The sequence below is a fragment of the Cellulomonas hominis genome, assembly GCF_014201095.1.
GTDB lineage: Bacteria > Actinomycetota > Actinomycetes > Actinomycetales > Cellulomonadaceae > Cellulomonas > Cellulomonas hominis.
The window spans coordinates 1-55,404 of the sequence record NZ_JACHDN010000001.1 but is presented as its reverse complement, the minus strand read 5'-3'; the positions used below and the strand labels follow the sequence as shown (position 1 = coordinate 55,404).

54 protein-coding genes and 1 other RNA gene (1 of these 55 only partly in view) are annotated in these 55,404 nt (G+C 76.3%); 25 read left to right on the top strand and 30 right to left on the bottom strand.

Features of this window, described 5'->3' with window-relative positions; translation table 11 throughout:
* Positions 1–158 carry the 3' portion of a hypothetical protein gene (locus HNR08_RS00275; protein WP_146840884.1) on the top strand. 46 nt of this gene lie to the left of the window's left edge, so the window shows 158 of its 204 coding nt (coding positions 47–204); its start codon lies beyond the left edge, outside the window; the stop codon is at positions 156–158.
* Between the two features lie 9 nt (positions 159–167).
* Here HNR08_RS00275 and HNR08_RS00270 read toward each other — a convergent pair whose 3' ends face one another.
* On the bottom strand, positions 168–1,412 hold the full coding sequence (locus tag HNR08_RS00270) for a DUF1254 domain-containing protein (protein ID WP_146840883.1): 1,245 nt from the start codon (positions 1,410–1,412) through the stop codon (positions 168–170).
* A gap of 279 nt (positions 1,413–1,691) precedes the next feature.
* On the opposite strand from HNR08_RS00270, the gene HNR08_RS22520 reads away from it, so the two are divergent.
* Positions 1,692–4,220 (top strand): winged helix-turn-helix domain-containing protein, encoded by a 2,529-nt coding sequence (locus tag HNR08_RS22520; protein ID WP_183834699.1) that lies wholly within the window; start codon positions 1,692–1,694, stop codon positions 4,218–4,220.
* A 32-nt stretch (positions 4,221–4,252) separates the two neighbouring features.
* On the opposite strand, the gene HNR08_RS00260 is transcribed toward HNR08_RS22520, so the two are convergent.
* The 5 genes from HNR08_RS00260 to HNR08_RS00240 form a co-directional block, all read right to left on the bottom strand.
* Entirely contained in the window at positions 4,253–4,738 is a 486-nt protein-coding gene (locus HNR08_RS00260) for a DUF1269 domain-containing protein (protein WP_146840487.1), read from the bottom strand.
* A gap of 43 nt (positions 4,739–4,781) precedes the next feature.
* Positions 4,782–5,189 (bottom strand): DUF7144 family membrane protein, encoded by a 408-nt coding sequence (locus tag HNR08_RS00255; RefSeq protein ID WP_146840486.1) that lies wholly within the window; start codon positions 5,187–5,189, stop codon positions 4,782–4,784.
* Positions 5,190–5,222: 33 nt separating this feature from the next.
* Positions 5,223–5,717 carry a DUF1269 domain-containing protein gene (locus tag HNR08_RS22145; protein ID WP_146840485.1) on the bottom strand — a complete coding sequence of 165 codons (495 nt, stop codon included), beginning with the start codon at positions 5,715–5,717 and terminating at the stop codon, positions 5,223–5,225.
* Positions 5,718–5,782: 65 nt separating this feature from the next.
* A complete protein-coding gene (locus HNR08_RS00245) occupies positions 5,783–6,403 on the bottom strand; it encodes a hypothetical protein (RefSeq protein ID WP_183834697.1) in 621 nt (206 codons plus the stop codon).
* Between the two features lie 94 nt (positions 6,404–6,497).
* Positions 6,498–7,205 carry an SOS response-associated peptidase gene (locus HNR08_RS00240; RefSeq protein ID WP_146840484.1) on the bottom strand — a complete coding sequence of 236 codons (708 nt, stop codon included), beginning with the start codon at positions 7,203–7,205 and terminating at the stop codon, positions 6,498–6,500.
* Positions 7,206–7,297: 92 nt separating this feature from the next.
* Here HNR08_RS00240 and HNR08_RS00235 point away from each other — a divergent pair, with 92 nt between their 5' ends.
* From HNR08_RS00235 to HNR08_RS00220, 4 genes are read left to right on the top strand one after another with little or no spacing between them, the layout of a single operon-like run.
* Positions 7,298–8,347 (top strand): zinc-dependent alcohol dehydrogenase family protein, encoded by a 1,050-nt coding sequence (locus tag HNR08_RS00235; protein WP_146840483.1) that lies wholly within the window; start codon positions 7,298–7,300, stop codon positions 8,345–8,347.
* 15 nt (positions 8,348–8,362) lie between these two features.
* Positions 8,363–9,568, top strand: a complete 1,206-nt coding sequence (locus HNR08_RS00230) for a Nif3-like dinuclear metal center hexameric protein (protein ID WP_146840482.1) — start codon at positions 8,363–8,365, stop codon at positions 9,566–9,568.
* A complete protein-coding gene (locus HNR08_RS00225; protein WP_146840481.1) occupies positions 9,565–10,305 on the top strand; it encodes a zinc ribbon domain-containing protein in 741 nt (246 codons plus the stop codon). The genes HNR08_RS00230 and HNR08_RS00225 overlap by 4 nt, the downstream gene beginning before the upstream one ends.
* Entirely contained in the window at positions 10,305–11,057 is a 753-nt protein-coding gene (locus HNR08_RS00220; RefSeq protein WP_146840480.1) for a histidine phosphatase family protein, read from the top strand. The genes HNR08_RS00225 and HNR08_RS00220 overlap by 1 nt, the downstream gene beginning before the upstream one ends.
* Before the next feature lie 259 nt (positions 11,058–11,316).
* Here HNR08_RS00220 and HNR08_RS00215 read toward each other — a convergent pair whose 3' ends face one another.
* Positions 11,317–12,102, bottom strand: coding sequence for a YaaA family protein (locus HNR08_RS00215; protein WP_183834695.1), 786 nt, complete (start codon positions 12,100–12,102; stop codon positions 11,317–11,319).
* A 59-nt stretch (positions 12,103–12,161) separates the two neighbouring features.
* Here HNR08_RS00215 and rnpB point away from each other — a divergent pair.
* Positions 12,162–12,548: RNase P RNA component class A (gene rnpB / locus HNR08_RS00210), an RNA gene on the top strand.
* Between the two features lie 133 nt (positions 12,549–12,681).
* Here rnpB and HNR08_RS00205 read toward each other — a convergent pair.
* The gene (locus HNR08_RS00205; RefSeq protein WP_146840478.1) at positions 12,682–13,557 is read right to left on the bottom strand and encodes a M15 family metallopeptidase; all 876 of its coding nucleotides are present in this window, start codon (positions 13,555–13,557) and stop codon (positions 12,682–12,684) included.
* A 143-nt stretch (positions 13,558–13,700) separates the two neighbouring features.
* On the opposite strand from HNR08_RS00205, the gene HNR08_RS00200 reads away from it, so the two are divergent.
* A complete protein-coding gene (locus HNR08_RS00200; protein WP_146840477.1) occupies positions 13,701–13,928 on the top strand; it encodes a hypothetical protein in 228 nt (75 codons plus the stop codon).
* A 217-nt stretch (positions 13,929–14,145) separates the two neighbouring features.
* Positions 14,146–14,688, top strand: coding sequence for a hypothetical protein (locus tag HNR08_RS00195; protein ID WP_146840476.1), 543 nt, complete (start codon positions 14,146–14,148; stop codon positions 14,686–14,688).
* 5 nt (positions 14,689–14,693) lie between these two features.
* On the opposite strand, the gene HNR08_RS00190 is transcribed toward HNR08_RS00195, so the two are convergent.
* Together HNR08_RS00190 and HNR08_RS00185 are read right to left on the bottom strand one after the other, a co-directional pair.
* On the bottom strand, positions 14,694–15,104 hold the full coding sequence (locus HNR08_RS00190; protein WP_146840475.1) for a (R)-mandelonitrile lyase: 411 nt from the start codon (positions 15,102–15,104) through the stop codon (positions 14,694–14,696).
* Between the two features lie 26 nt (positions 15,105–15,130).
* Positions 15,131–16,117, bottom strand: coding sequence for an aldo/keto reductase (locus tag HNR08_RS00185; RefSeq protein ID WP_146840474.1), 987 nt, complete (start codon positions 16,115–16,117; stop codon positions 15,131–15,133).
* 101 nt (positions 16,118–16,218) lie between these two features.
* On the opposite strand from HNR08_RS00185, the gene HNR08_RS00180 reads away from it, so the two are divergent.
* Entirely contained in the window at positions 16,219–17,082 is an 864-nt protein-coding gene (locus tag HNR08_RS00180; protein WP_146840473.1) for a helix-turn-helix transcriptional regulator, read from the top strand.
* 10 nt (positions 17,083–17,092) lie between these two features.
* Here the strand turns inward: HNR08_RS00180 and HNR08_RS00175 are convergent, their stop codons facing one another.
* Complete coding sequence (locus HNR08_RS00175) at positions 17,093–17,368, bottom strand: hypothetical protein (protein ID WP_146840472.1); 276 nt, start codon at positions 17,366–17,368, stop codon at positions 17,093–17,095.
* A gap of 176 nt (positions 17,369–17,544) precedes the next feature.
* Between HNR08_RS00175 and HNR08_RS00170 the strand changes: the two genes are divergently transcribed.
* Positions 17,545–17,865: a hypothetical protein gene (locus tag HNR08_RS00170; RefSeq protein ID WP_146840471.1), complete on the top strand. Its 321-nt coding sequence runs from the start codon at positions 17,545–17,547 to the stop codon at positions 17,863–17,865.
* 72 nt (positions 17,866–17,937) lie between these two features.
* On the opposite strand, the gene HNR08_RS00165 is transcribed toward HNR08_RS00170, so the two are convergent.
* The 3 genes from HNR08_RS00165 to map all read right to left on the bottom strand — a co-directional run bounded on the left by HNR08_RS00165 (position 17,938) and on the right by map (position 19,864).
* Positions 17,938–18,111: a CsbD family protein gene (locus HNR08_RS00165; RefSeq protein ID WP_146840470.1), complete on the bottom strand. Its 174-nt coding sequence runs from the start codon at positions 18,109–18,111 to the stop codon at positions 17,938–17,940.
* An 86-nt stretch (positions 18,112–18,197) separates the two neighbouring features.
* The gene (ppgK, locus tag HNR08_RS00160) at positions 18,198–18,995 is read right to left on the bottom strand and encodes a polyphosphate--glucose phosphotransferase (protein ID WP_146840469.1); all 798 of its coding nucleotides are present in this window, start codon (positions 18,993–18,995) and stop codon (positions 18,198–18,200) included.
* Positions 18,992–19,864, bottom strand: coding sequence for a type I methionyl aminopeptidase (gene map, locus HNR08_RS00155; RefSeq protein WP_183834693.1), 873 nt, complete (start codon positions 19,862–19,864; stop codon positions 18,992–18,994). The genes ppgK and map overlap by 4 nt, the downstream gene beginning before the upstream one ends.
* A 65-nt stretch (positions 19,865–19,929) precedes the next feature.
* Here map and HNR08_RS00150 point away from each other — a divergent pair, with 65 nt between their 5' ends.
* Positions 19,930–20,106 carry an SPOR domain-containing protein gene (locus tag HNR08_RS00150; protein WP_146840468.1) on the top strand — a complete coding sequence of 59 codons (177 nt, stop codon included), beginning with the start codon at positions 19,930–19,932 and terminating at the stop codon, positions 20,104–20,106.
* A gap of 24 nt (positions 20,107–20,130) precedes the next feature.
* Here the strand turns inward: HNR08_RS00150 and HNR08_RS00145 are convergent, their stop codons facing one another.
* From HNR08_RS00145 to HNR08_RS00130, 4 genes are all read right to left on the bottom strand, one after another.
* Positions 20,131–21,000: a M15 family metallopeptidase gene (locus HNR08_RS00145; protein ID WP_183834691.1), complete on the bottom strand. Its 870-nt coding sequence runs from the start codon at positions 20,998–21,000 to the stop codon at positions 20,131–20,133.
* A 65-nt stretch (positions 21,001–21,065) separates the two neighbouring features.
* Entirely contained in the window at positions 21,066–22,055 is a 990-nt protein-coding gene (locus HNR08_RS00140) for an endonuclease/exonuclease/phosphatase family protein (protein WP_246803154.1), read from the bottom strand.
* A 32-nt stretch (positions 22,056–22,087) separates the two neighbouring features.
* The gene (gene panB / locus HNR08_RS00135) at positions 22,088–22,915 is read right to left on the bottom strand and encodes a 3-methyl-2-oxobutanoate hydroxymethyltransferase (protein WP_146840004.1); all 828 of its coding nucleotides are present in this window, start codon (positions 22,913–22,915) and stop codon (positions 22,088–22,090) included.
* A complete protein-coding gene (locus tag HNR08_RS00130; RefSeq protein WP_146840002.1) occupies positions 22,915–24,627 on the bottom strand; it encodes an NAD+ synthase in 1,713 nt (570 codons plus the stop codon). The genes panB and HNR08_RS00130 overlap by 1 nt, the downstream gene beginning before the upstream one ends.
* An 86-nt stretch (positions 24,628–24,713) precedes the next feature.
* Here HNR08_RS00130 and HNR08_RS00125 point away from each other — a divergent pair, with 86 nt between their 5' ends.
* Both HNR08_RS00125 and HNR08_RS00120 read left to right on the top strand, forming a co-directional pair.
* Complete coding sequence (locus tag HNR08_RS00125; protein ID WP_146840000.1) at positions 24,714–26,051, top strand: glutamine synthetase family protein; 1,338 nt, start codon at positions 24,714–24,716, stop codon at positions 26,049–26,051.
* Positions 26,052–26,153: 102 nt separating this feature from the next.
* A complete protein-coding gene (locus HNR08_RS00120) occupies positions 26,154–29,222 on the top strand; it encodes a bifunctional [glutamine synthetase] adenylyltransferase/[glutamine synthetase]-adenylyl-L-tyrosine phosphorylase (protein ID WP_246803153.1) in 3,069 nt (1,022 codons plus the stop codon).
* Positions 29,223–29,240: 18 nt separating this feature from the next.
* Here HNR08_RS00120 and HNR08_RS00115 read toward each other — a convergent pair whose 3' ends face one another.
* Positions 29,241–29,432 carry a hypothetical protein gene (locus HNR08_RS00115; protein WP_146839998.1) on the bottom strand — a complete coding sequence of 64 codons (192 nt, stop codon included), beginning with the start codon at positions 29,430–29,432 and terminating at the stop codon, positions 29,241–29,243.
* Between the two features lie 10 nt (positions 29,433–29,442).
* The gene (locus HNR08_RS00110) at positions 29,443–30,624 is read right to left on the bottom strand and encodes an AI-2E family transporter (RefSeq protein WP_146839996.1); all 1,182 of its coding nucleotides are present in this window, start codon (positions 30,622–30,624) and stop codon (positions 29,443–29,445) included.
* Between the two features lie 435 nt (positions 30,625–31,059).
* Here HNR08_RS00110 and HNR08_RS00105 point away from each other — a divergent pair, with 435 nt between their 5' ends.
* The 3 genes from HNR08_RS00105 to HNR08_RS00095 all read left to right on the top strand — a co-directional run bounded on the left by HNR08_RS00105 (position 31,060) and on the right by HNR08_RS00095 (position 35,609).
* On the top strand, positions 31,060–31,692 hold the full coding sequence (locus HNR08_RS00105; RefSeq protein WP_146839994.1) for a hypothetical protein: 633 nt from the start codon (positions 31,060–31,062) through the stop codon (positions 31,690–31,692).
* 116 nt (positions 31,693–31,808) lie between these two features.
* Positions 31,809–34,349 carry a SpoIIE family protein phosphatase gene (locus HNR08_RS00100; RefSeq protein ID WP_221286287.1) on the top strand — a complete coding sequence of 847 codons (2,541 nt, stop codon included), beginning with the start codon at positions 31,809–31,811 and terminating at the stop codon, positions 34,347–34,349.
* Positions 34,350–34,439: 90 nt separating this feature from the next.
* Positions 34,440–35,609, top strand: coding sequence for a carboxylate-amine ligase (locus HNR08_RS00095; RefSeq protein ID WP_146839992.1), 1,170 nt, complete (start codon positions 34,440–34,442; stop codon positions 35,607–35,609).
* A 14-nt stretch (positions 35,610–35,623) separates the two neighbouring features.
* On the opposite strand, the gene HNR08_RS00090 is transcribed toward HNR08_RS00095, so the two are convergent.
* A complete protein-coding gene (locus HNR08_RS00090; protein WP_183834689.1) occupies positions 35,624–35,800 on the bottom strand; it encodes a hypothetical protein in 177 nt (58 codons plus the stop codon).
* A gap of 216 nt (positions 35,801–36,016) precedes the next feature.
* Between HNR08_RS00090 and HNR08_RS00085 the strand changes: the two genes are divergently transcribed.
* On the top strand, positions 36,017–36,286 hold the full coding sequence (locus HNR08_RS00085) for a hypothetical protein (protein WP_146839990.1): 270 nt from the start codon (positions 36,017–36,019) through the stop codon (positions 36,284–36,286).
* A 59-nt stretch (positions 36,287–36,345) separates the two neighbouring features.
* Complete coding sequence (locus HNR08_RS00080) at positions 36,346–36,753, top strand: PPOX class F420-dependent oxidoreductase (RefSeq protein ID WP_146839988.1); 408 nt, start codon at positions 36,346–36,348, stop codon at positions 36,751–36,753.
* Between the two features lie 6 nt (positions 36,754–36,759).
* Here the strand turns inward: HNR08_RS00080 and HNR08_RS00075 are convergent, their stop codons facing one another.
* The 5 genes from HNR08_RS00075 to HNR08_RS00055 form a co-directional block, all read right to left on the bottom strand.
* A complete protein-coding gene (locus HNR08_RS00075) occupies positions 36,760–37,902 on the bottom strand; it encodes a GNAT family N-acetyltransferase (RefSeq protein ID WP_146839986.1) in 1,143 nt (380 codons plus the stop codon).
* A 108-nt stretch (positions 37,903–38,010) separates the two neighbouring features.
* Positions 38,011–39,342 carry an iron uptake transporter deferrochelatase/peroxidase subunit gene (gene efeB, locus HNR08_RS00070; RefSeq protein WP_146839984.1) on the bottom strand — a complete coding sequence of 444 codons (1,332 nt, stop codon included), beginning with the start codon at positions 39,340–39,342 and terminating at the stop codon, positions 38,011–38,013.
* A 25-nt stretch (positions 39,343–39,367) separates the two neighbouring features.
* Entirely contained in the window at positions 39,368–40,570 is a 1,203-nt protein-coding gene (efeO, locus tag HNR08_RS00065; RefSeq protein ID WP_146839982.1) for an iron uptake system protein EfeO, read from the bottom strand.
* A 64-nt stretch (positions 40,571–40,634) separates the two neighbouring features.
* Complete coding sequence (gene efeU / locus HNR08_RS00060) at positions 40,635–41,501, bottom strand: iron uptake transporter permease EfeU (RefSeq protein WP_146839980.1); 867 nt, start codon at positions 41,499–41,501, stop codon at positions 40,635–40,637.
* A 60-nt stretch (positions 41,502–41,561) separates the two neighbouring features.
* A complete protein-coding gene (locus tag HNR08_RS00055; RefSeq protein WP_146839978.1) occupies positions 41,562–42,374 on the bottom strand; it encodes an ABC transporter permease in 813 nt (270 codons plus the stop codon).
* Positions 42,375–42,498: 124 nt separating this feature from the next.
* Between HNR08_RS00055 and HNR08_RS00050 the strand changes: the two genes are divergently transcribed.
* Positions 42,499–42,888 carry a YciI family protein gene (locus HNR08_RS00050; RefSeq protein ID WP_146839976.1) on the top strand — a complete coding sequence of 130 codons (390 nt, stop codon included), beginning with the start codon at positions 42,499–42,501 and terminating at the stop codon, positions 42,886–42,888.
* Between the two features lie 3 nt (positions 42,889–42,891).
* Here HNR08_RS00050 and HNR08_RS00045 read toward each other — a convergent pair whose 3' ends face one another.
* On the bottom strand, positions 42,892–44,853 hold the full coding sequence (locus HNR08_RS00045; RefSeq protein WP_183834687.1) for a hypothetical protein: 1,962 nt from the start codon (positions 44,851–44,853) through the stop codon (positions 42,892–42,894).
* A 157-nt stretch (positions 44,854–45,010) separates the two neighbouring features.
* The gene (locus tag HNR08_RS00040; protein WP_146839508.1) at positions 45,011–45,943 is read right to left on the bottom strand and encodes an LLM class flavin-dependent oxidoreductase; all 933 of its coding nucleotides are present in this window, start codon (positions 45,941–45,943) and stop codon (positions 45,011–45,013) included.
* Positions 45,944–46,271: 328 nt separating this feature from the next.
* Between HNR08_RS00040 and HNR08_RS00035 the strand changes: the two genes are divergently transcribed.
* From HNR08_RS00035 to HNR08_RS00020, 4 genes are all read left to right on the top strand, one after another.
* Entirely contained in the window at positions 46,272–47,834 is a 1,563-nt protein-coding gene (locus HNR08_RS00035) for an ABC transporter substrate-binding protein (protein ID WP_183834685.1), read from the top strand.
* Positions 47,835–47,928: 94 nt separating this feature from the next.
* Positions 47,929–48,870 (top strand): ABC transporter permease, encoded by a 942-nt coding sequence (locus HNR08_RS00030; RefSeq protein ID WP_146839504.1) that lies wholly within the window; start codon positions 47,929–47,931, stop codon positions 48,868–48,870.
* Entirely contained in the window at positions 48,870–50,660 is a 1,791-nt protein-coding gene (locus tag HNR08_RS00025; RefSeq protein WP_146839502.1) for a dipeptide/oligopeptide/nickel ABC transporter permease/ATP-binding protein, read from the top strand. The genes HNR08_RS00030 and HNR08_RS00025 overlap by 1 nt, the downstream gene beginning before the upstream one ends.
* Entirely contained in the window at positions 50,657–51,520 is an 864-nt protein-coding gene (locus HNR08_RS00020; RefSeq protein WP_146839500.1) for an ATP-binding cassette domain-containing protein, read from the top strand. Before HNR08_RS00025 ends, HNR08_RS00020 begins: the two co-directional genes overlap by 4 nt.
* A gap of 176 nt (positions 51,521–51,696) precedes the next feature.
* Here the strand turns inward: HNR08_RS00020 and HNR08_RS00015 are convergent, their stop codons facing one another.
* Positions 51,697–54,228: an MMPL family transporter gene (locus tag HNR08_RS00015; protein ID WP_146839498.1), complete on the bottom strand. Its 2,532-nt coding sequence runs from the start codon at positions 54,226–54,228 to the stop codon at positions 51,697–51,699.
* A gap of 26 nt (positions 54,229–54,254) precedes the next feature.
* A complete protein-coding gene (locus tag HNR08_RS00010) occupies positions 54,255–54,896 on the bottom strand; it encodes a TetR/AcrR family transcriptional regulator (RefSeq protein ID WP_183834682.1) in 642 nt (213 codons plus the stop codon).
* Positions 54,897–55,165: 269 nt separating this feature from the next.
* Here HNR08_RS00010 and HNR08_RS22515 point away from each other — a divergent pair.
* Positions 55,166–55,404: LacI family DNA-binding transcriptional regulator (locus HNR08_RS22515; protein WP_183834680.1), on the top strand; the 239-nt coding region annotated here is incomplete at its 3' end.

The following is a 55,404-nucleotide window of genomic DNA, read 5'->3' as shown; positions in this document are numbered from 1 at the left end:
ACCTGCGCGACTTCGCCGACATCGTGGCGGCCCCGACGCGGGACGGCGCGATCCTGTCCTGCCAGGTCCCGGACCGCTCGGCCCTCACCGGCGTGGTCGCGCTGCTGTGCGACCTGGGCGTCGAGATCGCGGAGCTGCAGGCGGTCCCGGGCGCCTGAGCACCCCGCTCAGGCGGTGACGCGCAGCACCGGCGGCGTCCACGCGCCCGGGTCGGGGGCGTAGAGGCGCAGGGCGAGGCTGAGGTCGCCGGGCGGGGAGGGCAGCCAGGCGACGCGCGGGTCGGCGGGGCGGTCGCGCTGCACGGCGACGGCGACGGACCCGTCGGCCGCGGGCGCGGCCGCCAGGGCGTCGCCGCGCACCGGGTCCCCCGCGAGGCCGCCGGTCGGCTCGGAGTACGCGGCCAGCGACCAGGACAGGCGGGCCGGCGGCGCGCCGGCGGGCAGCACCAGGCGGTAGCGGTGGTGGCCGCGCAGCGGCTCGCCGTGCAGGCTGCGCCACCGCAGGACCCGCACCTCCTCGGGCTCGGCGGGGTGCGCCTCGACGGCGGCGGCGAGCGCACGCCGCAGCGGCTCGGGGAGGTCCGCGGGCTCCCCGGCGCGCCCGGTGGCGTCCCGGATCTGGGCCGCGCCGAGCGCGGCCCCGCGGGCGACGAGCCGGCGGGTCCGGGCGTCCAGCGGCGCGGGCAGGAGACCGAGCGCGGTGCACCGGTCGAGCAGCGCGCCGTCCTCGGTGGACTCGGGGCGGTAGGCGCGGGCGAGCAGCGCGAGGTAGTCGACGAACCCGCCGCCCCGGGCGTGCTCCTCGTCCCAGGGCAGCCAGTGCGCGGGCGGGGCCGGCGGGGGCGGTGGCCGCCCGCCGAGGCTGTGCAGCGGCCGCACCCAGAAACCGTCCTGCACGGCGTGCGCGGCCTCGACGTCGCCGTCGGGCGGCACCCGGACGCGGCCGACCACCCGGACGGCGCCGGTGGCGGCGGTCAGCACACCGTCGAGGTCCGGGGGCAGCCGGCCCGTCCAGCCGGGCGCCGTGACCGCCCAGGCGGCGGCGTCCGTGCCGGTGGCCGCGCTGCCGAGGTGCGCCACGGTCCGGGCGAACAGGTCGACGACCTGCAGCCCGGCGTACCTCCCGGGCGGCAGGTCGCCGTGCCCGAGCAGCACGGGCTCGGCGCGCAGGTCCAGCCACGCGCTCGACGTCAGCACGGTGGGGTCGGCCCAGCGCGAGCCGTCCCCGGGGCGCGGCGGCCGGCGCTCGTGCCGGAACGCCGGGTCCCCGGGCAGCGCCGCTCCCGGGGCCGCCCACCACAGCTCCCGGCAGCCCGCCAGAACGGGCTGGGCCCAGACGTACGCCTCGGCGGCGGCCCGCACGACCTCGGCGTCGAACGGCCCCGGGTCGGGGCCGGGCCACGCCTGGGACATGGTCGTCCTCCTGTGCTCACCCGGGTCTGCGCGGCACCAGCGAACCGGAGGCCCGCCGGGGGCGCCTCATCCGCCGTGCATGATCGACCCGCCCGGCCCCCGATCACCCGCCGCGGGCGAGGCCGCGTCACGGATCGCATGACCACGATGACCTGGATGTGTCAGGCTGCCTCCGGCGGCCCGTGGCGATACGGGTCCGGACGGCAGGTACGCGCACGGGGGAGCGTGGCCATGGCGGATGCGGGGCTCTCCCGGCGGACACCGGCGGGGAAGACGAGCGTGCCGCGCCCGCCGCGCGGCGCGGTGGCGCGGCCCCGGTGCCGCGAGGCGCTCGACCGGTGCGTCGCGGGGCACCGGCTCGTCGTGGTCAGCGCGCCCGCCGGGTACGGCAAGACGACGCTCGTGGCCGACTGGGCCGCGTCCGTGGAGCATCCCGTGGCGTGGGTGTCGCTCGACCCGCTCGACGACGACCCCGGCCGGCTCACCCGGGTGGTCGCGGACGCGGTGTCGGCGATGTGCCCGGCCGCGGCGGAGATCCTCGAGGCGCTGGACGACCGCGGCACGCGCAGCGTGGCCCACCGCGTCGACGCCCTGGTCGGCGCGCTCGAGCGGCTGCCCGAGGGGCCCGTGGTGGTCCTGGACGACGTGCACCTGATCTCCGCAAGGACGGCGCGGCACGTGCTCGGCCCGCTGCTGCGGTACCCGGGCCCGCGGTACGTGCTGGTGGGCCGGTACGACGCCGCGCTGCCCGTGAACCGCATGCGGCTCTCCGGGGACGTCGCGGAGGTCCGCGAGCGCACCCTGGCGTTCACGGAGCCGGAGGTGGCCGAGGTCGCCCGAGCGCTCGGCGGTCCGGTCGACGGTGACGCCGTCCGGGTGCTGCACGAGGTCACCGGGGGGTGGCCGGTCGCGGTGCGCCTCGCCCTGGCGGCGGGTGACGCGGACGCCGCCCGCCCGCTGCCGGGCCTGCACGACCGCGACGTGCCGATCACCGGCTACCTCGTCGAGGAGGTCATCGGCCGGCTGCCCGACGAGCTCGCGGACTTCGTGCTGCGCGCCGCGGTGGCGCGGACGATCGACCCCGTGCTCGCGGAGGCCCTGGTGCCCGGCGGTGCGCGGCTGCTCGACGCGTGCGTCGCGCGCGGCCTGTTCCTCACGGAGGTGCCGGGCGGCGACCCGGCCTACCGCTGGCACGAGCTCGTCGCCGCGCACGCCGCCGCGCTCCTGGCCCGCCGCGACCCCCAGGCCGCCCGGGTGGCGCACCGGGTCGTGGCGGCGCACCTCGGGCCGGCGGACCCCGCGGCCGCGATCCGGCACGCCCTCGACGGGCGGGCGCCGGAGCTCGCCGCGACCATCCTGGGAGAGCGCTGGCCGGAGCTGGTGGTCCGCGGCGACGTCGGCCTGGTGCAGGTGCTGCGCGCCGCGCTGCCCGCCCCCTACCGGCACGAGCCGGACGTGCTCCTGGCGTTGTCCGCCGCTCAGGCGTTCGAGCCGGGCGGGCCCGACGAGGACGCCCCGGGTCGCCCCGCGGTCGTGGGCGCGCTCGTCCGCACCTTCCTCGCGGCCGACCGGCCGCCCCTGGGGGAGTCGGTGCGGCGGGGGCGGGAGCTGCTGGACGCGACCGGGCTCGACGACGCCACCCGGGCGCTCGGGCTGTACCTGGTGGGCCGCGCGGAGATGCAGCAGAACGGGCTCGGTCCCGACGCCGAGGCGCACCTGGCGCAGGGGGCGGCGCTCGCGGCCGAGCGGGGCTGGGTCGCCCTCGAGCTGGGCTGCCGGTCGGAGGAGACGCTCGGGTACGCGCACCGCGGCGAGGTGGTGGAGGCCCGCGAGCGGGCCCGGGCGGTGCTGGCCGACGCGGCGGCGCACGGCTGGGAGGGCACCGGCGTCGTCGCGTCCTCCCACCTCGCCTGCGGTCTCGCGGCCTACTGGCGCGACGAGCTGGACGCTGCGTGCCACCACCTCGTCCAGGCCGTCGAGAGCGCGGGCCGGACCCGCCGGGAGGTCGCGGTGCACGCGGCGGGGATCCTCGCGATCACCTGCCTCGCCCAGGGCGACCTCGCCGGGCTCGGCCGCGCGCGCGGGATCACCGACGCGGCCTGGCCCACGGGACGGGCCCCGGAGCACCTGCGGACGTTCCGCCGGTTCCTCACCGCCCTGCAGCTCGACGCGGAGCAGCGGCCGGCCGAGGCCCTGGCGCTCGCCGAGGAGGCCGCCGCCGACGACGTCCTGGCGTTCGGGGACCCGATGGCGCTCGGCTGGCAGAGCGACCTGCGCCACCGGCTCGGCGACGACCCCGGCGCCTGGGCGGCCCTGCACGCGGCGGAGCGCGCCGGTGCCGTCCCCGGCGGGCGGACCCCGGTCCAGGTGCGGGTCGCGAACGCCGCGGGCGCCGCCGTGCTGCACGCGGCGGACGACCCCGCGGCGGCGCACGGGGCGCTCGAGACCGCGCTGGACGCCGCCGCCGAGCAGGGCGTGGTGCGCCCGCTGCGGGATCGGGCCGCCGAGCTGCACCCGCTGCTGTCGGAGCACCTCGAGTGGGGGAGCGCGCACGAGGCGCTCGTCGCGCGACTGCTGGTCGCGGAGGAGGTGGCCCCCGCGCCGCGCGCGTCGGCCTGGGACCTCACCCCGCGGGAGCGGGACGTCCTGGCCTGCCTTCGGTCGTCGCTGACGTCGGACGAGATCGCCGCGTCGCTGTTCCTGTCCATCAACACCGTGAAGACCCACATGCGGGCGATCTACCGCAAGCTCGGGGTGGACGGGCGCCGCGCGGCGGTTCGGGTGGCGGTCCAGCGCGGTCTGCTGTGACTGCGCCGGACCGCCACCCGCGGCGGGTGAGGTCAGCCGCCGAACGTCTCGTGCAGCTCGGACTTCTCCGCCGGGGTGAGGTTGGTCGCGATGAGCGTCCACTTCAGCCCGTGGAACCGCTCGCCCAGGCGGTCCATGTCGGCCTCGTCGGTCACGGCGAACAGCGCGGAGGTGCCCGGGACGACCTCCTCCTTGATCTTGTCGAACTGGGCCTCGTCGATCCCGACCTTGCCCAGGTGCTTCGCGATCGCCCCCGTGGCCGCACCGGCGGCGGCGCCGAGCAGCGGGATGAAGAACAGCGCCCCGAGCAGCAGGCCCCACAGGGCCCCCCACCCGGTGCCGCGCCGCTCGTCGTCGTGCGCGTGGTGCACGGTCGGCTTCGCGGCGCCCTCCGGCCACGAGACGACCGCGTGGTCGACGATCGTCACCAGGCCGTCGGACTGGGCGCGCTTCAGGATGTCGACGGCGTGGGTCGCGCCCTCGGGGTCGTCGAACTTCCAGACGGTGAACGTGGTCATGGCGGTTCCTCCTCTTCGTGGTCAGCGGGTCGTGCGGTGGCGGTCAGGTGGTGACGGGTCGCAGCTCGTCGCCGTGGACCACGAGCGCCCAGAGGACGGCGAGGCACAGCGCGATCGACGCGAGCGACCACCACGGCGTGGCCGGCAGCGCGGCGAACTGGAGCAGGAGCATCACCGCGGTGAGGACGATCGCCGCCACGCGGGCCCAGCCGGCCGCCGACGTGAGCAGCGAGACCCCGACGACGAACACCAGGGCGGAGACCGCGAGGTGGACCCAGCCCCAGGTCGAGACGTCCACGGTCGTCAACCCGTACCGGGTCCAGCCCACGATCGTGGCGGGGGAGAACACGGCCACGAGGCCGCTGAACATCCCCCAGAGCCCGGTGAGGATCATCAGGAGCGCGCCGAACCAGATCCAGCCGACCCAGCCGCTCTCACGTCCGCGAGCCATCGCGGTCCTCCCGTCGCGCGCGGGCCGCCGGGCTCAGGCCTCCTCGAAGGCCGCGCGCAGCCGCGCCTCCTCCTCGGCGGACAGGTTGGTCTCGATCAGCTCGCCGTGGATGCCCTGCTCCTTGAGCGACGACACCACGCGGTCGCCGACCGCGCCCGACGACATGAGGAACAGCGCCGACGTGCCGGGCGTGACCTTGCTGCGGACCGAGTCGATGAAGTCGTCGTCGATGCCGACGTCCGCGAGCGACCCGCCGAGGGCGCCGGCCGCGGCGCCGACCGCGGCGCCGAGCAGCGGGACGAAGAACAGCAGGCCGAACAGCAGGCCCCAGAACGTCCCGCCGAGCGCACCCGCCGCGGCGAGGTTGTTGGCCTGGCGGGTCTTCGGCTTCTTCTTGCCGGGCTCCCACGACACCGTCGCGGCGTCGTGCACCTGGATGAGCTCCTGCTTCTGGAGGGCGAGCAGCGCGCGCTCCGCCTGCTCGGCGCCCTCAGGGGTCTCGAACTTCCACACGCTGAGAGTGGCCACCGTACGTCCCTTTCCTCGGCCGGACTGTCGCTGACCAGCGTGTCCGCCGAGGGCCGGGCGCGGCCTCACCCGGGCGGGATGAGACGCGGCACGCGGGTACCCGCGGCGGGCGTCGCCCCGAGCGCCGCCGCCCGTGCGCCGGCCGCCCAGCCGGGCGCGCGGTAGCCCGCGGGGGGTGCCAGCGGCCCCGGCTCGAGGCCCGCCGCGGCCAGCAGCCAGGCGACGACGGAGTTCGAGTTCCACATGTCCCGGGCGCCCAGCGCGTCACGGCCCCAGACGTGCCGCGGGACGCCGGGCGCGGCGGCGAGGAGCGCGGCCGCGGTGCCGGCGTCGTCCGCCACCCGCCGCCGGTCGACGGCCCAGGCGAGGTCCGGCACGGTCCCGCGGCGCCAGCAGCGCACCTCGTAGCGGAACCACCGCGACCGCCCGAGCCACCGCGCGCCGACCGGGCCCTCGGCGACGACCCCGCGGTCACCCGGCGGCTGGCCCCAGGCGGGCGTCACCTCGACCGCGGTCGTGGCGGTGCCGTCGTGCACGAGCAGCGCCGCGTGCACGAGCCCGCACGACGCGCGCCGGTCGCGCCGGGCCAGCAGGGCCTCGTAGGCCCGGCCGCTGGCGCGCACGACGGGGGAGCCGCCGGCGCCCAGCGGGATCCAGGCGAGGTCGATGCCGGGTCGTCCGTCCACCCGTCCATCTCCGCACGCGCGCGTACGCAGCGCCACGGACCGAGGGCCCGGGCGGGGCCGTCGCGCCGCGGCGGCGCCCCTGGCTGGACCTGGCTCAGTCCTCCGGGCGGACCGGTTCGACCAGCTCCGGACCGTCGTTCGCGACGTTGCCGACCGCGCGGCCGACCTCCCGCGGGGTCAGGTGCGGCTCGGGGACGTGCACCAGCATCGCGCCCACCTCGTCCGCCGCGGTGATCGACGGGTCCAGCCAGTCGTCCCACAGCGGCCGGGGGAGGAGCACGGGGCAGCGGTCGTGGATGTGCCCGAGGGTGTCGGTCGCGGGGCGGGTGATGATCGTGACCGACCACAGCCAGCGCGCCGGGTCGTCGTCGGCCTTGGAGTGGTCCCGCCACAGCTCGTACAGCCCCGCGGCGGCGAGCGGCTCGGCGCCGTGCAGGAAGTACGGCGTCTTCGGCCCGCGCTCGTGCGCCTGCCACTCGTAGTACCCGTCCATCGGCACCAGCGCGCGCCGCTTCGCCGCTGCCTTCCGGAACGCCGGCTTGTCCAGCACGGTCTCCGAGCGGGCGTTGATCATCCGCGAGCCGATGGAGGCGTCCTTCGCCCACGACGGCACGAGGCCCCAGCGCGCGGACCGGAGCTGGCGCTGCGGGCCGTCGTCCTCGACCCGCTCGAGCACCACCGGGACGTCCTGCGTCGGGGCGACGTTCCACGACGGCGCGTGCGGCTCCCCGAGGATCCGGTCCACGAGCAGGTCGCGCTCGAGCTCGTCGTCGACCCGGGTCTGGGCGTAGCGGCCGCACATGCGGGACAGTCTGCGGCGGTTCGTCCTGAGAGGCCAGAGATGTGCCGCTGGCAGGACCGGCCCGGCGCCGCGGGCAGCCGTAGGCTGCCCCCGTGCGCGCGACCCTCCTCCACGGCCCCCACGACGTCCGCCTTGAGCAGGTCCCGGACCCGGTGATCCAGCGCCCCACCGACGCCCTGGTGCGCGTCGTGGCGTCCTGCGTGTGCGGCTCCGACCTCTGGCCCTACCGCGGCGTGCGGCCCACCGCCGAACCGCGCCGGATCGGGCACGAGTTCGTCGGCGTGGTCGAGGAGGTCGGGGCCGGCGTCCGCACGCTGCGGCCCGGGCAGTTCGTCGTGGCGCCGTTCATGGTGTCCGACGGCACCTGCCCGCACTGCCGCAACGGCGTGCACACCTCCTGCGAGCGGTCCAGCGGCTGGGGCGGCCCGGACGCCGAGGGCCTGTTCACCGACGCCGGCCAGGGCGAGTACGTCCGCGTGCCGCTCGCCGACGGCACCCTCGTCGCGATGCCGGACCACCCGGACGCCGACCTGCTGCCCAGCGTGCTGACCCTCACCGACGTCATGGGCACCGGCCACCACGCCGCGCTGTCCGCGGGCGTCGGCCCGGGCTCGACGGTCGCGGTCGTCGGGGACGGCGCGGTCGGGCTGTGCGCGGTCATCGCCGCCCGCCGGCTCGGGGCCGAGCGCGTGATCGCCATGTCCCGGCACGCCTCCCGCCAGGCGCTCGCGCGCGAGTTCGGCGCCACCGACATCGTGGCCGAGCGCGGGGACGAGGGCGCGGCGGCCGTCCGGGACCTGCTCGGCGGGGTCGGGCCGGACCAGGTGCTGGAGTGCGTCGGGACCAAGGAGTCCATGCAGCAGGCGCTGGACAGCGCGCGGCCCGGCGGCCGGGTCGGCTTCGTCGGCGTCCCCGCGGGCGGGCCCGAGCTGCCGGTGTCGCAGATGTTCGCCACGAACGTCGGCGTCTGCGGCGGCGTCGCCCCGGTGCGCGCGCACCTCGAGGAGCTCGCGGCCGACGTCTGGTCGGGCGCGATCGTGCCCGGCAAGGTGTTCGACCTGGTGCTGCCGCTCGACCAGGTGGCCGAGGCGTACGCCGCGATGGACGAGCGCCGCGCGATCAAGTCGATGCTGCTGCCCTGAGCTAGGTTCGACGGCGTGAGCCACGCCACCCTCGCCGACGTCGTCCGGCTGCTCGACCGTCGGTACCCGCCCGCCACCGCCGAGTCCTGGGACCGGGTGGGCCTGGTCGCCGGCGACCCGGACCAGCCCGTGCGCCGCGTCCTGCTGGCCGTGGACCCGGTCGCGGCCGTCGCCGACGAGGCGATCGCCTGGGGCGCGGACCTCGTCGTCGTGCACCACCCCCTGCTGCTGCGCGGCGTGCACTCCGTCGCGGCCACCACCGCGAAGGGCGCGCTGCTGCACCGCCTGACCCGCGCCGGCGTAGCCCTGTACACCGCGCACACGAACGCCGACGCGGCGGTCGGCGGCGTCGCGGACGAGCTCGCCCGGCTGCTGGGCCTGCGCGACACCCGGCCGCTCGTGCCCGCGCCGGCCGAGGCGCTGGACAAGCACGTCGTCTTCGTCCCCGCCGCCGACGCCGAGCGGCTGGTCGACGCGCTCGCCGCCGCCGGCGCCGGCGCGCTGGGGGAGTACCGCCGCTGCGCGTGGACCGCGACCGGCGAGGGCACGTTCACCCCGACCGAGGACGCGTCGCCGGCGATCGGCCGGGCCGGCGAGGCCGCGCGCGTCGTCGAGGCCCGCGTCGAGATGGTCGCCCCGCGCCGGCTGCGGGCCGCGGTCGTCGCCGCGATGCGCGCCGCGCACCCGTACGAGGAGCCCGCGTTCGACGTCCTCGAGCTCGCGCGCTGGGACGGGCCGACGGGCACCGGCCGCGTCGGGCACCTCGCCGAGCCGCTGACGCTGCACGCGTTCGCGGAGCGGGTCGCGGAGGTGCTGCCGGAGACCGTGCAGGGCATCCGGTACGCCGGGCCGGCCGACGCCACCGTCCGCACGGTCGCGGTCGTCGGCGGCTCGGGCGACTCGCTGTTCGACGCGGTGCGCGCCTGCGCCGCCGACGTCTACCTGACCGCGGACCTGCGGCACCACCCCGCCTCGGAGCTGCGGGAGCAGGCCGAGTTCGCGGCGCGGGGCGCCGCCGCGAGCCCGCCCTACCTGGTCGACGCCGCGCACTTCGCCTCCGAGTGGCCCTGGCTCGCCGGGGCGGAGCGCGACCTGCGTGCCGACCTGGCAGCGCACGGCACTACGGTGGAGACCCGCGTCAGCACCCTGCGCACCGACCCGTGGACCGGCCGCGTCCCGGGGGTCCCCCGCAGCACCGGATCGGAAGGACACCACCCGTGACCAAGGCCTCCCCCCAGGACCAGAAGCGGCTGCTCGACCTGCAGGCGCTCGACACCCGCCTCGACCAGCTCGCCCACAAGCGGTCCGCCCTCGCGGCGCACGCCCGCATCGCCGAGCTCGACGCCCGGATCGCCGACCTCGACACCGCGATCGCCGCGTCCCGGACCGCCGTCGGCGACATCCGGCGCGAGGTCACCAAGGCCGAGGCCGACGTGCAGCAGGTCCGCGACCGCGCCGCGCGCGACCAGGCCCGCCTCGACTCCGGCGCGGGCAGCCCCAAGGACCTGCAGGCCCTCCAGAGCGAGATCGCGTCCCTCGCCCGCCGGCAGGCCGACCTGGAGGACGTCGAGCTCGAGGCCATGGAGCGGCTGGAGGCGCACGAGGCCGCGCTCGGCGAGCTCACCACCGCGCACGCCGCCCTGCTCAACGAGCGCGCCGGCGTCGCGGCCGAGCGCGACGCCGAGGTCGCGGTCATCGACCAGCAGGCCGTCGGCGTCCGGGCCGAGCGCGACGCGACGGCCGCCCCGCTGGAGGAGCGGCTGATCCAGCTCTACGACAAGCTGCGCGCCCGGTTCGGCGGCGTCGCCGTCGCGGCCCTGCGGCACGGCCGGTCCGAGGGCAGCGGCATGCCGGTGCCCGCCACCGAGCTCGCGAAGATCAAGGCCACCCCGGAGGACGAGATCGTGTACTGCGAGGACTCCGGCCGGATCCTCGTCCGCGGCGAGGACGCGTACTGATGGCGAGCACCGCCGCCCCGCTGGAGCCCGAGGCCGGCACCCCGGCGCCGCCCGCGCGCGGACCCCGCCCGTCCGGCGCGGCCGTGCGGTTCGACGACGCGCAGCCCGTCACCGTCATCCTCGTGCGGCACGGCGAGACCGAGATGACCGTGTCCCGCGGCTACTCCGGCTCCTCCGAGCCCGGCCCGTCGCTCACCGAGCGGGGCCGCGCGCAGGCCGCCGCCGCCGGGGAGCTCGTCCGCCGCGTCGGGCACGACCTCTGGGGCGACATCCCGTACCCCACCGAGCTCATCGCCTCCCCGATGGTCCGCACGCAGGAGACCGCCGGCGTCATCGGCGAGCACCTCGGCCTGACCCCGCGGGTCGACGCCGCCTTCCAGGAGGCCGACTTCGGCGCCTGGCAGGGCCTGACCGCCGAGCAGATCGAGGAGCGGTGGCCCGGGCAGCTCGAGCCCTGGCACACCCGCGCCGACGTCCGGCCCGACGGGGGCGAGTCGATCGCCGACGTCGGCGTCCGGATCGGCGCCGGCCTGGACCGGCTGCTCGCCGCGGGCACCGACCGGACTGTCGTCGTCGTGTCGCACGCCGTCGCGATCCGCGCCGCCCTCGGCCGGACCATGGGCGCCCAACCGGGGTCGTGGAGCCAGCTGCGGGTGGCGCCCGCGTCGGTCAGCATCATCCGGCTGTTCGAGGACAAGCGGGACGAGGTCGCCGTCGCCGGGGCGCCGAGCGAGGGGTGGACGGGGCGCTGACCGGGGCCTAGGCCTCGTCCGGGTCGGGCTCGCCGCGCTGCTGCGGCACGCGGGGCAGGTCGGCGTACTGCGCGCGGGCCCGTTCGAGCCCGGGCGGTGCGTCCTGCTCGGTCTCGTCGTCGCACACGCGCGGGCTCCTTCCCCCGGGGACGCGGCGACCGTAGGCACGCTCGGGGGCGTCGCGGGTGAGCGGTGTCACCCGTTCGGAGCAGTCGCCCGGGGAACGCACCCCTCCGCGTGCCGCCGGTCGGGTGACGCGTCAGGCGACGACGAGGGACAGGGTCGCGCCCCGGCCGGCGGGCGTCTCGAGCTCCACCGCGAGCAGCTCGGAGCCGACCAGCTCGCGCGCGGCCGCGGCCAGCTCGCCGGGCGTGCGCGGCTCCCGGCCGCGCCGGGTCACCAGGTGACGCGTCAGCACCCCGCGGGTGTGCTTCGCGTGGTGCGAGACCACCGACCGGCGGCCCGCGACCTCGCGGAGCACGCGCACCTGCACCCACGAGGCGAGGGCGGCGCGGGGCGGGCGCCACGCCGCCAGGTACGTCGCCGACCGGCAGTCCACGACCAGGTCGCCCGCCAGCGCCCGTGGGTCCAGCTCCGCGCGCAGCGGCTCGCGCCACGCGGCGGCCAGCGGCCCGACCCCGGGCAGGTCCACGCCCATCGACAGCCGGTAGGCGGGGATCGGGTCCTCCGGCCCCACCAGCCCCCACAGCCCGGAGACCACCCGCACGGCCGCCGCCGCCCGCCGCCGCGCGGCCGGGGTCAGGCGGTCCAGGCCCGCCGCCGCGTACAGCACGCCCGTGTAGACGTGCCCCGCGGGGGCCGTCGGTGCCGCGCGCAGCCCGGTGTTCCGGGCCACCTCGTCGGCGACGCCGGCGCCGACGCCCAGCACCTCCAGCGCGTCCGGCCGGGCGCTCGCCGCGACCAGCGCGTCCAGCACCGCCTCCCGGGTGCCGGTCAGGCCCGCGGCGGACAGCGCGGACAGGTCCAGGGCTGCGCCGCGGACGGGCGCGGTCTTGCCCTCGGAGGGCGGCAGGAGGATGAGCACGTCCTGCACTGTAGGCGGCGCGGCGGGGGTTCCCGGGCGCGGTAGGCTGTGCGCGCGGATGAGCTGGCCAGGCGGCCGCGTCGAGCCCTCGGGCTCGCCGAGGAACGTCCGGGCTCCACAGGGCAGGGTGGTGGGTAACACCCACCCGGGGTGACCCGCGGGACAGTGCCACAGAGAACAGACCGCCGTCGCACGGCCTTCGGGACGGGCGGCGGTAAGGGTGAAACGGTGGTGTAAGAGACCACCAGCGTGCCGGGCGACCGGTGCGGCTCGGTAAACCCCACCCGGAGCAAGGCCAGACAGGGAGCGTTCGAGGGCTGCCCGCCCGAGCTCCCGGGTAGGCCGCTGGAGGCGTGCGGCAACGTACGTCGTAGATGGATGGCCGCCACCCGCGCGGGGGTGACCGCGCGCGGGGACAGAACCCGGCGTACAAGCCAGCTCATCCGCACTCGCCGGCCGTCGACCGGCGGGGACGCTGCTCGGTGCGGCGGTCGGTCCCCGATCCTGGGGCCGGCCGGACCCTCGGGCGGGGTCGACGAACGCAGGCGTTCTGCTGCTCGGCGCTGAGCCCGCCCTCGGTCAGCCGCCGTTCAGCTTCGCGAGCTCGACCGCCACGGTGGGCGCCAGCGCGGCCGGGATGGCCGCGGCGACGAGCTTCGCGAGCTCGGCCTCGTCCACCTGCACGACCGGCGGCTGCCCGTCGAACAGGCGCTCCAGGGCCGCTGCCTCGGGGCCCTGCGGGGGCTGCCAGCCGAGCAGGACGCCGAGCATCCGGCGGGCCTCGGCGGGGCTGGTGCGCAGGTCGAGCAGGGCGGTGCCCTCGGGGCCCTGCGCGGGCTGCCAGCCCATGAGCACCCCGAGCATCCGCCGCGCCTCTGCGGCGTCCACGACGGCCTGGTCGAGCTTCGCCTCCTGGTCGGGGGTCATGTCATCCTCCTCGAGAGCGATCGGTGCGACGCCGATGTCGAACGACCCGTTCGCCACGAGGCTCGCCGTCCGGACGTCCACCCAGTGCCAGGGCTCGTCGATGCGCCGGCCCTCGGTGTTCGTCCATCCGTACCGGGCGGCGACGGCGGCGAACTGCTCGTAGTGGTCGCTGGTGAACCCGCCGAGGTCCGTGACGTCGACCGCGCAGGCCCAGCCGTGGTTGGAGCGGCCCGGGACCGCGGCGGTCGCGTTGCCGGGCAGCAGCCAGTACGTGACGCCGTCCCAGACCTTCGTCGGGCGGCCGGGTCTGGGGGTGCGGGTGTACCGCGCGGTGAAGGTCGAGAGCTGCGTCCGGTACGGGCGGTACGAGTCGTGCGGTCCGGTCGGCTCGGGCGTCCACCCGTGCGCGGCCTGCACGTCGGCGCAGATCTGCCGCCACACCACGGCCACCGGGGCGAGCAGCCGTCCGCCGCCCGGGATGGGGGTGAGTGCGTCGTCGGGAGCGTGCCCGTTCGGGAAGGTCGTCATCGGAGGGTCCTGCCGCTCGGGAGTGCTGCGGAACCTGCGTCGAGCCTGGGTCCCGATGCTAGCGACCTGGGTCGCGGGGCCCGGGGGCGCCCCGCGCCGCCCGCTCGTACCCTGGTGCTGTCCGACCGGCGAAGGAGCCCGCCATGTCCGAGGCACGCTTCAGGATGACCCGGGTCGCCGTCGACGAGGCGGCGGACAGCCGCAGCGTCGCCGAGCTGGCCGAGCGGCTGACCCACGACCCGAGCGCCCGCTACGAGGGCGCGGTGCCCGGCGAGGTCGGCGCGGTGGCCCACGGGGTGCTCACGTGGGGGGTCCGCCCCGGGGCGCCGCGCGAGCACCACGCCGCGGTCACGGTCGAGCGGCTCGCGTGACGCCACCGGGGACCCCGGCCGGTCCGTGACCGCCGGGTGTACCGTCACGGCCCTACCGCCGGTCCCGGGTCCGTCGGGCCGGCCGTCGCCTCGCAGAGGCCACCCGGGGTCCGGGCCGTCCCCGTGCGCCGCGCTCCGGCGTGCGCGGCCAGGGCCGCGACAGGTCCGCGGCCGACCGCGTCCCGTGGCCGGCCGCCGTCCCAGGGGGAGGCAGAACATGTCCGAGGTCTTCGCGCCGCTTCCCGACGGCGCGCCCGCCGCGCCGCCGGCCGCCCCACCCACCGCTCCCGCACCCGCGCCGGCCCCGGCCGTCCCGCCCGGGGCGCTACCCGTCCTGGTCGCCACCAGCGCCGCGCAGGCCGCGGCGGCGGCGCCGGTGGCGGCCCCGGCCCCGGTCCCGGCCCAGCCGACGTACCTGCTCATGGTCGACCCGGCCGCGCCCCGTGGCCCGGCCCCCGACGCCGCGGCGACCGCCGCGACCGCCGCGGCCGCCGCACCGGCCCCGGCCGTCCCCGGCGCGCCGACGCCCGTCCCGCCCCGCGAGGCGTACGTCCCCCCGCGGGTGCGCACGGTGGCGTACTTCGCCCTGCTCATCGTGTCCTGGGTGGTGCTGCTGGTCAGCGGTCTCGCCCCGATCTGGCTGGCGTCGGCCCAGGTCCAGCCGGTGATCGCGACGTGCGGTGTGGTGTCGTCGCTGCTCGGCGCGATCGCCGGCGGCCTGGGGGTGGCCTACCGGCCGACGGCGGTGCGCCCGGGGTAGCGGGGTCAGCCGCCCGCGGGCGCCGCGTACTCCGCGTCCGTGACGGCCTCGCCCCAGGTGGTCTCGGAGCCGTCCCGCGCCTCGGTGGTCTCCCACATCGCGAGGTGCTCCGTGAACGCGTCCGGGCCGGCGCCGTGCCAGTGCCACTCGCCGGGCGGGCACCACACGGACTCGCCGGGCCGGGCCTCCAGCACGCGCCCGTCCCGGGTGCCGACGCGCGCGGTGCCCTGGGTGACGTGCAGGGTCTGGCCGGCGGCGTGCACGTGCCAGTGGGTGCGGGCGCCGGGGGCGAACCGGACGGTGTTCACGCGCAGCCGCGCCGGCGCGGGCGGGGTGGCGACGACGTCGAACCAGACGTCGCCGGTGAACCAGTCGGCGGGGGCGTGCACGGTCGGGGGCGGGGTCAGGTGTTCCACGAGCGGTCCTTTCGCAGGGCGGCCGGTCAGAGACCGACCATCGCCATGCCGGCGGGGTTGTAGCGGTCGCCGCGCACGCCGACGGTGCGGGCCAGGGCGTCGAGCCCGGCGACGTCGTCGGCGGACAGCGCGAGCGCGGCGGCGCCGGCGTTCTCCTCGACGCGCTCGATCCGGCGGGTGCCGGGGATGGGCACGATCCACGGCTGCTGGGCGAGCAGCCACGCGAGTGCGACCTGCCCGGGCGTCGCCGACCGGGCCGCGGCGAGACTGCGGACCCGCTCGACCAGTGCGGCGTTGGCGGCCCGGTTCTCGGCGGTGAACCGGGGGATCGTGCCCCGGATGTCGCCGTCGGCGAAGGCGGTGCCCGCGTCGACGGTCCCGGTCAGGAAGCCCTTGCCCAGAGGGCTGAACGGCACGAACCCGATGCCGAGCTCGGCGCAGGCCGGCAGCACCTCGGGCTCGGGGTCCCGGGTCCACAGGGAGTACTCGGACTGCACGGCCGTCACGGGGTGCACGGCGTGCGCGCGGCGGATGGTCGCGGCGCCTGCCTCGGAGAGCCCGAAGTGCCGGACCTTGCCCGCGGCGACGAGCTCGCCGACGGTGCCGGCGACGTCCTCGACGGGCACCTGCGGATCGACGCGGTGCTGGTAGAACAGGTCGATCGTCTCGACGCCGAGCCGGCGCAGGGACGCGTCGGCGACCCGGCGGATCTGCTCGGGACGGCTGTCGGTGCCGCGCATCCGGCCGTCGGCGATGTCCCAGCCGAACTTCGTGGCGATCACCACCTCGTCGCGCAGCGGTGCGAGGGCCTCGCCGACCAGCTCCTCGTTGACGTACGGGCCGTAGACCTCGGCGGTGTCGACGAAGGTGACGCCGCGCTCGACGGCGCCGCGCAGGACGGCGATCATCGCGTCCCGGTCGCCGGGGTTGGGTCCGTAGCCCTGGCTCATGCCCATGGCGCCGAGCCCGACGGCCGACACCTCCAGGCCCTGTCCGAGTCGTCGTGTGTGCATGGGTCCCAGCCAACCCCCGCGCCTCCCGGGGCGGGAGTGCGGGGCGTTCCGGGTACTGCGAGTACCTGTCTGCGGTGCGCGGGCCGACCTACCGTGGGGGGATGGACAACCGCGAGGAGGTCCGGGACTTCCTGCGCTCGCGCCGGTCCCGGATCACGCCCCAGGAGGCCGGGCTGCCGGCGTACGGCGGCCACCGGCGGGTCCCGGGGCTGCGCCGCGAGGAGGTCGCGATGCTGGCCGGCGTCTCGGTCGACTACTACGTGCGGCTGGAGCGCGGGAACCTCGGCGGGGCGTCCGACAGCGTGCTCGAGTCGATCGCGACCGTGCTGCGGCTGGACGAGGCCGAGCGCCGGCACCTGCGCGACCTGGCCCGCGCCGCCGGACCGGGGACGGCCCGCGCGCGCCGCCGCCCGCGGGCGCGGACGGTGACGCCGAGCATCCAGGCGCTGCTGGACGCGATGACCGGAGCGCCCGCCGTGGTGCGCGACGACCGGCTCGACATCCTCGCGTCGAACGCGCTGGGCCGGGCGCTGTACGCCCCGCTGTACGACGGCCCGGGGCCCCGCCCGAACCACGCGCGGTTCGCGTTCCTCGACCCGCGGGCGCGGGAGTTCTGGGTGGACTGGGTCCGGGCGGCCGACGACACGGTCGGCATCCTGCGGTCGGCCGCGGGCCGCGACCCGTCGGACCGGGAGCTGACGGCGCTGGTGGGGGAGCTGTCCACCCGGAGCGAGGACTTCCGCACCCGGTGGGCGGCGCACCACGTGCACCTGCACACCGGCGGGACGAAGCGCATCCAGCACCCGGTCGTCGGGCGGCTCGAGCTCATGTACGACTCGATGACGGTCGCCGCGGCGCCGGGGCTCACGCTGCTCGTCTACACCGCCGCTCCGGGCTCGGGGACGGCGGACGCGCTCCGGCTGCTGGCCAGCTGGGCGGCGACCGACGCGCCCTCGCCCGCGTAGGGCGGCGGGGTCAGGGCCCCCGGCGGCGGACGTCGGCGGCGGGCAGCCAGACCGCGCCGGTCATCACCCGCAGGTCGACGATCCGCACCCGGACGAGCGTCGCGGTCCACTCGACGGCGACGGTGTCCAGGCGCTCGGTCCCGGTCGCCCAGCGCAGCGTCACGGTGACGGGGACGGGCCGGTCCACGTCGTGGTGCTCGCCGGGCGGCACCTCGTGGGCGTTCAGCAGCGGCACCGCGGCGCGCAGGCGGGACAGGCCGCCCGGGACGGTCTGGGCGAGGTTCACGGCGGCAGTGTGCGCCCCGCCCCCGACACCCGCGCGTCACCCCTGGTCACCCTCGCGCGACCCGTTCGGCCGACCCGCCAGGGACCAACGTCCCGGCTCGCGGCCGCCCCGGGCCGGACCCTGGGACCGCGGGTCGAGCGGACGGCCCGGCCGGGGGACGCACACGGGAGCACGGCATGGTTCGGCGCAGGCTGCCGCGGATCGCGGCGCTCAGCGGTCCGGAGGCCGCCCGCGCGCGCCACCTGGTCCTGCACTCGCCGGTCTGCGCCGGCACCGAGGCCGTCACCTGGACCCTCACCCTGCTCGCGGACGACGACGTCCCCCTCGCCGAGAGCCGGACCACCGCGCCGGACTTCCCGCTGCCCATCGCGGACATCGCGCAGGTGCACCTCGACGTCGTCGGGCTCGAGGCGGCGGGGCGCTGGGTCCCGCAGGAGCCCGAGGGCGACGGCCCGCGGTTCCGGGCGCCGGTCCGGGTCGCGCCGCCGCCCGACTGACCGCGCGCACCGGCCCGGACGCGCCGGTGCCCCGCACCCGGCGGACCGGGGCGGGGCACCTGACGGGCCGGGTCAGTGCTTGAACGCGTCCTTGACCTTCTCGCCCGCGTCCTTGAGGTCGGCCTTGGACTGGTCGGTCCGGCCCTCCGCCTCGAGGCGCTCGTCGTCGCTCGCGCGTCCGGCGGCCTCCTTGGCCTTGCCGGCCGCCTTCTCCGCGGCGTTCGCGATCTTGTCGTCGAGTCCCATGGATCCTCCTTCGACACGGTGACCTGGTTCTTCGACGCTAGGCCACGCCGGTCGGACCCGCATCCGCAGCGGGACGCCGACCTCGCTCAGTCGCCCTTCACCCCGGCGACGGGCGTGCCGGCCCGGGCGGCGAGGGCCGCCGCGCCGACGATCCCCGCCGCGTTCCGGAGCTGGGCCGGGACGATCGGGGCGCGCAGGTGCAGCAGCGGCAGGAACTTCTCGTGGTGCTTCGACACCCCGCCGCCGACGACGATGAGGTCCGGCCAGAACAGGTCCTCGATCACGCCGAAGTACCGCTGGAGCCGCTCGGCCCACTGCTCGAAGTCCAGGTCCTCCCGGTCGCGGGCGGCGTCGGACGCGCGGGTCTCGGCGTCGTGCCCGTCGATCTCCAGGTGCCCGAGCTCGAGGTTCGGCACGAGGACGCCGTCGGCGACGATCGCGGTGCCGATGCCGGTGCCCAGCGTGCAGATGAAGGTCACGCCGGAGGTGGACCGGGCGGCGCCGTACAGCGTCTCGGCGTACCCGGCGGCGTCGGCGTCGTTCACCGCGAGCACCGGACGGCCGAGGGCGTCGCCGAGCACGTGCTCGATGTTGGTGCCGATCCAGGACACGTCGACGTTCGCGGCGGACCGCGCGACGCCGTGCTGCACGACGGCCGGGAAGGTCACGCCGATCGGCGCGTCCCCGGGCAGGTCGAACCGGCGGACCAGCTCCACGACGGTCTCGGCGACGGCGCCGGGCGTGGCGGGCTGCGGGGTGGGGATGCGGACGCGCTCGGCGGCGAACTCGCCGGTCTCCAGGTCGACCGGGGCGCCCTTGATGCCGGAGCCGCCGATGTCGATGCCGAAGGCCGTCCGCGCGGCGGTGGGGGTGTGTGCGCTCATGGCAGTGTGAGGATCTCCGCTCCGGTGTCGGTGACCAGCAGGGTGTGCTCGAACTGGGCGCTGCGGCGCAGGTCGGCGGTGACCACCGTCCACCCGTCGTCCCAGGTCGTCCAGTCGGCGGTGCCGAGGTTGAGCATCGGCTCGATGGTGAACACCATCCCGGGCTCGATGACCCGGTCGTAGTGCGGTGCCGCGTCGTAGTGCGGGATGACGAGCCCCGAGTGGAACGCCTCGCCGACGCCGTGGCCGGTGTAGTCCCGCACGACGCCGTACCCGAACCGGGCCGCGTACTTCTCGATGACCCGGCCGATCACGTTGACCTCGCGTCCCGGGCGCACGGCCTTGATGGCGCGGTGCAGGGCCTCCTGCGTCCGCTCGACCAGCAGCCGGGACTCCTCGTCGACGTCGCCCACCAGGAAGGTCGCGTTGTTGTCGCCGTGCACCCCGCCGGTGAACGCCGTGATGTCGACGTTCACGATGTCGCCGTCCTCGAGGACCGTCGAGTCAGGGATGCCGTGGCAGATCACCTCGTTGACCGAGGTGCACAGCGACTTGGGGAACCCGCGGTAGCCCAGCGTCGAGGGGTACGCGTGGTGGTCGAGGACGAACTCGTGCCCGATCCGGTCGAGCTCGTCGGTCGTCACGCCCGGCGCGACGTGCCGGCCGACCTCCGCGAGGGCCTGCGCCGCGATGCGCGCGGCGACGCGGATCCGCTCGACGACCTCCGGCTCGGGGACGTCGCTGCCCGTGTACGGCGCGGGCCCCGGGCGGTCCACGTACTCGGGTCGGGCGATGGCGGCGGGGACGGGTCGGCGCGGGCCGATCCGTCCGGGCACGAGCGCCGGCCTCGGCGCGTGGACGGACGTCATACCTGGCAGTCTACGAAGTGAGGCCGCCCTCGCAGGCCGGCGGCCCGCACGGACGGGAGGGCGTCGTGGCCGAGGAGTACTACTACAACACGCAGACCGGCGAGGTCGAGCAGGGCCGGCAGTCGACCTGGACGCACGTGATGGGCCCGTACCCGACGCGCGAGGCCGCGCAGCACGCGCTGGAGAAGGCGCGGGCCCGCACGGAGGCGTGGGACGAGCAGGACCGCCGCGAGCGCGACTGACGAGGGCCGGCTGCGGCGCCGCCGTCAGCCCGCGGCGGGCTCGCCGCGCAGCCGCGCGGCCACCTCGGCGACGGCCTCGGCGTCCCCGACGATCTCGAAGTGCATCTCGTCCAGGCGGCCGTCGAAGTCCCCGCCCCAGGCGACGACGGGGGACACCTCGGCCAGGATCGCCCGGATCGCCGCGACCTGGTCGTCGGTGAACGTGCCGCTCGAGCCGAGGGGGTGCTCGGTCGCGTTGAGGTCGATCGACGTGCCCGACGCGTGGTTCGACAGCGCCTCGTCCTCGCCGCGCACCGACCGGTAGGCCCAGCCCCACGAGCTGGCGACGTCGACCGGCTCGACCTCCGCGTCGAAGCGCTGCGCCACGTGGTCCAGCACCGTGCGGACGTCGCCGCCGAGCACCCGGCCGGTGATCCACGGGGACGGCTCGAGGCGCGGGTCCTCGTTGTCGGTGATGGCCGGCCAGCAGTTCTGCGACTGGGTGGCGTCGGGCTCGCACGCCGGGACGACGGCCTCGGCTGCCGGCCCGGCGACCAGGCGGACCACGCCGACGACGACGGCGACCACCAGCGCGGCGGCCACGGCGAGGACCGTCCAGCCGAGCGGGGTCGGGCGCAGCCGGCCGTGCTGCGTCGCCGGGCGGCGGGGCGGGGTGGACCCGGCCGGGCGCGGCCGCGGGGCGGGCGGTGTGCCGGGGGAGCCGGGCGAGCCGGGACCCGTGCGGCGGGGCGCCGCGGGCTCCGGACGGGGCCCGCCGGCCCCGGTCGTGCGCCGCGGGCCGGCCGCGGGCCGCGGTCCGGCGGTCCCCGCGCCGACGGGCGGCGTGCGTCGCGGCGCCGTGGCGGCCGGCGGGCGGGAGCCGGCCGGCGGGTCGGCGGCGGGGTGGCGGCGCATGCCGATGAGGCTAGGGCTCGCGGACGCCCCGGCGTGGCACTTCGGTCCCGGCGTCGCCCGCCGGTTCAGCGGCGGTCGAGGTGCGCGACGACCGGGCGGTGGTCGCTGGCCCCGACCGCGGGCAGCACCGCGAAGCCCGCGACCCGCCACGCGCGGCCGTCCACGAGCACGTGGTCGATCGGCGCGCCGAGCACCTCGGCGGAGCCGGCCGGCCAGGTGCCCAGCCCCGCCGCGCCCGCGGCGCGCGCGGCGTCCACGCACGGCCCGAGGTCCGCGAGGCCGGGGTGGTCCAGGGTGGCGTTGAGGTCGCCCGCGACGACGACGCCCGGGGTGCTCCGGCACACGTCGGCGATCGCGGCGGTGTGCGCCCGCCACACCGGGACGCGCCGCCCGGACGACGGGGCGCGCAGGTGGGTCGCGACGACGCGGTCCGGGGCGCCGGGCTCCGCGGCGCCGCCGGGCCCGAGCACCGCGGCGAACGTCCCCAGCTCGGTCGCGGGCAGCCCGGCGCCGACCTGGTCGTAGTCGCCGAGCCCGGTGCGCAGCAGCAGGGCGACGCCGTCGGAGCCCGGGTGGGCGGCGTCCGCGGCCAGCGCGGTCGTCGGGCGGCCCGCGGCGGTCAGCGCCCCGGCGGCGGTGCGCGCGGTCTCCGCGGTGGTCTCCGGGAGGACGGCGACGTCGGCGTCCTGCGCGAGGACGAGCGCCGCCAGGTCGTCGGCGGGCACCGTGCCGAACGTGTTGAACGCCAGGACGACCAGGTCGGCGTCGTCAGGGTCGCCGGGGCCGTCGGTGCCGACCCCGCGCGCCGCGAGCACCGCGCCCTGCGCGCCGGCGCCGGCCAGCAGCACCCCGGCGAGCGCCAGCGCGAGCCCGCGGCGGGGCCGGGCGCGGCGCTCGCGGGCGGCCAGCGCGACGAGCACGAGCAGCGCCGCCAGCAGCAGCACCAGGCCCACCAGCCCCCGCAGCGCGACGAGCTGGCCGAACGGCGAGACGTCCGCGAGCCCCAGGGCGCCCGGGGCGACCAGCACCAGGACGACGGCGGCCGTCGCGAGCACGACGAGGGCGGCGACGGGCCGCCGGCGCCCGCTCAGCTGAGGAACGAGTGGTCGGCGTCGGGGAACGACCCGCCGCGGACCTCGGCCGCGTAGGCGCGCGCGGCTTGCCCGAGCAGCTCGCCGACGGGGGCGAACACCTTGGCGAACCGCGGCTGCCAGTCGGCCATGCCCGCCATGTCGGTCCACACGAGCACCTGGCCGTCGCAGTCCGGGCCGGCGCCGATGCCGATCGTCGGGATGCGGAGGACCTCGGTGATCCGCGCCGCGACCGGCGCCGGGACCATCTCCAGCACGACGGCGACCGCGCCGGCCTCCTGGACGGCGACCGCGTCCTCGGCCAGCCGCTCGGCCGCCTCGTCGCCCCGGCCCTGCACCCGGTGCCCGCCGAGCGCGTTCTCGGACTGCGGGGTGAACCCGAGGTGCGCGACGACCGGGACGCCGGCGTCCGTGAGCGCGCGGATCTGCGGGGCGACCCGCTCGCCGCCCTCGAACTTCACCGCGTGCGCGCCGGCCTCCTTGAGGTACCGGACCGCCGTGGCCAGGGCCTGCTCCGGGCCGGCCTCGTACGTGCCGAACGGGAGGTCCGCGACGACGAGCGCGCGCTCGGTCGCCCGGACCACGGCGCGGGTCGGCGGGATCATCTCGTCCACCGTCACCGGGATGGGCGACGCGTGCCCCAGCATCGTGTTGCCGATGGAGTCGCCGACCAGCAGGACGTCGATGCCGGCGGCGTCGAAGATGCGGGCGGTCGCGAAGTCGTAGGCCGTGAGCATCGTCAGCTTCTCGCCGCGCTGCTTCGCCTCCGCCAGGTGGTGCACGCGCACGCGGCGGACGGGGCTGGGGGCGGGGTGCTGGGACATCAGTGCTGCTCCACGGGGTCGCTGGTCGTGCTGGTGGCGGCGGGCTCGCGCCAGCGCGTCGTGATCGGCAGCCTACGGTCGCGGCCGAACGCCAGGGCCGTGACCTTGGGGCCGAGCGGGTACTGCCGGCGCTTCCACTCGGCGCGGTCCACCAGGGACAGGACCTTGTCGACGATCTCCGGGTCGAACCCGCGGGCCAGCAGCTCGGCGCGGCCCTCCGCGTGCTCGACGTAGGCGTCCAGCACCTGGTCGAGCAGGTCGTACGGCGGCAGCGAGTCCTGGTCGACCTGGCCCGGGCGGAGCTCCGCCGACGGCGGCTTCGTGATCGAGCTCTCCGGGATCGGCGGGATCTCGCCGGCGTCGGCGGCGTGGGTGTTCCGCCACCGGGCCAGCGCCCAGACGCGGGACTTGTCGACGTCCTTCAGCGGGGCGTAGCCGCCGACCGCGTCGCCGTAGATCGTGGAGTAGCCGACCGCGAGCTCGGTCTTGTTGCCGGTCGCCAGCACGAGGTGCCCCTCCGCGTTGGACAGCGCCATGAGGATGACGCCCCGGACGCGGGCCTGCAGGTTCTCCGCGGCGACGCCGTCCAGGGCCATCTCGCCCTCGAACGCGTCGACCATCGGCTTGATCGGCTGCACCCGGTAGTCGGCGCCGACCCGCTTCGCCAGGTCCGCGGCGTCGTCCTTGCTGTGGTCGGAGGACCAGCGCGAGGGCATCGACACGCCCACGACGCGGTCCCCGCCGAGGGCGTCCGCGGCGATCGCGGCGACCAGGGCCGAGTCGATGCCGCCGGACATGCCGAGCACGACGGACCGGAAGCCGTTCTTGCGCACGTAGCCGGCCAGGCCGGTGACGAGCGCCCGGTAGATCTCCTCGTCCGGGTCGAGCGCCGGCACGACGTCGCCGCGCTCCGGGGCGGTGCCCCGGGCCGGGACGTCCCACACCAGCAGGTGCTCGACGAACTGCGGCGCGGAGGCCAGCAGGGTGCCGTCGGTGCCGACCACGAACGAGCCGCCGTCGAACACCAGGTCGTCCTGGCCGCCGACCATGTTGACGTAGGCGACCGGCGCGGCGACCTCGGCGGCCCGGCGCGCGGCCAGGTCCGTGCGGATGTGGCCCTTGCCCTCCTCGAACGGCGAGCCGTTGATGACCACCAGCAGGTCGAGGTCGTCGTCCGCGAGCTCCGCGACGGGGCCGTCCTGCCAGATGTCCTCGCAGATCAGCAGCCCGACGCGGCGGCCGGCGACCTCGACGACCGTGGGCTCGCCGCCGGGGGCGAAGATCCGGAACTCGTCGAACACGCCGTAGTTCGGGAGGTGGTGCTTGTCGTAGCGCTGCTGCACCCGGCCGTCGCGCAGCACCACCGCCTGGTTGGTGGGCCGGGCGGGCGCGCCCTCGTGCTCCCGGGTGGTCCGCTCGCCGACCGTGCCGACGACGACGGTCAGCCCGCCGAGCCCGGCGTCCGCGAGGGCCGCCGCGAGGTCGGTGAGCGCGCGCTCGGCGCCGCGGCGGAACGACGCCCGCAGGGCCAGGTCCTCGATCGGGTAACCGGTGACCGTCATCTCCGGGAACGCCACCAGGTCGGCCCCCGCGGCGGCCGCCTCGCGGGCCCGGTCGAGGACGGCGGCGGTGTTGCCGGCGAGGTCGCCGACGCAGGTGTCGATCTGGGCGAGGGCCACGCGCAGGGCGCGGGATTCGTGCTGGTCGGGCATGACGCGAGCCTATTCGGGTGGAACCGCCCGGGCGAGCGGCGTGGTGCGGCGCCACCTGCACGTCCGGATCGTGCAGGATGTACCGCATGGACAGGCAGCAGGAGTTCGTCCTCCGCACCGTGGAGGAGCGCGACATCCGTTTCATCCGGCTCTGGTTCACCGACGTGCTCGGGACCCTCAAGTCGGTGGCCGTCGCGCCCGCGGAGCTGGAGTCCGCGTTCTCCGAGGGGATCGGGTTCGACGGGTCCTCCATCGAGGGCCTGACGCGGGTCTACGAGGCGGACATGATCGCCAAGCCCGACCCGACGACGTTCCAGGTGCTGCCCTGGCGCGGGGAGCGGCACGGCACCGCGCGGATGTTCTGCGACATCCTCACCCCGGAGGGCGAGCCGTCGCTCGCGGACACCCGCAACGTGCTCAAGCGCGCGCTGGCCCGGGCGAGCGAGAAGGGCTTCACCTTCTACACGCACCCCGAGGTCGAGTTCTACCTGTTCGAGGCGCCGGCCGACCCGGCCCAGCCGCTGGTCCCGGTCGACCAGGGCGGCTACTTCGACCACGTGCCGCGCGGCACCGCGCACGACTTCCGGCGCGCCGCCATCACCATGCTCGAGTCCATGGGCATCTCGGTGGAGTTCTCGCACCACGAGGCCGGCCCGGGCCAGAACGAGATCGACCTGCGGTACGCCGACGCGCTGACCACGGCCGACAACATCATGACCTTCCGGACGGTCGTGAAGGAGGTCGCGCTCGAGCAGGGCGTGTTCGCGTCCTTCATGCCGAAGCCGCTCGCCGACCAGCCGGGCTCCGGCATGCACACGCACCTGTCGCTGTTCGAGGGCGACCGGAACGCGTTCCACGAGCCGGGCGGCCACCTGGACCTGTCGAAGACGGCCCGGTCGTTCATCGCCGGCCTGCTGCGGCACGCCGCGGAGATCACCGCGGTGACGAACCAGTTCACGAACTCGTACAAGCGGCTGTGGGGCGGCTCCGAGGCGCCGTCGTACATCTGCTGGGGCCACAACAACCGGTCCGCCCTGGTGCGGGTGCCGATGTACAAGCCCGGCAAGTCGAACTCCTCGCGGATCGAGTACCGCGGCGTCGACTCGGCGACCAACCCGTACCTGGCGTTCGCGGTGCTGCTGGCCGCGGGCCTCAAGGGCATCGACGAGGGCTACGAGCTGCCCGAGGGCGCCGACGACGACGTGTGGGAGCTCACCGACGCCGAGCGCCGCGCGCTGGGCATCGAGCCCCTGCCGGCGACGCTCGAGGCGGCCATCGCGGTCATGGAGAAGTCGGAGCTCGTCGCCGAGACCCTGGGCGAGCACGTCTTCGACTACGTCCTGCGGAACAAGAAGCAGGAGTGGGAGGAGTACCGCGCCCAGGTGACGCCGTACGAGCTGCGCCGCTTCCTCCCGATGCTCTGACCCCGCGGTCGCCGCGCGCGGGTGACCCCTCGCGCTCGTCCGCACGCGCCGTCGGTGGACGCGGCGCGCGCGGGGCGCGGCGCGGTCGGTAGCGTGGCCGGCGTGAGCAGCACGTCGGTGGGTCGGGGGAGCACGCTCGCGGGTCGGCTGACCCGCGCGGGGTTCGGGGACGCGGCGCGCGCGGAGCGGCTGCTCGCGGACGCGGCGCTGGTGGCGCTGCTCGCGGGCGACGGAGCCGACGCGGGCGACGCCCCGGGGCCCGCCGTGCTCGTGCCGGCCCTCGCCGAGACCGCCGACCCCGACCAGGCCCTGCTGTCCCTCGCGAAGATCGCCGGCGCCGTCGCGGACGACCCCGCGCGCCGCGCCACGCTCGCCGCGGTGCTCACCGCCGACGGCCCCGCCCGGGAGCGGCTGCTCGCGGTGGTCGGGGCGTCCGTGGCCCTCGGCGACGACCTCGCCGCGCACCCGGAGCACCTGGACGTCGTCCTGGACGAGGCCCCGGGCACCGGCGTGCCGGTCGCGGAGGTCCGGGCGGAGCTGCTCGCCGCGGTCGGCGCCGACCCGGACGCGGCGGTCCCGGTCGCCGCGACCGCCGGCCCCGCGGGCGTGGACGCGATGCGCGGCGCGTACCGGGCCCGCCTGCTGCGGATCGCCGCGACCGACCTCACCTCGGGGGAGCCGCTGACCCGGCTGCCGGGGGTGGCCGCCGCGCTCGCCGACCTGGCCGCCGCCGCGCTGGAGGCGTCGCTGGCCCTGGCCCGCGCGGAGCTGGACGACCACGGCGCGTCCGTGCGGCTCGCGGTCGTCGGCATGGGCAAGACGGGCGGGCGGGAGCTCAACTACGTCAGCGACGTGGACGTGATCTACGTGGCGGAGCCCGCCGACGGCGCGGACGAGGCCGAGGCACTGGCCGCCGGCACCCGGCTCGCGACGGTGCTGGCCCGGGCGTGCGGCGGGCCGTCGGGGGAGCCGGCGCTGTGGCCGGTGGACGCGGCGCTGCGGCCGGAGGGCAAGGACGGGCCGCTGGTCCGCACGCTGGACTCGCACCGGTCGTACTACGAGCGCTGGGCGAAGACCTGGGAGTTCCAGGCGCTGCTCAAGGCGCGGCCGCTCGCGGGCGACCGGGAGCTCGGGGACGCGTACGTCGCGGCGATGAACCCGATGGTCTGGCAGGCGGTCCGGCGGGAGAACTTCGTCGAGGACTCCCAGGCGATGCGCCGGCGGGTGGAGCGCCACGTCCCGCCGGCCGAGGCGGACCGGCAGATCAAGCTCGGCGTCGGCGGCCTGCGGGACGTCGAGTTCACCGTGCAGCTGCTGCAGCTCGTGCACGGGCGGTCGGACGCGGAGATCCGCAGCGGCAACACCCTGACCGCGCTGGCGGCCCTGTCGGCGGGCGGGTACGTCGGGCGCGAGCACGCCGCGCAGCTCGCGGTCTGCTACCGGTTCCTGCGGGCCATCGAGCACCGGGTCCAGCTGCACCGCCTGCGCCGCACGCACCTCATGCCGACCGCGGAGGCCGACCTGCGCCGGCTCGCCCGGTCGGTCGGGATGCGCACCGAGGGCGCCGCGGGGCTGCTGGAGCGCTGGCGCCAGGTCCGCCGGGACGTCCGGCACCTGCACGAGGAGCTGTTCTACCGGCCGCTCCTGCCGGCCACGGCGCAGCTGTCCGCCGCGGAGGTCAGCCTCGCGCCCGAGGAGGCCCGCGCGCGGCTGGCGGCCATCGGCTACCGCGATCCGGCCGGGGCCGTGCGGCACATCGCCGCGCTCACGGAGGGCGTGTCCCGCCGAGCGGCGATCCAGCGGCAGCTGCTGCCGGTCATGCTCGGCTGGTTCGCCGACGGCCCCGACCCCGACGGCGGGCTGCTCGCGTTCCGCCGGCTGTCCGAGGCGCTGGGCGGCACGCACTGGTACCTCAAGCTGCTGCGCGACTCCGGCACGGCGGCGGAGCGGCTGGCGCGCGCGCTGTCCACCTCCCGGTACGTCGCGGACGCCCTCGGCCGTTCGCCGGAGTCGGTGGTCTGGCTGGACGACGACGCCGAGCTCGAGCCGCGCAGCCACGACCGGCTGTCCGCGGAGGCCGACGCCGTGCTGACCCGCGCGTCCGAGCCGGTGGCCGCCGCGACCGCCCTGCGCGCGCTGCGCCGCCGGGAGCTCGCCCGCACCGCCGTCGCCGACGTGCTCGGCGTCGTCACCGGCACGCGGGCCGCGCGCAGCCTCACGGCCACCGCGGACGTGCTGCTGGCCGGCGCCCTGCGGGTGGCCGCGTGGGAGGAGCGCGCCGCGCGGCGCCTGGACGCCGACCCGACCGCGCTGCTGGTCGTCGCGATGGGGCGGCTCGGCGGGCGGGAGATGGGCTACACCTCGGACGCCGACGTGCTGTTCGTGCACGACCCGCTGCCAGGCACCGACCCGGTGCTCGCCCAGGAGTTCGCGACCGGCGTCGCCACCCGGCTGCGCGCGCTGCTCGGTGCGGTCGGCCCGGAGCCCGCCCTCGAGGTCGACGCGGACCTGCGGCCGGAGGGGCGCAACGGGCCGCTGGTGCGGTCGTTCGACGCGTACGCGGAGTACTACGCGCGCTGGTCGCTCGTGTGGGAGAGCCAGGCGCTGCTGCGCGCCCGGCCGGTCGCCGGGGACCCGGCGCTGGGGGAGCGGTTCGTCGCGCTCGTCGACCCGCTGCGCTACCCGGCGGGCGGCCTGGACGCGGCGGGCGTCCGGGAGGTGCGGCGGATCAAGGCCCGCGTCGAGTCCGAGCGGCTGCCGCGGGGCGTGGACCCGACCCGGCACCTCAAGCTCGGCCGCGGCGGGATCGCCGACGTCGAGTGGACGGCCCAGCTGCTCCAGCTGCGGCACGCGCACGCCGTCCCCGGGCTGCGGACCACGTCCACCCTGGACGCCCTGGAGGCGGCGCGGGAGGCCGGGCTGGTCGCGGAGGACGACGCGGCGGTGCTCCTCGAGGCGTGGGACCTCGCGTCCCGGCTGCGGGACGCGCTGGTGCTCTGGACGGGCCGCACCGGGGGCCACGCCGACGTGCTGCCGCACGACCGGCAGGTGATGTCCGGCCTGGCGGCGGTCGTCGGCTACCCGTCGGGCAGCGGGCAGGAGCTCGAGGACACGTGGCTGCGCGCGTCCCGGCGGGCCCGGGCCGTGGTGGAGGCCGTCTTCTACGAGTGACGCGGGGCGCCGGCGCGGTCAGTCGGGCGGCTCGACCGGGTCGGGCACGGGGGACTCGCCCAGCGCGCCGTCCTCGAGGTTCTCCTGGAGGTCCTGCGCCACGTCGTCGCCGCGGTCCACGCCGCCGAGCTCGCGGCGGGGCTCCACGTCGACCGCGTCGGGGTCGTCGCCGGGGGTGTCGGGGATCCAGTCGCTGTCCGAGTCCGTCATGCCGCCGACGCTAGGCGGGCTCGGCGGGCGGCGCGACCGGGGGCCGCAGGTCGCCGTCGCCCCGGTGCTTGCCGTGCTCCTCCTGCAGCAGCGACGAGTCCACGAGCTCGTGCCGCCGGACGTAGGTGGACGCGACTGCCTGGATCGTCGCGGTGACCGGCAGGGACAGGAACGCGCCGAGCGGACCGAACACGGCGCCGAACGCGATCACTGACAGGAACGCGATCGCCGGGTTCAGCGCGAGCGACCGCTGCGAGACCTTCGGGGTGAGCAGCAGGTTCTCGACCTGCTGGTACGCGATGATGAAGGCCAGCACGGCCAGCGCGCGCAGCGGGGACACGGACAGCGCCACCAGGACCGGCAGCGCGCCGCCGATGTACGTGCCGACGGTCGGGACGAACTGCGACACCAGGCCGGTGAACGTCGCGAGCGGCAGGGCGTACGGGATGCCGAGCAGCGCCAGGAACAGCCAGGTGGTCGCCGTGGAGATCGCGGCGAGCACGATGCGCGAGGTGATGAACCCGGCGACCTTCTCCTGCGAGACCTCCCACAGCCGCAGCACCTCCCGCTGCCGGTGCGGGGCGAGGTACCGGCAGACGGCGGCGCGGAACTTCGGGCCCGCACTGGCCATGTAGTACACGACGAGCAGCACCGCGGTGGCCGTGAACAGCCCGCCGAGGATCGACGTGCCGACGCCGATCACCCCCGGGGCGATGTCACCGACGTAGTCGCCGGCGTTGTTCAGCAGCTCGTCCGTGGCGGGGAGCTGGACGTCGAACCGGTCGCTCATGAAGTCGCGCAGGTCCGCGTAGTAACCGGGGATCGACTGCACGAGCTCGACGAGCTGGTTGACGAACAGCCCGCCCAGCAGCGCGAGCACCCCGATGCCGACCACGAGCGAGCCGAGCATGGTGATACCCGTGGCGAGCGTCCGCTTCACACCGCGCCGGCCGAGCCACAGGATCATCGGCTCCATCGCGAGGGCGACGAACCACGAGATCACCAGGATCGTGATGACGTTGCCGAGCATCGAGGCGGCGCGCCAGGTGAGGATCCCCGCGAACACCGCGACGACCACCATCACCAGGGCGCGGGGCAGCCAGCGCGGGGGGAGGCGGGAGTCGCGGGTCCCGGGCGCCGCGTAGCCGGGGCGGCCGGGCGCGACGGGGACCTCGGGGTCAGGGACGGGCATCGACGGGCTCCGGGGTGCGTCGGGCGGGATGCGGCTGCGTGCGCGGGTCAGGCTACCGCCCGCGTGCCGCGGACCTGCACGAACCCGCCGCACCGCCGCCACACGGGTCCGCCCGGGCGGGCGGGGCGGGTGCGTAGCGTCGGCGGGGTGACCGCGAGCCCTCCCGCCCCCGCCCACCGCCGCCTCGGACGCGCGCGGGCCGCGGTCGTCGTCCTCGCGGTGGCGGTGCTCGCGGTCCTGGCGGTCCGCGGGTGCGCGCGGGCGTTCGACCTGGACGCGGCGGCGCGCGAGCGCGGCGGAGCTGGTCGCGGAGGCCGCCGCGCTGCCCGGGGTCGCGGGCGCGGGGGACGTGCGCACGGGGATCGCGGACGTCGGGGTGGCGGTCGGCGACGCGGCGGTACCGTCACGCTGGACGCCGGGTCCGACGCCGGTGCCGTGCGGGACCTCGCCGCCGCGCTGCGCCCGTGGTCCGCGGGCACCGCCGAGCCGCGGGCGGTCCGGGTGCACCCGGTGGTCGAGGTGGACGGGTTCGCCGCGATGCTGCCCGCGCCGGCGGCGGACGAGGGGGCCCGGCTCGACCTGCTCGACGCGCTGCGTGCCGACCCCGATCTCGCGGGCGCGCTGGTCGCGCCCGTGCAGCCCGGCGAGGAACCGCTGCTCGACGACGGGGACGCCCGCCTGGTCGTCCGGCTCACCGCGGCGGACGCGGCGCGCGTGCCGGCGGTCCTGGAGCGCTGGCGGCCCCGCGTCGCCGCTGCGGCGGCGGACGCGACCGTGGTGGTGACCGGGCCGGCGGACGAGCGGCAGGTGCTCGTGGACCGGTCCTGGCGGTTCGACCACGGGGTCGCCGTCCCCGCGTGGGCCGAGCCGGTGCCGGGTGTCGCCGAGCTGGTCGGCCGGCTGGCCGCGGACGCCGCCGTCACGGGGTACTCCGTGCGGGCGGACCGCGCGGCGCCGGAGCTGGCGGTCACGGTCGCGGACCGCGCGGCGGTGCCCGGCCTGCTGGCCGCGCTCGCGGACCTGCCGGCGGCCGCCGCGTTCGCGTCCGTGGACGTCACGGCCCCCTGACGGCGCCACGCCCGAGCCGACCCGCCCCGACCCGCCCCGCCCGGCACGGCGCGCGAGCCCGGCGGCGTGGGCGGGCCCTATGCTGCGCAGACCGGCTGCGACGGAAGGAGGGGACGGTGCCCGACCTGCCCGACGCGCCCGACGCGCCCGCCGGCCCGCGCGACCGCGCCGCCCGGCGGCTGCTCTCCTCCCTCCGCGACCCCGCCCTCGAGCGCCTGGCGCAGCTCGCCGCCCGCCTGCTGGCCGCCCCGTCCGCGCAGGCCGCGCTGATCGACGACGTGCCGACCGCCGCCGACCCGACGGTGGTCGGCGGGACCGGCCCGCGCACCGCGCTGTCGGACACGGTGTGCGCCGCGACCGCCCGGCGGGCCGCCCCGCTGGTCGTCCCGGACGCGTCGCAGCCCCAGGCCGGGGTGTCGCCGGACGAGCACGTGGGCGCGTACCTGGGGGTGCCGCTGCTCGGCCGGGACGGCCACGTGGTCGGGGCGCTGTGCGTGTACGACGGCGAGGCCCGCGCGTGGTCCGAGGACGACGTGCTGGTGCTGAGCGACCTGGCCGCGTCGGCCGTCGCGGAGCTGGAGCTCTCCGCGCTGTCGGTGGAGTACGAGGCGGACCGGGCGCGCCGGCAGCTCGCGGTGACCGCCGGCGGGGTGGGCACGTTCGACTGGGACCTCGCGACCGGCCGGCTGGACTGGGACGACCAGCTGCTGCGGATCTTCGGGCTGGACCGGGACGCGTTCGGCGGCACCATCGAGGCGTTCGACGCGGCGGTGCACCCCGACGACCTGCCGCGGGTGCACGCCGCGCTGGACCGGGCCGTCGCGGCGTGCGAGGAGTACACGGCGGAGTACCGGGTGCGCCGGCCGGACGGCTCGACCCGCTGGGTGCAGGCGCGCGGGCTGGCACTGGCCGGTCCGGACGGCACCGCGGCGCGGGTGCTCGGCGCGGCCTACGACACCACGGCGGCGCGGCAGGCGGACGCCCGGATCGCGCGGGTGCTGGAGACGATGGCCACGGCGTTCTTCCTGCTCGACGACGCCTGGCGGTTCGCGTACGTGAACGCCGAGGCTGAGCGGGTGCTCGGCCGGACGCGCGGGGAGCTGCTGGGCGGGGAGATCTGGTCGCTGTTCCCGTTCGCGACCGGGTCGCCGTTCGAGGAGCACTACCGGGGCGCGGTCGCGACGGGGGCGCGGCGGTCCTTCGAGGCGTACTACCCGCCGCCGCTGGACGGCTGGTACGAGGTGCGGGCGTTCCCGGGCCCGGACGGGCTGTCCGTCTACTTCCACGACATCACCGCGCGCCGGCACGCCGAGGCGCAGCGCCTCGCGGCCCGGTCGGCGGCTGACGCCGCGACCCACCGGCTCGCGGTGCTCGCGACGGTCAGCGACGACCTCAGCTCCACGCTGGACACCGAGTACGCGGTGGGCCGGCTGGCCCGGCACCTGGTGCGGGGGTTCGGGTCCTGGTGCCTCGTCACCCTGTGGGACGACCAGCGCCAGCTGCGGGACATCGCCGGCTGGCACGCGGAGCCGCACCTGCGCCCGACGGTGGCCCGCTACGCGCAGCTCCGGCTGGGGTCCCTGGCCCCGTCCTCCTTCCTGCACCGCGCGCTGCACGACGGCGAGCTGGTGACCGTGGACGACGCCACCGAGCAGATCTCCCCCCTGCTGACCGGGGAGGCCCGGGACGTCCTGCGCTCGCTCGCGCCCCGGCGGGCGCACATCGTGCCGATGCGGGCACGCGGGCGGACGGTCGGGGCGATCTCGCTGTTCCTGGACGCGACGCACGCCGACCTCGGCCCGGAGGACCTCGCGCTGCTCGTGCAGGTCGCGGACCGCGCCGGCGTCGCCCTCGACAACGCCCGGCTGTTCGAGGGCCAGCGCCGGATGGCCGAGACGCTGCAGCGCGCGCTGCTCACGGCGCCGGCGCAGCCGGAGGACCTCGACGTCGTGGTGCGGTACGTCCCCGCGGCCGAGGCCGCGCAGGTGGGCGGCGACTGGTACGACGCGTTCCTGCAGCCGGACGGCGCGACCGTGCTCGTCATCGGCGACGTCATGGGGCACGACCGGCACGCGGCCGCCGCGATGAGCCAGGTCCGCACGCTGCTGCGCGGGATCGCCGCGACGTCCGGCGGCCCGCCCGCGCAGGTGCTCGGCGCGCTCGACACGACGCTGGAGACGCTGCGGGTCGACGCCATGGCGTCGGCGGTGGTGCTCCGGCTCGAGCAGAGCGACGAGGACCGCGCGGCGGCGACCACCACGGTGCGCTGGACGAACGCGGGCCACCTGCCGCCGCTGCTGGTCGACCCGGAGGGAACCGTGCGCGAGCTCCGCGGCGGCGACCCGGAGCTGGTGCTCGGCGTCACCGCCGGGGCCGCGCGGACCGACGCGACGGTGAGCGTGCCGAGGGGGTCGACGGTCGTGCTGTACACGGACGGCCTGGTCGAGCAGCGCGGCGAGCACCTGCAGGACGGCATCGACCGGCTCGCCGAGCTCGTCGCGGCGCTGGTCCCGGAGGCGCGGGAGCGCGCGACGGGCGGCGCGGTGCTCGACGCGGCGTACCTGGCGGACGCCGTGCTGAGCCGCGGGGCGGCGGGCGACGCGCCCGAGGACGACATCGCGCTGCTCGTGGTGCACCTGCGGCCGCAGGCTCCCTGACGCGTCCGGTGTGCGCTCGGGCGGGCGCGGCGTACTGTGGGCGCAGTCCGCCGACGGAGCGTCCCGCCGGCACCGCGAGGGGGCCCGCCGATGGACGACATCCTGCCGACCGGTGCACCGCCCGTGGCCCTGGCCACGGCCCCGCCGCAGCCCGCGCCCACGCCGCCGACCGCGCTGCGGACGTTCGGCGTCGAGGAGGAGCTGCTGCTCGTCGACCCGGCCACGGGCCGCCCCTCGCCCGTCGTCGGGGCGCTGCTCGCGGCGGACGCCGACCTGGCCGCGGGTGCCGACCCCTCGGGGATCGCGGCGCTCGCGTCCGAGCTGCAGCAGGAGCAGGTGGAGACCGCCACGCCGCCGCGCACGGCGCTGGCCGACATCGAGGCCGACCTGCGCCGGCTGCGCGACCGGGCCGGGGCCGCCGCCCGCGCCGCCGGGGCGCTCGCCGTCCCGCTGGCGACGTCCCCGCTGCCCGCGCACCCCTCGCTCACGCCGACCCCCCGGTACCAGGCCATCCAGGACCGGTTCCGGCTGACGTCCGACCAGCAGCTCACGTGCGGCTGCCACGTGCACGTCGCGGTCCGCTCGGCCGAGGAGGGCGTGGCGGTGCTGGACCGGGTGCGGGCGTGGCTGCCCGTGCTGGCGGCGCTCGCGGCCAACTCGCCGTACGCAGACGGCGTGGACACCGGGTACGCGGGCTACCGGACGCAGGCGTGGTGGCGCTGGCCGACGACGGGGCCGGCCGACGTGTACAGGTCGGTCGCGGCGTACCGGGCGCGGCTGCGGCGGTTCCTCGACTCCGGCGTGCCGCTGGACGCCGGGATGTTCTACCCCGACGCCCGGCTGTCGCACCGGTACCCGACCGTCGAGCTCCGGGTCGCCGACGTGTGCCGGGACGTGCGGGACGCGGTGCTGGTCGCGGCGCTGGGGCGGGCGCTCGTGGAGACCGCCGCCCGCGAGTGGCGCGCGGGGGTGCCGGCACCGGACATCGAGACCGCGCTGATCCGGCTCGCCGCCTGGCGGGCCAGCCGGGACGGCGTCGAGGGGGAGCTGATGCACCCGGTCAGCGGCCGCCCCGTCCCCGCCGCGACGGCGGTCGCCGCGCTGCTGGACCACGTGGCGCTGGCGCTCGGCCCGGACGCCGGCGCGGTCGGGCGGGGCGCCGAGCGGGTCCTGGCCCGAGGGAGCGGCGCCACGTGGCAGCGCGCGACGGTCGCGCGGACGGGGGACCTCACGGAGCTGGTCCGGCGGTCGGCTCTCTGAGGCGTGGCCCGGGCTCAGCCCATCCCGCCCATGCCGCCGCCCGCCAGCCACCGCCCGTCCGCCTGCTCGTGACCGACGCGGTCCTTCCCGCAGCGGGCGCAGACCTCGAACGCCGCACCGGCGCCTCCCTTCTCGGGGTTCCGGTGCATCCGCCAGTCGTGCCGTCCCAGCAGGCAGCGCAGCGATCGCATGGCGGGCCTCCTCCTCGTCCGGTCCTCAGTCGTCCCCGCACGGGCGGCCGGCAGCGCGGCGAGCGCCGCGTCGACGGCCGCCCGGCGGTGCGCCGCTGGCCCCGGACGCTACGCCGGGGCCTCGCAGGCGCCGCCACCCCGTCGCGCCCCGCTCACCCGCCGTTCACCCGCGCCCGCCAGACTTGGGCGTGACGGCACGCGAGCGGAGGACGGACCATGCAGGCGGTGCGGGCGGCGAGCACGCGGTACTCGTGGGTCGAGGTCGACGACCCGGTCTACGTGGTGGACCTGCACGCGTCGGCCGGGCTTCCCGCGGAGCGGTGGCGCCTCGTGGACGCCGGCGACGTGCTGGAGGTCCTGGAGTGGGTCGCGCGCGAGCAGCGCGGGCGCCCGGCGGCGGTCAGCCTGGAGGTCGAGGACGCCGGCGGCCACGCGCTCGTGCAGCTGACGCCCGCGACGGGATTGCGGCGCGTCTCCGGCTGGTGACCGCAGGCGGGGCGGGCCACACTGACGGGCGTCCGCGCCCACGCCAGGAGGTCATCCCCGTGCCGACGCCCCCGCTGCCGCCCGACGCCGTCGAGCTGCTCCGCCGCCCCAACCCGGCCGTGATGGCGACCCTGCGCGCGGACGGCGCGCCCGCCTCCGCCGCGACCTGGTACCTGTGGCAGGACGACGGCCGGGTCCTGCTCAACCTCGACGCCACCCGCGTGCGGCTGGGGCATCTGCGGCGGGACCCCCGCGTCTCGCTCACCGTCCTGGACGCGGAGAGCTGGTACACGCACCTGACCCTGGTCGGCCGGGTCGTGGAGCTGCGCGAGGACCACGGACTCGCGGACATCGACCGGCTGTCCCGGCACTACGGCGGGCAGCCGTACGCCGACCGCACCAGCCCGCGCTGGTCGGCGGTCGTCGAGGTCGAGCGCTGGCACGGCTGGGGCGAGCAGCGGGCCTGACCGCCGTCAGGCGACCAGGCGGAACCGCCGGGCGAGCGGGACGGCCCGGACCATCGCGTGCGCCGTGAGGCCGCGCGCGGAGACGAGCAGGTCGACCTGCTCCCGGGCGGCGGGCCAGATGCGCGCGCCGACGGCGTAGTGCGACCCGAACCCCGGGTCGACGAACGGGGCGTCGGTGGTGCCGAGCAGGTACGTCATCATCGCCAGCCGGCCGACCGAGCCGGGGGAGAACCGGCGGAACTCCTCGTCGTAGGCGTCGAGCAGCCCGAACCAGGCGCCGCCGGACCGCACCTGGTAGCCGGTCCACAGCGTCCGCCCGCCGGCCGCCAGCCGGAGCACGCTGAGGTCGCCGTCCCGCCGGAACGCGTCCACCGAGTCGCGGAACCAGCGCTCGTCCGGGGCCGACAGGCTCAGCGCCGCGCCGCCGCGGGACCGGTCGCCCTTCCAGCCGGCGCCCTGGAGCGCCACGAACCGGTCGGCGGCGGCCGGGTCGCCGGACTCGTCGTGCAGCACCAGCGGGCCGCCGGTCTCCCGCACCAGCCCGCGCACCACGCGCCGGGTGTTGCGGGCCTCGTCGGTCCGCAGGTGCCCGAGCGAGATCGGCGGGTCGACGAGCGCCCCGTCCGCGGGCGCGGGGACGTCGAGCACCTCGAACGCCGACCGGGGCGCCCAGGCGCCGACGTCGCGGGTCCGCTCGTGCACCCGCATCCGGCGCCGGGCCGCGACCGTGGCCAGCGCGTCGGCGAGCGGCCCCTCGGCGGGGAACCGGCGCAGCAGCGCGAGCCCGGGCAGCCCCGCCGTCGTCAGCCCGCCGAGCAGCGCGTCCAGCGCCTCGACCTCCCGGCCACGGCGCACGAGCGGGTGGTGCCGGTCGCACTCCAGCGTGGTGAACCGGCTCCCGGTGGTCGCGGCCTGCACGGGCAGGGGCGGCAGCACGCGCTTCGTCGTGAGCACCAGCGCGGCCAGCCACTCGCCGGCCTCCTGGACCACGAGGACGCGCAGCTCGTCGACGTCCTCCCGGTGGCGGGCGGTGACGAGGTAGCGCGGGTCGAGGCACATGTTCGGCGCGAGCGCGTCGCCCGCGAGGCGCTGCCAGGCCTGCGCGTCCGCGCCCGTGACGTCGGCGAGCGGGATGAGCCGGATCTGCATCAGGACCTCCGGGGCGGGGGAGCCCGCTGGGGACCGGGCCGAGGCCGAGACTAATGCGGCATATGTCCGGATTGGGGGGGTTCGGGGGTGAACTGCCGGCCGCCGAGGTCAGGCGAACAGACCCTGGCCCACGAACGGCCCGTCCGCCGCGAGCACCGGGGTGCCGTCCGCGCCCTCCGGCAGCGCCCCGTCCGGCACCCCCGGCGGGACCGCGAACAGCCCCGAGCCGGTGTGCACCAGGTACTCCATGAGCCCGTCCTGCCCGGACAGGCGCGTCTGCATCGGGACGAAGTGCGTCCGGGGGTCCACGACGAACGCCAGGAAGAACAGCCCCGCGTCCAGCCGGCCCAGCGCGTCGTTGCCGTCGGTGAAGTTGTACCCGCGGCGCAGCATCCGCACCCCGTCGTTCTGCGTGGGGTGCGCCAGCCGCACGTGCGAGTCGAGGGCCACGAGGGGCCGGCCGTCGCCGCCGGTCGCGTCGAGGTCGGGCTCGGTGAACTCCGTCCCGCCCGACAGCGGCGCGCCCTCGCCCTTGGTCCGGCCGACCAGCGCCTCCTGCTCGCGCAGCGACGAGCGGTCCCAGGTCTCGATGTGCATCCGGATCCGCCGGGCCACCAGGTAGGTGCCGCCGGCGAGCCACGCCGCGTCCCCGCCGCCCTCGGCCGCGGCGCCGGCGGGGACCCAGACGTGCTCCTCGACGGCCGCGGTCTCCTCGGCCTTGAGGTTGGCGGTGCCGTCCTTGAAGCCGAACAGGTTGCGCGGGGTCTTCTGGGCGGTGCTGGTGGACGAAGTCCGGCCGTAGCCGAGCTGCGTCCAGCGGATCCGGGCCGTGCCGAACGCCGCGCGGGACAGGTTCCGCACCGCGTGCACCGCGACCTGCGGGTCGTCGGCGCACGCCTGCACCACCAGGTCGCCGTCGCTGCGCGCGGGGTCCAGGTCGTCGCCCGCGAAGTGCGGCAGCGCGATCAGGCCCGCGGGCAGCCGCCCCGCCAGGCCGAACCGGTCGGCGCCGTCCGCGCCCACGAACAGCGACCGGCCGAACCCGAACGTCACCGTGAGCCCCGCCGCGGGCAGGTCCGCGGCCTCGCCGGTGTCGTCGGGCGGCGCGTCGTACGGGCCGGAGGCGGGCGCGAACTCGCCGGCCGGCAGCCCCTGGGTCATCCGCGCCGCCATGACCGTCCAGCGGCGCAGCAGGTCCACCAGGGCGTCGCGGTCGGTCGTCGTCACGTCGAACGCCGCCAGGTAGAGGCGGTCCTGCGCGGGCGTGACGATCCCGGCCTGGTGCGCGCCGGTGAAGGGGTAGGTGCGGTCGGCGCCGGTCGCCGCCGCCGCGGGGGCGGGGGACCGGGCGGCGTCCACCGCCGCCGCGCCCGCCGCCCCGGCGGCCGCCGCGCCGGCGACCAGCCCGCCGCTCCAGCCGAGCAGCGCGCGGCGGGACAGCCCGCCGCGCTCCTGGCCGGCCGTCTCAGGCCCCCGTCACGGTGGTGGTCAGCCGGGACAGCGGCTCGGACAGGGCGTCCACCGCGGCGGCGAGCGCGGTCACCTGGTCGTCGGTCAGGTCCGTGTACGCGGCGAACCCGGCGTCCACGGAGCCCTGCGCGGCGAGCAGCTCCTCCAGCTCGGCGAACCGCTGCTCCAGGCCCGCGGCCAGGTCGGGGTCGCGCTCGGTGACGACGTCCTGCAGCACCTCGTACGCGACCCGGGCACCGTCCACGTTCCCCTGGAAGTCCCAGAGGTCCGTGTGCGACCAGATCTCCTCCTCGCCGGTGACCTTGCCGGTCGCGACCTCGTCCAGCAGCGCCTTGGCGCCGTTGGCGATCTGGAACGCCTCGAACGTGAACCCGTCGGCGTTCACCTGGTCCACGAGCTTCTGGGTGTTCGCCACGAGATCGTCCGCGGCGGCGGTGCGCTGCTCGGCGGTCAGCGGCACGTAGGCGGCGCCGCCGTTCGCCTCGGGCGCCGGCTGCCACAGGTCCTTCTCGACCAGGTGCCAGCCCGTCCAGGCCTGGCCGTCCTCGAGGTCGGCCTCGCGCAGGTCGAGCGCGGGGTCGAGGTCGCCGAACGACTCCGCGACCGGCTCCACGCGCTCCCAGTGCAGGCGGGTCGCGGCGTACAGCTCGCGGGCCCGGTCGTCCTCGCCTGCCGCGTACGCCGCGGCGAACTCCTCGGTCCCGGCGATCAGCGAGCCGACCTGGTCCTTCACGTACGCGACGTAGGAAGCCTCGGCCGCGGCCAGCTGCTCGGCGGTGTCGCCGGTCGGGCCCACCTGCTGCCCGGAGTCGGTCACGGTGAACGCGGCGCGGATGCCGTCGCCGACCATGCCCGGCTTGCAGGCGGTGAAGTAGTCCCCGGGGGCGGCCTGCACCACGAGGTCCCGGGTCAGGCCGGGGCCGATGTTCTCGATCTCGGAGACGATCCGCAGGCCGTCCTCGGCGAGCAGGTAGAACTCCGTGACGTCGCCGCCGTCGTTGGTCACCGTGAAGGTGAGCGTGCCGCTGGGTGCGGTGGCCGCCGAGACGTCGCACGCGTCGGCGGTCGAGCTGACCGTCAGGGCGCCGGACGCGCCGGCGGTCGCGGGGCCGCCGGCGGGGTCGTTCGGGACGCAGGCGGCCAGCAGCGGCAGCAGCAGGACCGCGGCGGTGGCGGCGGCCGGGGTGGTGCGGGGCATGGTGCTCCTCGGGTGCGGGCTCGGCGGACCGGCGGCGTCGCGCCGCGGCGGTCGTCGCGAGGGGTCAGGCGGTGGGCAGCGGCGAGGTGGTGGCGGTGGGGGCCGCGGTGCTGGGCCGGGCGGGAGGGCGCCGCCAGGCCGTGCGGACGAACAGGGTCATGGTCGGCACCACGTAGGCGGTCCAGGCGATCGCCTGCGCCCACGTGGTCGCCGGGGTGAAGTTGAGGACGCCCTTGAGCAGGGTGCCGTACCAGCTGGTGGGCGGGACCTGCGCCGAGACGTCGAAGGCCAGGTCGTCCAGCCCGGGCAGGATGCCGGCCTCCTGCAGGTCGTGGACGCCGTAGGACAGCACGCCGGCCGCGACCAGGACGAGGAACGCGCCGGTCCACGCGAAGAACACCTGGAGGTTCAGCCGCATGACGCCGCGGTACAGCGCCCACGCGAGCAGCACCGCGGTGGCCAGGCCGAGCGCGGCGCCGACCAGCGGGGCGGACGTGCCCGTGCCCGTCGCCTGCGCGCCGGCCCACAGGAACAGCGCAGTCTCCAGGCCCTCCCGCCCGACGGCGAGGCAGGCCATCACGACGATCGCCCGGCGCCCGGCCTCGGCGGCGTCGTCGAGCCGGTGCTGCAGGTCCGTCTTGAGGTGCCGCGCGGTGCGCGCCATCCAGAAGATCATCCAGGTGACCAGGCCCACGGCGACGATCGACAGCGTGCCGCCGATGGCCTCCTGCGCGCGGAAGGACAGCCCCTGCGGCCCGAAGGTCAGCAGCGCGCCGAACCCGAGCGAGACGACGACCGCGACGCCGACGCCCGCCCACAGGGCCGGCAGCAGGTCGCGGCGCTGCGTGCGCACCAGGTACGCCACCAGGATGCTGACGACGAGGGCGGCCTCGAGCCCCTCGCGCAGCCCGATGAGGTAGTTCGCGACCATGCGCTCGCTCCCGGTCGGTCGGGGTGGGAGACGGTCGCGCCCACCAAGGTGAGGCTGACCTTACTCCCGTTGCCGGGGTGCTCGGTACCACGTCCGGGAACGGGCCCGCGGCCGCCACGACCGCACGCCGGCGGCCAGGTCGTCCGGCACCAGCCGGCCCGTCCGCACCAACCGGTAGCCGGTGACGACGGTCAGCGCCTGCGCGGCGAGCAGCCCCACCAGCACCACGACCTGCGCGGCGCCCGCCTGGGCCGGGGTGCCGCCGCCGAGCAGCACGCCGACGAACGCACCGGGCAGCGTCACCAGCCCCACGGTGCGGGTCTGGTCCAGCCCGGGCACGAGCGCCTCGGGCAGCAGGTGCCGGGCGACCACGTCCACGGCCGCGCGGGGCTGCAGGCCCAGGGCGAGCGCGGCCTCGTAGGTGTCCCGGTGCTCGCGCAGCGCCGCGAACACCCGCCGGCCCGCCAGCGAGTGCGCGGTCATGGCCCCGCCGGTGACGATGCCGGCGAACGGCACGACCGTCGGCCCGGTGAACGGCACGGCCCGCGACGCGAAGATCACGACCAGCACCGGCAGCACGCCCGCCGCCATCGCCGCGGCCGCCCAGGGCCACCGCCGGGGCGCGCCGACCCGGCGGGCGGTGGTCGCCACCGCGACGGCGAACATCGCGACGGCGAACAGCAGCGACGACCAGAGGTGCTGGAGCACCACGGCGATGACCAGCGACACCGCGGCGAGCTGGCCGACCGCGCGCAGGGCGGCGACCACGACCGCGCGCCCGGTGCGCAGCCGGCCGGCGGCGGACGCCGCCACGGCCAGCACGACCAGGGCGACGACCGCGATCAGGACACCCGGGCCGGGCTCGGCGGACACCGCGCCAGAGTAGGGCCCGCCGCGCGGGCCGGCGGGCGCGTGCTGCTGCGCCGGGCGACCCGGCGGGGGAGGATCGGCGGGGGTCCGCGGTGCCGCGGGCCCGCGCCGGATCGGAGGAGGAGCGATGACGCAGTACGTGCTGGTCAAGCACTACCGCGGGGGCCCCGAGCCGCTGCGGCCCGTCCCGCCGATGGACCGCTGGGAGCCGGCGGACGCCGAGGCGCACATGGCGTTCCTGCGCGAGGTCGGCGAGACGCTCCGGGCGAGCGGGGAGTACGTCGACGCCCGCGCGCTCACGCCGGAGTCGACCTGGGTGCGGTACGGCGGGCCGGGCGCCGCGCCGGTGACGTCCGACGGTCCCGCGGACGGTGGGCTCGTCGCCGGGTGGTACCTGGTGGACGTCGCGTCCCAGGAGCGGGCGGTGGAGATCGCCGCGTGGGTGTCGTCCGAGCCGGGGCCGGGCGGGGAGCCGCTGCTGGAGTGGATCGAGGTGCGCGAGGTGCTGGGGGGCTGAGGGTCACCGTGTCGTGCGCTGCTCCCGCTCGGCCGTCAGCGCCCGCGCGGTCGCGTCCCCGACGACCGCGCGGAACAGCGCACGCCGGCCCGCGCGCAACCGGGCGAGGAGGTCGGCCCCGGACGACTTGAGCGCGGCGTACGACAGCGACGTCAGCGTCCCGTAGAGGGCGCAGGTCACGGCGAGCGGGACCGCGGCGAGGAGGGGAGCGGCGCGCGGGACGGTCGTGACGGCCACCGCGCCGGCGACCCCCGCGAGCAGCACCGCGGCGGCCAGTGCGGCGGTCGCCGCCCGCCGCCGCCCGCCCGGGCCGGCCGCGGACGTCCGGGTGAGGGCGGCGGCTCCGGCGGCGCCCGCGACCGCGGCGCCCGCCGACCACCACGTCCCGGGGCCCGCGCCCGGCTCGACCCAGGCCACGGCGAACACCGCCGTGAGCGCCGCGGTCGCGACGAACGCCAGGTTCGACGGCGCGCGCAGGGACGTGACCGGCGCCAGCGCCGGCACCGTGCGCCAGTCGAGGTCGGGCCGGGAGGCCCACGGGGCGGCGTCGACGTGCCGCAGCAGCCCGCGCTCGTGCACCCGGGCGCGGTCCAGCCGCCAGCCGGGACCGTCGGGACCCGTGGGTGGACCGGCCTGGCACACCGCGTGCAGGGCCCACGTGGCCGACACGAACATGAGGCCGAAGGCGGCACCCAGGAGCGTGAGCGCCACGAACCACCCGTCCACCGGCACCGCGCCGCCCGAGGCGGCGTGGAACAGGGCGGCCCCGAGCGCCGCGCGGAGCGCGTAGCCCACCGCCAGCGGCAGGACAGCCGCCCAGCCGTGCCGGTCCGCGCCCCGGGCCCAGGCGCGGGCGGCCTCGTAGAGCACCGTGAGGACCACCAGCGCCGCGGCAGCCGCGGCGAGCACGCCCTGGACGGGCCGCGGCAGGAACAGCGTCAGTCCGACGGCGAGGTAGATCCGGACCCCGGCGGCGACCAGGCTGGCGCGGACGGCGGAACCGAGCCGTCCCGGGACGACCGGCAGGCGGCCGCGGGTCGCCCGGGCCACGTCGTCCTGGTCCTCGCGGATGCCGCGCAGGTCGTTGAGCTGGTAGCGGCACTGGTACAGCAGCAGCTCGTAGACGGCCGTCCCGAGCAGCAGGGCGGGCAGGGCCGGCAGCAGGGGTCGCGCCGCTGCCACCGCCGCGAGCATCCCGGCGACGAGCGCGATCAGCGCCTTGGGTGCGGAGTCCGGCCGCGGGAGGGCCAGATAGGAGGCCATCGTCCGGCGCCCCTCCTCGCGCGGGTGCACGCGCGGCCGCAGCGGGACGGACAGCGACTCGTTCATCGAGCGGACGGCCTGGGCGAAGTAGCTGCGGCCGTCCAGGACCGCCAGGGCGCCGAGCCGGATGATCGCCCCGCACGCGAGGCCGTACAGGGCCACCATCAGCAGCTGCCACGGCAGCGACACGGCGACGACGAGGACGACGACGAACCCGACGTAGCCGATGAGCAGCGTGCCGATCAGCATGGCGCCGAGCACCCGCGCGGCGCCGCCCCGCCGCACCGCCGCCGGGCTGGCGTGCAGCGACAGCTCCACGCCGCGCGGCACGCCGAGCCACGGGTACGCCCGGAGCGTCAGCCCCGGGGGCACGGTCCCGGCCAGCTCCCGCTCCAGTGCGCGGAGGTAGAACGAGCGCAGCGTCGCCCGCAGGACGTTCCCGGCGAGGTACGCGAGGAACGCCGTCGGCACGAGCGGCATGCCCGCGAGCACGACGTCCGGCACCTCGACGCAGGTGTCGCCCGCGTACCCGACGGCGCACACCTGCGACAGGAACCCGGAGAGCAGGCCGATGCTCGTCAGCGCCAGCGCGACGAACGTGGCCTGCATCGCGAGGTGCGAGGTGCCCTCGGCGCGCTCCAGGCGGTACGCCTCGAGGACCAGGCTGCGCCGCCACCCGTCGTCGGACCCCGGTGTCTCCACGGCGAACCCCCCGGTCCGTGCGGCGGCCTCGGCGGCGGGGCGGCACGCGACGTCGCCGGTGCAGGCAGCGTAGCGCGGGAGACCGGTCGAGGGCCCGGGTGGTCGCCGGCGTCCGTGGTGGCGGCCGCCGGCCGGCGGGGCTGGGCGCCGTGCCGGCTCAGCGCGCCCGGGCGAGCGACCCCAGGGCGGCGAGCGGGTCGTCCCCGGCCGGGATGAACACGCTCGACGTGACGCCCGCGCGGCCGAGCGCGGCGATGCGGGCGCGCACCTCGTCCGGGGTGCCCGCCAGCGCCAGGTCGGCGACCCACGCGTCCGGCAGCCCGGCCGCGAACTCCGCGCGCGACGTGGACCGGGCGCGCAGCGCGGCGAGCTCGTCGGCGTACGGCAGCGGCGCGAGGTGCGGCGCCCAGTCGGGCTCGCCGATCCACTCCAGGGCGGGGCGGGCCGTCGCGAGGGCCCGGGCGGCGTCGTCGTCGACCGCCCCCACGTTGTAGGCGACCACGCGGTGCGGGCCGGCCGGCGCGATCGCGTCGAGCGCGGCGGCGGCGTACTCCGGCGTCGTGGGCTCCGCGAGCACCGTGCCGTCGGCGATCCGGCCAGAGGCGGCGAGCGAGCGCGGCCCCCGGACGCCCAGCACCAGCGGCGGCACCGCGGCCGGGACGACCGCGGGCTCCAGGCGGGCGCCGGCCGCCTCCTCGCCGGCCAGCAGCGCGCGGACCGCGGTCACGTACTCGGTGAGGAACGTCAGCGGACGCTCCGGCCAGCACCCCGCCTGGCGCATCCAGCCCGGCATGCCGTGGCCGATGCCGACGTCCGTGCGGCCCGGGAAGAGCTGCTCGAGGGTGGCGATCTCCATGGCGGCGTACACGGGGTTGCGCACCGCGGCGGGGAGGATGCCGATCCCGACGCGGATGCGGTCCGTGGCGCCCAGGACGGCCGCGGCCTGGGTGAAGCCGCCGCGGAAGCCGAGGTCCTCGACGACCCAGAGCTCGTCGAAGCCGAGGTCCTCCGCCGCGCGGGCGAACGGGAGGACCTGGGCGGCGGGGAGGTCGCGCGGAAGCATCACGCCGACCGAGGGGTTCGGGGCCATGCCGGAGGCTACCAAGAGGTTCGTCGGGGACCGGGTGGACCGGCTGCCCTGCGGACGTCGCCATCCCGTCAGGCAATCGATTGGAGTGCGCGGCCCGTTCGCCCGGACAGGCGACTCATGCGCCGCAACGCCGAGAGGGTGCCCGGCGCCACGGACAGCGCGCGGCAGCTCCGGGCAGCGTCGACGTCACGTTCCCATCACGGTACTGGCAATCGGTTGCACTCGCCGAGGTGTTCGTGCTTGACTCCTGCCGCCCGGCCAGCGACGACGCTGCTCCACGACGACGTGCGAGATGTCCGGTCACTGCATCGCCGACAAAGGAGTTCCCATGCAGTCCTCTCCGTCCCGGCACGGACGGCGCGCCGTCGCCGCCCTCGCCGTGGTCCCCCTCCTCGCGCTCGCCGCCTGCTCCGGCGGTGGCGGGGGGTCCGACGACGCACCGAGCACGGGCGGTGGGTCCGGCCCGACGACCCTCGCGCTCGGCGTGACCCGGTCGCCGTCCACGCTGGACCCGATCCAACTGTCGACCGGGACCGACACCCTGATCTGGGGCGGGATCTACGACACGGTGCTCGTGATCGGCCCGGAGGGCGAGCTCGTGCCCCAGATGGCGGAGTCCTACGAGTACAACGAGGACGGCACGGAGCTGACCGTCACGCTGCGCGACGACCTGACGTTCTCGACCGGCGAGCCGGCGACGGCGCAGGACTACGCCGCGACTCTGGAGCACATCCGCGAGACCCCGGGCTCCGGGCAGGCCCTCATGTCGAACGTCGCGTCCGTCGAGGCGCCTGACGACGTCACGACCGTCATCACCTTCACGCAGAACGACACGACGTTCCTGTACGACATGACGAACCGCCTCGGCATCATCGCCGAGCCGGACCTCATGACCGAGGAGTCCTACGGCCTCGAGCCGATCGGCGCCGGACCGTACGTGCTGGACACGGACCAGAGCCAGGCCGGGACGACCTACGTCCTGACGAAGCGTGACGACCACTGGAATGCCGACGCGTACCCGTTCGAGCAGGTCACGGTCCGGGTGATCCAGGACGCCACGGCGACCGAGAACGCGCTGCGCTCCGGGGAGCTGGACATCGCCGCCGTCCAGGCGCAGTCCATCCCCCAGTTCACCGAGCCGCAGTTCACAGTACTGAAGCGCCCGACCACGAACATGGTCTTCCTGGACATCACTGACCGGGACGGAACGATCCAGCCCGCCCTGGCCGACGTCCGGGTCCGGCAGGCCATCAACATGGCGTTCGACCGTGACGCCATGGTGGAGTCGCTCGGCTACGGCATCGGTGCTCCGACGCAGCAGATGTTCTTCCCGACCGCGGACGGTCACGACCCGGAGCTCGACTCGACCTACGCGTACGACCCCGAGGGGGCCAGGGAGCTGCTCGCGGACGCGGGCTACCCGGACGGGTTCGCGATCGACATGCCGAGCACCGTCTACACGACCACGTTCGAGCCGACGGTCTCCCAGGCCCTGGCCGACATCGGGATCTCGGTGAACTGGGTGTCGGTACCGCCGCAGGACACGGTGAACGCGCTGCTGTCAGGCACCTACCCGATGGTGATGTGGTTCTCGGCCGTGCAGCCCGGCCCGTCGTTGGTGCAGGACGCGTTCGGTCTGGGCTCGCTGCTCAATCCGCTGCGCACCACCGACCCGGAGCTGCAGCCCATGCTCGACGAGGCCGCGCAGGTCGTGGGCGTCGACGAAGGGAGCGACGTCTACCAGGAGATCAACCGGTGGGCCGTCGAGAACGCGTGGTTCGCCCCGCTGTACCTCACCGGCGAGTCCTTCGCCTCGCGTGAGGGCTACGCCTACCTCGGCACCGAGTACGAGATGTCCGTGCGCCTCGAGAGCTACGGGCTCGCGGAGTAGCCGACCGGCCCGGGCGGGTTCGCGGCCGCAGCGCTGACGCCGCAGCGGCCGCGGACCCGTCGTCCCTCACCGACGACTGATTGAGGCTCTGGGAATGTGGAGATTCGCTCTGCGGCGCGTGCTGTTCGGTGCCGCGCTGTTCGTCATCGTCTCGTTCACGACGATGCTGCTGCTGAGCTTCTCGTTCGACAGCATCGTCGGCAGCCGGCTTGGTTCGGCGGCCACGGCGGAGGCGATCGCGACGATGAAGGCCGACCTCGGCCTCGACCGGTCGATCGTCGTCCAGTACGTCGACTGGCTGGGGAACGTCCTGCGGGGCGACTTCGGCCACGCCTTCTTCACCGGTCAGTCCGTGGGTGAGGCGATCCCGGCCCGCCTCGGGGTGACGATGTCGGTGGTCCTGCCCGCGCTGGCCATCTCCGCGGTGATCGCCGTCGTGCTCGGCACCCTCGCGGCGACCCGCGGCGGGTGGGTCGACAAGGCCGCCCAGGGCATGATGCTCACCGGCTACCTGATCCCGAACCTGCTGATCGCGATCCTCCTCGTCGTCGTCTTCGCGGTGAACCTGGGGTGGGTGCCGGCCGGCGGCTTCACCCCGTTCTCGACGGACCCGTCGGCGTGGGCCCGGTCCGTGGTCCTCCCCGTGGCCGCGATGGCCTTCGGCGGCGCGGCCAACATCGCGAACCAGGTGCGCGGGACGATGATCGACGAGCTGCGCAAGGACTACGTGCGCACGCTGCGCACGCGCGGCGTCCCCACCCGGTCGATCGTGATCCGGCACGCCCTGCGCAACGCGGCGGGTCCCGCGCTCACCGTCCTGGGGCTCACGTTCATCAACCTGTTCGGCGCGGCGCTGTTCATCGAGCAGGTGTTCGCACTGCCCGGCTTCGGCGTCTACAGCTTCAACGTCGCGATGCAGGGCGACTTCCCGGTCCTCATGGGGCTGACCGCGTTCAGCGTGGCGCTGACGATCGGAGTGAACCTCCTGATCGACGTCGCCAACGGCTGGCTCAACCCGAAGGCGAGGATGTTCTGATGGCGGTCGACATCGAGACCCCGGCGGCAGCGGACGTCGACGCCCCGGCCGAGGTGCGGCGCAACGCGCTCCAGCGGCTGGTCCGCGACCCGCAGGCGGTGATCACCGGCGTGATCATCCTGGCGTTCGTGGTCCTGGGACTGCTCGCGAACGTCCTGCCGCAGCACGGGCCCAACGAGGCGCGCCTCGACGCGTTCAACCTGCCGATCGGCTCGCCCGGGTACCCGCTGGGGGCGGACTCGTCCGGGCGCGACATCTTCGCCCGGCTGCTGCACTCCATCAACACCGCGATGGTGGCCGGCCTGATCGGCGCGGGCATCGCCCTGGCCCTCGGCACGCTGCTCGGCCTGGTCGGCGGGTACTTCACCCGGTTCCGCACGCCGGTCGAGTGGGGCGCCACGATCCTGCAGACCTTCCCCGGCCTGCTGCTGCTGATCCTGCTCATGCCGCTCACGCAGGGCGACTTCCGGTGGACGATGGTCGTGTTCGGCTTCCTGCTGACGCCCGGGATCTACCGCATCGTCCGGAACCAGACCGTGGGCGTGAGCCGCGAGCTGTACGTGGACGCCGCCCGGGTCTCGGGCGTGACGAGCAGCCGCATCCTCGGCCGGCACATCCTGTCCGTCGTCCGCGGCCCGGTCATCGTCGCCACGACGTTCCTGTTCGGATCGGCGATCGGCGTGCAGTCGGGCCTGGCGTTCCTCGGGGTGGGCTCGATCCAGATCCCGAGCTTCGGCGCCATGATCAGCGACGGCTTCCGCAACCTCTACGTCGCGCCGTCGCAGTACATCCTCCCGGCGATCGCGCTGGGCGTCCTCAACGGTGCGTTCGTGCTGTTCGGCAACGCCCTGCGCGACACCTTCGAGGGCGCCCGGCCGAAGCCGCAGAAGGTGACGACGACCCCGGTCGCGGAGAACTTCGAGGCCGACGAGGTCGAGAGTGCCGGCGGGGCCCTGCTGGACGTCCGCGACCTGGGTATCGCCTACCGCTCGCCGGCCGGGGACCTCACCGAGGTCGTGCGCGGCGTCGGCCTGAGCGTCCGGCCGGGGGAGACCCTGGGGGTGGTCGGCGAATCCGGGTCCGGCAAGACCCAGACGGCTTTCGGCATCCTGGGCGTCCTGCCCGCGGAGGCCGTCGTCACCCGCGGCTCCGTCGTGCTCGACGGCCAGCAGATCCTCGGGAAGCCGCAGTCCGTGCTCAACAAGCTGCGCGGCACCACGATGGCGTACATCCCCCAGGAACCCATGTCGAACCTCGACCCCGTCTACACGATCGGCACCCAGCTGGTCGAGGGGATCCGGGTCGCGACCGGGATGTCGAAGAAGGACGCGAAGGTGCGGTCGCTGGAGCTGCTCGCCCGGGTCGGCATCCCGGACCCGGCGCGCACGTTCCGCTCGTACCCGCACGAGATCTCCGGCGGCATGGCACAGCGCGTCCTGATCGCCGGGGCGATCGCGCCGAAGCCGAAGCTGCTCATCGCGGACGAGCCGACCACGGCCCTCGACGTGACCGTCCAGGCCGAGATCCTCGACCTGCTGCGCGACCTGCAGCAGGAGATGGGCATGGCGATCGTCCTCGTCACGCACAACTTCGGGGTCGTCGCGGACATCTGCGACCGGATCGCGGTCATGCGCGGCGGCGAGTTCGTCGAGGTCGGCGAGACCGTCGACGTGTTCGCCCGCCCGCAGCACGAGTACACGCGGATGCTCCTGGCCTCGATCCTCGACGAGGAGACCATCCGGACCGACCCGCCGCTCGTCGGCGCCGGCGAGCGAGGGGAGGCGCGGTGAGCGCGCTGCTGGAGGCACGGGACCTGAAGGTCTCGTACCCCGTCAAGGGGTTCCGCAAGAAGCCGGTCGAGATCGTGCACGGCGTCGACTTCGCCGTCGACGCGGGGGAGACCCTCGGCATCGTCGGCGAGTCGGGGTCCGGCAAGACCACGATCGGCCGGGCGCTGCTCGGCCTGGCGCCGGTGACCGGTGGCTCGGTGCACTTCGACGGCCGGGACATCAGCCACGTCGCCGGCGCGGAACGTCGTGCGCTGTCCCGTCAGATTCAGGTCGTGTTCCAGGACCCGTACAGCTCGCTGAACCCGTCGCTGACCATCGGCCGCACGCTCGCGGAGCCGCTGATCGTCCAGGGCTGGGACAAGAAGAAGGCCACCCGGCGGGTGCTGGACCTGCTCGACCGCGTCGGCATGCCGAAGAACGCGGCGGCGCGTTTGCCGCGGGAGTTCTCCGGCGGGCAGCGGCAGCGCATCGCGATCGCCCGGGCCCTCGCGCCCTCGCCCCGGCTGATCGTCTGCGACGAACCGGTGTCCGCGCTCGACCTGTCGACGCAGGCGACGGTGCTGGACCTGTTCATCGAGATCCAGCGCGAGACCGGCGTGGCGTACCTGTTCGTCTCGCACGACCTCGCTGTCGTCCGGCACATCAGCCACCGCGTGGCGGTCGTGTACGGGGGTGAGATCGTCGAGCAGGGAACGGCGCGGCAGGTCACGATCGACGCCGAGCACCCGTACACGCAGCGGCTGCTGCTCGCGGCGCCCGTCGCCGACCCCGTCGCGCAGCAGCAGCGTCGCGCGGACCGCCTCCGGCTGCGCGCCGCGCACGACGAGCAGGACGTGCAGGCGGGCGCCCTCGCGGGCTGACGCTGTCCGGCACCGACGGCCCCGGCCCCCGTCGCACGCGGGGGACCGGGGCCGCCGTCGTCCGGCGGGGCCCGCCGCGTGGTGAGCGCGGGCCGGGGGCGGCGCCGAGTGGAGGGTTCCGCCGGGACACGCCGGGCGTGTCGGGCAGAACCCTCCGCTCAGGGCCGAGCCGGGCGTCAGGTGCGGGCGGGCTCGCGCTCGGACGGGACCGTGCGGTGCGTCGGGTGCGGGTGGGTGCGCTCGAGCGAGGCGCCCTCCACGTCGACGTCCGGCAGGATCCGGTCGAGCCACTTCGGGATCCACCAGGCCCACGTCCCGGCCAGGTGCATGACGGCCGGGATGAGCAGCATCCGGACGACGAACGCGTCGAGCAGCACCCCGAACGCGAGGCCGAACCCGAGCGGCCGGATGATCGAGGACTCCGCGAAGATGAAGCCCGCGAACACCGAGGCCATGATGATCGCCGCCGCGGTGACCACGACCCGCCCCGCGTGCACGCCGCGGCGCACCGCGACCCGCGGGTCGACCCCGTGGGCGTACGCCTCGCGCATGCCGGACACCAGGAAGAGCTGGTAGTCCATCGCGAGCCCGAACAGGATGCCGGTGACGATGATCGGCAGGAAGCTCAGCACGGGTGCGGGGTCGTGCACCCCGAACACCGACCCGAGCCAGCCCCACTGGTAGATCGCCACGACGCCGCCGAACGCCGCGAACAGCGACAGGACGAACCCGAGGGTGGCGGTGACCGGCACGAAGATCGACCGGAACACGATGATGAGGATGATCAGTGACAGCCCCACCACGATGGCCAGGTAGCCCGGGAGCGCGTCGGCGAGCTTCTCGGAGATGTCGATGTTCGCGCTCGTCGATCCGGCGACGCCGAGCGCCACGTCGCCGTCCAGCGGCGAGGACGCCCGCAGGTCGCGAACCAGCCGCTCGGTGGACTCGCTCTGCGGTCCCTCCGCGGGGACGACCTGGAATCCGAGCACGGTGCGGTCCTCGTTCGACCCGATGGGGGCGACGGCGACCACGTCGTCGTGCGCGGCGAGGGCCTGGCCGATGCGCACCTGCATGCCGGCCACCTCGTCCTCGGCAACCGCCGACGGCAGGTCCGCGACCACGAGCAGCGGGCCGTTGACGCCGGCGCCGAACTTCTCCGCGGTGATCGCGTACGCCTGGTACTGGGACGAGCCCGGCTCCTCGGCGGCCCCCGTCGGCAGCCCGAGCCGCAGGGACAGGGCCGGGACGGCGACGACGAGCAGCACCACGAGGCCGCCCACCAGGGTGAGGACCGCGCGCGGCGTCCGCATGGGGGTGGAGGGGACCGGCTCCGGCTCCTCGTGGCCGACCGTCGCGCGCTGACGCCGGGGGAGGACCCGCAGCCCGATGAGCGCGAGCATCGCGGGTGTGAGGGTGATCGCGACGAGCACGGCGACGAGGATGCAGAACGCCGCGATGGTGCCCATGAGGCCGAGGAACGGGATGCCCGTGACGTTCAGGGCGAGCAGGGCGACGAGCACGGTGGCGCCGGCGAAGACGACCGCGTTGCCCGCGGTGCCGTTGGCCAGGCCGATGGACTCCGCCATCTCGACGCCGTCGCGCAGCTGGCGGCGGTGCCGGTTGAGGATGAACAGCGAGTAGTCGATGCCGACCGCCAGGCCGAGCATCACGCCGAGCACGGACGTCACCGACATCATGTCGACCACGCCCGAGAACGACAGGGCGGTCGCGACGCCGACGCCGACGCCGACCAGCGCCGACGCGAGCGGCAGCGCGGCGGCCACGGCGCTGCCGAGCAGCACGAGCAGCACCACGCCCGCGAGGACCACCCCGACGACCTCGCCCGGGCCCATGACGCTCGGGATGGCCTGGGTGATCTCGTTGGACGGCTCCGCCGTCGCGCCGTCGAGGTCCGCTGCGTCGAGGACGCCGACCACGGCGTCCCGGGTGTCGGCGTCGAACTCGAACTGGCCGGCGGCGAACGAGATCGAGGCGACAGCGGCGGAGCCGTCCTGCGCGACCAGCCGGATCTCTCGCGACAGGTCGAGCAGCGCGGCGCCGTCCTCGAGGGCTGCGCTCTGCTCGTCGAGCTCGGCGCGCCCGTCGGCGATCGCGCGCAGCTGCGCGTCCACCTCGTCCTGCTGCGCGTCGAGCGCCGCCAGCGCGGCGTCCAGCTGCGGCTGCACGGCGGCGAGCGCACCGGCTGCGGCGGCGGCCGCGCGCTGGTCCTCGACCTGCGCCCGGGCGGCGTCCAGCTGCTGCCGGCCGGCGTCGAGCTGGGCCTGCCCGGCATCGAGCTGCGCGCGGCCGTCGGCGATCTGCGCCCGGCCGTCCGCGATCCGGGCTGTCTGGTCGGCGAGCTCCGCGGTGGTCGCGAACGGGTCGGTCACGCCCGTCACGCCGTCGAGGGCCGCGATCTCGGTGAGTGCGGCGCTGATCGCGGCGCGCTGCCTGTCGGTGAAGGGTGCGTCGTCACCGGTGTGGAGCACGACGGTGCCCGAGCTGCCGCTCGCGTCCGGGAACTCGTCCTGCAGGTGCTCGGTGACCCGCTCGGTGGCGGTGCCGGGGATGGTCACGGCGTTGGTGAGCTGGCCGCCGAACGCGAGGAAGGCCGTGACGGCCAGCGCGAGCAGGGCGATCCAGCCGCCGACGACGGCGCGGGCGTGGCGGGCGGAGAACCGCCCGAGTCGGTAGAGGAGTCCTGCCATGGTCCTGGTTCTCTCGGAGGTGGTGGTCACGGCCCGGGCAGGTACCCGGTCCGCACGCTGTGGACGAGGCGGTCGACGAGCGCGTCCCACCGCGCCCGCGCATCGGGCGCCCCCGGGTCGACCTCGGCGGCCCACCGGTGGGCGATGACGCCGAGACCGTGGACCAGGGAGACGACGAGCAGGTCGACGTCGAGCGGGTCCGCGTCGGGGTACCGGCGGGTGAGCTCGCGGGCGAGGTGGGTCGCGGCCCGGGGGAACGCGTCGAGGACGAACTGCCGGGACCGCGGGTCGCAGTGCGCGTCCAGCGGCGCGAGCACCCCGTAGAGGTACCCGACGGCGTGCACCACGTCGTCGGCCCGCAGCAGCTCGGCGATCTCGTCGAACATCACGGCCCGCGACACGGCCCGGGCCGGGGCGCCCGCGGCCGCGGAGCTGAACCCGGCGAGTGCCGCCTCGAGCGTCTCGCTCGCGGTCGTCATGACGACGTCGGCCACCGAGGGGAAGTGGTTGAAGACGGTCCGCCGGGAGACGTCCGCGCGCTGCGCGAGCTCGTCGGCGGTGAACGCGGGGCCGCCGCGCTCCTGGATCAGGGCGCGTGCCCCGTCGACGATCGCGCGCCGGTGGCGGAGCTTCAGCGCGGTGCGGCGATCCGGCGGTGGCGTTGGCACGGGCGCACCGTAGCAACCGATTGCACGGCGTGCAATGCGGCATCGAGTGCAACATTGCACTCAGTGCATGGTCGCGCGGCCCTGCGTATGACGGTGGTGCTGGTCACGAGGCGGGAGCCGCGCCGTCGCGCGCCGCCGGCGGAGCGCGCACGTCCGTCGCCACTAGCAATCGATTGCCTCTACACTTGGCCGCTGGTCGACCCCGATGTCCCGGCGTTCTGGGGCTCGTCGTGCCACCATGAGGCAACTGAGCCGCTCCAAGGAGGAACGTGGCCATCGTCGAGCCCACCCCCGCCGCGACCGACGGAGCACGCCGGCCGCCCGCGACGATCTACGACATCGCCCGCGCCGTCGGCGTGAGCCCGTCGACGGTCTCGCGCGCCCTGCACAAGCCGGGACGCGTGAGCGCGCGGACCGAGGAACGCATCCGCGCCTCGGCGCAGGACCTCGGCTACCGGATCAACCCGATGGCCCGCGCCCTGCCTACCGGGCGCTCAGGCGCCCTGGC

Coding starts and splice junctions, on each gene's coding strand:
- HNR08_RS00270 (WP_146840883.1), bottom strand. CDS start 1,412: ATGTCCCAGGCGTGGCCCGGCCCCGACCCGGGGCCGTTCGACGCCGAG.
- HNR08_RS00260 (WP_146840487.1), bottom strand. CDS start 4,738: ATGACCACGTTCACCGTCTGGAAGTTCGACGACCCCGAGGGCGCGACC.
- HNR08_RS00255 (WP_146840486.1), bottom strand. CDS start 5,189: ATGGCTCGCGGACGTGAGAGCGGCTGGGTCGGCTGGATCTGGTTCGGC.
- HNR08_RS00240 (WP_146840484.1), bottom strand. CDS start 7,205: ATGTGCGGCCGCTACGCCCAGACCCGGGTCGACGACGAGCTCGAGCGC.
- HNR08_RS00220 (WP_146840480.1), top strand. CDS start 10,305: ATGGCGAGCACCGCCGCCCCGCTGGAGCCCGAGGCCGGCACCCCGGCG.
- HNR08_RS00205 (WP_146840478.1), bottom strand. CDS start 13,557: ATGACGACCTTCCCGAACGGGCACGCTCCCGACGACGCACTCACCCCC.
- HNR08_RS00200 (WP_146840477.1), top strand. CDS start 13,701: ATGTCCGAGGCACGCTTCAGGATGACCCGGGTCGCCGTCGACGAGGCG.
- HNR08_RS00195 (WP_146840476.1), top strand. CDS start 14,146: ATGTCCGAGGTCTTCGCGCCGCTTCCCGACGGCGCGCCCGCCGCGCCG.
- HNR08_RS00185 (WP_146840474.1), bottom strand. CDS start 16,117: ATGCACACACGACGACTCGGACAGGGCCTGGAGGTGTCGGCCGTCGGG.
- HNR08_RS00180 (WP_146840473.1), top strand. CDS start 16,219: ATGGACAACCGCGAGGAGGTCCGGGACTTCCTGCGCTCGCGCCGGTCC.
- HNR08_RS00170 (WP_146840471.1), top strand. CDS start 17,545: ATGGTTCGGCGCAGGCTGCCGCGGATCGCGGCGCTCAGCGGTCCGGAG.
- HNR08_RS00165 (WP_146840470.1), bottom strand. CDS start 18,111: ATGGGACTCGACGACAAGATCGCGAACGCCGCGGAGAAGGCGGCCGGC.
- ppgK (WP_146840469.1), bottom strand. CDS start 18,995: ATGAGCGCACACACCCCCACCGCCGCGCGGACGGCCTTCGGCATCGAC.
- map (WP_183834693.1), bottom strand. CDS start 19,864: ATGACGTCCGTCCACGCGCCGAGGCCGGCGCTCGTGCCCGGACGGATC.
- HNR08_RS00145 (WP_183834691.1), bottom strand. CDS start 21,000: ATGCGCCGCCACCCCGCCGCCGACCCGCCGGCCGGCTCCCGCCCGCCG.
- panB (WP_146840004.1), bottom strand. CDS start 22,915: ATGTCCCAGCACCCCGCCCCCAGCCCCGTCCGCCGCGTGCGCGTGCAC.
- HNR08_RS00130 (WP_146840002.1), bottom strand. CDS start 24,627: ATGCCCGACCAGCACGAATCCCGCGCCCTGCGCGTGGCCCTCGCCCAG.
- HNR08_RS00125 (WP_146840000.1), top strand. CDS start 24,714: ATGGACAGGCAGCAGGAGTTCGTCCTCCGCACCGTGGAGGAGCGCGAC.
- HNR08_RS00115 (WP_146839998.1), bottom strand. CDS start 29,432: ATGACGGACTCGGACAGCGACTGGATCCCCGACACCCCCGGCGACGAC.
- HNR08_RS00110 (WP_146839996.1), bottom strand. CDS start 30,624: ATGCCCGTCCCTGACCCCGAGGTCCCCGTCGCGCCCGGCCGCCCCGGC.
- HNR08_RS00095 (WP_146839992.1), top strand. CDS start 34,440: ATGGACGACATCCTGCCGACCGGTGCACCGCCCGTGGCCCTGGCCACG.
- HNR08_RS00090 (WP_183834689.1), bottom strand. CDS start 35,800: ATGCGATCGCTGCGCTGCCTGCTGGGACGGCACGACTGGCGGATGCAC.
- HNR08_RS00085 (WP_146839990.1), top strand. CDS start 36,017: ATGCAGGCGGTGCGGGCGGCGAGCACGCGGTACTCGTGGGTCGAGGTC.
- HNR08_RS00075 (WP_146839986.1), bottom strand. CDS start 37,902: ATGCAGATCCGGCTCATCCCGCTCGCCGACGTCACGGGCGCGGACGCG.
- efeO (WP_146839982.1), bottom strand. CDS start 40,570: ATGCCCCGCACCACCCCGGCCGCCGCCACCGCCGCGGTCCTGCTGCTG.
- efeU (WP_146839980.1), bottom strand. CDS start 41,501: ATGGTCGCGAACTACCTCATCGGGCTGCGCGAGGGGCTCGAGGCCGCC.
- HNR08_RS00050 (WP_146839976.1), top strand. CDS start 42,499: ATGACGCAGTACGTGCTGGTCAAGCACTACCGCGGGGGCCCCGAGCCG.
- HNR08_RS00040 (WP_146839508.1), bottom strand. CDS start 45,943: ATGGCCCCGAACCCCTCGGTCGGCGTGATGCTTCCGCGCGACCTCCCC.
- HNR08_RS00035 (WP_183834685.1), top strand. CDS start 46,272: ATGCAGTCCTCTCCGTCCCGGCACGGACGGCGCGCCGTCGCCGCCCTC.
- HNR08_RS00030 (WP_146839504.1), top strand. CDS start 47,929: ATGTGGAGATTCGCTCTGCGGCGCGTGCTGTTCGGTGCCGCGCTGTTC.
- HNR08_RS00025 (WP_146839502.1), top strand. CDS start 48,870: ATGGCGGTCGACATCGAGACCCCGGCGGCAGCGGACGTCGACGCCCCG.
- HNR08_RS00015 (WP_146839498.1), bottom strand. CDS start 54,228: ATGGCAGGACTCCTCTACCGACTCGGGCGGTTCTCCGCCCGCCACGCC.